The 56294-nt window shown below is 72.1% G+C and carries 53 protein-coding genes (2 of these 53 running past the window's edge); 19 read left to right on the forward strand and 34 right to left on the reverse strand.

All coding sequences use genetic code 11. From position 1 onward, the window contains the following. The 3 genes from BN2279_RS00535 to BN2279_RS00545 form a co-directional block, all read left to right on the forward strand. On the forward strand, nt 1-1016 hold the 3' portion of the coding sequence (locus BN2279_RS00535; protein ID WP_059005689.1) for a flavin-containing monooxygenase. Its footprint begins 493 nt before the window's first position; the window shows 1016 of its 1509 coding nt (coding positions 494-1509); its start codon lies beyond the left edge, outside the window; its stop codon occupies nt 1014-1016. A gap of 126 nt (nt 1017-1142) precedes the next feature. Then, entirely contained in the window at nt 1143-1676 is a 534-nt protein-coding gene (locus BN2279_RS00540; protein ID WP_059005690.1) for a TerD family protein, read from the forward strand. A gap of 34 nt (nt 1677-1710) precedes the next feature. After that, the gene (locus BN2279_RS00545) at nt 1711-2907 is read left to right on the forward strand and encodes a saccharopine dehydrogenase family protein (RefSeq protein ID WP_199827581.1); all 1197 of its coding nucleotides are present in this window, start codon (nt 1711-1713) and stop codon (nt 2905-2907) included. Nucleotides 2908-2974: 67 nt separating this feature from the next. Here the strand turns inward: BN2279_RS00545 and BN2279_RS00550 are convergent, their stop codons facing one another. From BN2279_RS00550 to BN2279_RS00560, 3 genes are all read right to left on the reverse strand, one after another. Beyond that, nucleotides 2975-5683, reverse strand: a complete 2709-nt coding sequence (locus BN2279_RS00550) for a choline/carnitine O-acyltransferase (RefSeq protein ID WP_234347231.1) — start codon at nt 5681-5683, stop codon at nt 2975-2977. A 73-nt stretch (nt 5684-5756) separates the two neighbouring features. Then, entirely contained in the window at nt 5757-6626 is an 870-nt protein-coding gene (locus tag BN2279_RS00555; protein WP_059005692.1) for a HalD/BesD family halogenase, read from the reverse strand. 226 nt (nt 6627-6852) lie between these two features. After that, nucleotides 6853-7692: a fumarylacetoacetate hydrolase family protein gene (locus tag BN2279_RS00560; RefSeq protein ID WP_059005693.1), complete on the reverse strand. Its 840-nt coding sequence runs from the start codon at nt 7690-7692 to the stop codon at nt 6853-6855. A gap of 156 nt (nt 7693-7848) precedes the next feature. Between BN2279_RS00560 and BN2279_RS00565 the strand changes: the two genes are divergently transcribed. Both BN2279_RS00565 and BN2279_RS00570 read left to right on the forward strand, forming a co-directional pair. Then, a complete protein-coding gene (locus tag BN2279_RS00565) occupies nt 7849-8343 on the forward strand; it encodes a VOC family protein (protein WP_059005694.1) in 495 nt (164 codons plus the stop codon). Nucleotides 8344-8381: 38 nt separating this feature from the next. Then, nucleotides 8382-9194: an IclR family transcriptional regulator gene (locus BN2279_RS00570; RefSeq protein WP_059005695.1), complete on the forward strand. Its 813-nt coding sequence runs from the start codon at nt 8382-8384 to the stop codon at nt 9192-9194. A gap of 23 nt (nt 9195-9217) precedes the next feature. On the opposite strand, the gene BN2279_RS00575 is transcribed toward BN2279_RS00570, so the two are convergent. The 14 genes from BN2279_RS00575 to BN2279_RS00640 form a co-directional block, all read right to left on the reverse strand. After that, nucleotides 9218-10825 carry a bifunctional 3-(3-hydroxy-phenyl)propionate/3-hydroxycinnamic acid hydroxylase gene (locus BN2279_RS00575; RefSeq protein ID WP_059005696.1) on the reverse strand — a complete coding sequence of 536 codons (1608 nt, stop codon included), beginning with the start codon at nt 10823-10825 and terminating at the stop codon, nt 9218-9220. Then, on the reverse strand, nt 10822-11922 hold the full coding sequence (locus BN2279_RS00580; RefSeq protein ID WP_059005697.1) for an alcohol dehydrogenase catalytic domain-containing protein: 1101 nt from the start codon (nt 11920-11922) through the stop codon (nt 10822-10824). Before BN2279_RS00580 ends, BN2279_RS00575 begins: the two co-directional genes overlap by 4 nt. Before the next feature lie 43 nt (nt 11923-11965). Then, complete coding sequence (locus BN2279_RS00585; RefSeq protein WP_059005698.1) at nt 11966-12949, reverse strand: cupin domain-containing protein; 984 nt, start codon at nt 12947-12949, stop codon at nt 11966-11968. Between the two features lie 59 nt (nt 12950-13008). Beyond that, entirely contained in the window at nt 13009-13752 is a 744-nt protein-coding gene (locus BN2279_RS00590) for a dienelactone hydrolase family protein (RefSeq protein ID WP_059005699.1), read from the reverse strand. A gap of 63 nt (nt 13753-13815) precedes the next feature. Then, nucleotides 13816-14520 carry a class II aldolase/adducin family protein gene (locus BN2279_RS00595; RefSeq protein WP_059005700.1) on the reverse strand — a complete coding sequence of 235 codons (705 nt, stop codon included), beginning with the start codon at nt 14518-14520 and terminating at the stop codon, nt 13816-13818. Next, nucleotides 14517-15476: a TAXI family TRAP transporter solute-binding subunit gene (locus BN2279_RS00600; RefSeq protein WP_059005701.1), complete on the reverse strand. Its 960-nt coding sequence runs from the start codon at nt 15474-15476 to the stop codon at nt 14517-14519. Before BN2279_RS00600 ends, BN2279_RS00595 begins: the two co-directional genes overlap by 4 nt. Before the next feature lie 99 nt (nt 15477-15575). Continuing rightward, nucleotides 15576-16538, reverse strand: coding sequence for a TAXI family TRAP transporter solute-binding subunit (locus BN2279_RS00605; RefSeq protein ID WP_199827582.1), 963 nt, complete (start codon nt 16536-16538; stop codon nt 15576-15578). A 50-nt stretch (nt 16539-16588) separates the two neighbouring features. Then, on the reverse strand, nt 16589-17707 hold the full coding sequence (locus BN2279_RS00610; RefSeq protein WP_059005702.1) for an ABC transporter ATP-binding protein: 1119 nt from the start codon (nt 17705-17707) through the stop codon (nt 16589-16591). Nucleotides 17708-17783: 76 nt separating this feature from the next. Next, nucleotides 17784-19445 carry an ABC transporter permease gene (locus BN2279_RS00615; protein ID WP_199827583.1) on the reverse strand — a complete coding sequence of 554 codons (1662 nt, stop codon included), beginning with the start codon at nt 19443-19445 and terminating at the stop codon, nt 17784-17786. Between the two features lie 309 nt (nt 19446-19754). Next, a complete protein-coding gene (locus BN2279_RS00620; protein WP_059005703.1) occupies nt 19755-20846 on the reverse strand; it encodes an ABC transporter substrate-binding protein in 1092 nt (363 codons plus the stop codon). 209 nt (nt 20847-21055) lie between these two features. Beyond that, entirely contained in the window at nt 21056-22156 is a 1101-nt protein-coding gene (locus BN2279_RS00625) for an alcohol dehydrogenase catalytic domain-containing protein (RefSeq protein WP_059005704.1), read from the reverse strand. Then, the gene (locus BN2279_RS00630) at nt 22153-23136 is read right to left on the reverse strand and encodes a hypothetical protein (RefSeq protein ID WP_059005705.1); all 984 of its coding nucleotides are present in this window, start codon (nt 23134-23136) and stop codon (nt 22153-22155) included. The genes BN2279_RS00625 and BN2279_RS00630 overlap by 4 nt, the downstream gene beginning before the upstream one ends. A 401-nt stretch (nt 23137-23537) precedes the next feature. Then, nucleotides 23538-24353 carry an IclR family transcriptional regulator gene (locus tag BN2279_RS00635; protein ID WP_059005706.1) on the reverse strand — a complete coding sequence of 272 codons (816 nt, stop codon included), beginning with the start codon at nt 24351-24353 and terminating at the stop codon, nt 23538-23540. A 34-nt stretch (nt 24354-24387) separates the two neighbouring features. Continuing rightward, on the reverse strand, nt 24388-25161 hold the full coding sequence (locus BN2279_RS00640) for a FadR/GntR family transcriptional regulator (RefSeq protein WP_234347234.1): 774 nt from the start codon (nt 25159-25161) through the stop codon (nt 24388-24390). Nucleotides 25162-25340: 179 nt separating this feature from the next. On the opposite strand from BN2279_RS00640, the gene BN2279_RS28840 reads away from it, so the two are divergent. Next, complete coding sequence (locus BN2279_RS28840; protein ID WP_234347236.1) at nt 25341-25568, forward strand: hypothetical protein; 228 nt, start codon at nt 25341-25343, stop codon at nt 25566-25568. Then, nucleotides 25565-26740 carry an acyl-CoA dehydrogenase family protein gene (locus tag BN2279_RS00645; protein WP_059005707.1) on the forward strand — a complete coding sequence of 392 codons (1176 nt, stop codon included), beginning with the start codon at nt 25565-25567 and terminating at the stop codon, nt 26738-26740. Before BN2279_RS28840 ends, BN2279_RS00645 begins: the two co-directional genes overlap by 4 nt. Before the next feature lie 25 nt (nt 26741-26765). On the opposite strand, the gene BN2279_RS00650 is transcribed toward BN2279_RS00645, so the two are convergent. The 8 genes from BN2279_RS00650 to BN2279_RS00685 all read right to left on the reverse strand — a co-directional run bounded on the left by BN2279_RS00650 (nt 26766) and on the right by BN2279_RS00685 (nt 37309). Next, nucleotides 26766-27500 (reverse strand): HAD family hydrolase, encoded by a 735-nt coding sequence (locus BN2279_RS00650; RefSeq protein ID WP_059005708.1) that lies wholly within the window; start codon nt 27498-27500, stop codon nt 26766-26768. Continuing rightward, nucleotides 27500-28309 carry a DeoR/GlpR family DNA-binding transcription regulator gene (locus tag BN2279_RS00655; RefSeq protein ID WP_059005709.1) on the reverse strand — a complete coding sequence of 270 codons (810 nt, stop codon included), beginning with the start codon at nt 28307-28309 and terminating at the stop codon, nt 27500-27502. Before BN2279_RS00655 ends, BN2279_RS00650 begins: the two co-directional genes overlap by 1 nt. Before the next feature lie 39 nt (nt 28310-28348). Then, a complete protein-coding gene (locus BN2279_RS29670; RefSeq protein WP_199827584.1) occupies nt 28349-30289 on the reverse strand; it encodes an alcohol dehydrogenase catalytic domain-containing protein in 1941 nt (646 codons plus the stop codon). After that, complete coding sequence (locus BN2279_RS00665; protein WP_059005710.1) at nt 30286-31125, reverse strand: carbohydrate ABC transporter permease; 840 nt, start codon at nt 31123-31125, stop codon at nt 30286-30288. Before BN2279_RS00665 ends, BN2279_RS29670 begins: the two co-directional genes overlap by 4 nt. A gap of 258 nt (nt 31126-31383) precedes the next feature. Then, nucleotides 31384-32859, reverse strand: coding sequence for an extracellular solute-binding protein (locus BN2279_RS00670; RefSeq protein WP_059005711.1), 1476 nt, complete (start codon nt 32857-32859; stop codon nt 31384-31386). A 100-nt stretch (nt 32860-32959) separates the two neighbouring features. Beyond that, a complete protein-coding gene (locus tag BN2279_RS00675) occupies nt 32960-35269 on the reverse strand; it encodes a polysaccharide pyruvyl transferase family protein (protein WP_059005712.1) in 2310 nt (769 codons plus the stop codon). Next, nucleotides 35266-36450 carry a SirB1 family protein gene (locus BN2279_RS00680; RefSeq protein WP_079031698.1) on the reverse strand — a complete coding sequence of 395 codons (1185 nt, stop codon included), beginning with the start codon at nt 36448-36450 and terminating at the stop codon, nt 35266-35268. The genes BN2279_RS00675 and BN2279_RS00680 overlap by 4 nt, the downstream gene beginning before the upstream one ends. Nucleotides 36451-36583: 133 nt before the next feature. Further along, the gene (locus BN2279_RS00685; RefSeq protein WP_324612796.1) at nt 36584-37309 is read right to left on the reverse strand and encodes a uracil-DNA glycosylase; all 726 of its coding nucleotides are present in this window, start codon (nt 37307-37309) and stop codon (nt 36584-36586) included. Nucleotides 37310-37717: 408 nt separating this feature from the next. Between BN2279_RS00685 and BN2279_RS00690 the strand changes: the two genes are divergently transcribed. Then, nucleotides 37718-38245 carry a hypothetical protein gene (locus BN2279_RS00690; protein ID WP_159037013.1) on the forward strand — a complete coding sequence of 176 codons (528 nt, stop codon included), beginning with the start codon at nt 37718-37720 and terminating at the stop codon, nt 38243-38245. 174 nt (nt 38246-38419) lie between these two features. Here BN2279_RS00690 and BN2279_RS00695 read toward each other — a convergent pair whose 3' ends face one another. From BN2279_RS00695 to BN2279_RS00705, 4 genes are all read right to left on the reverse strand, one after another. Beyond that, nucleotides 38420-39442: an NsdA family TPR-like regulatory protein gene (locus BN2279_RS00695; RefSeq protein WP_059005714.1), complete on the reverse strand. Its 1023-nt coding sequence runs from the start codon at nt 39440-39442 to the stop codon at nt 38420-38422. A gap of 92 nt (nt 39443-39534) precedes the next feature. Beyond that, nucleotides 39535-39789: a type II toxin-antitoxin system RelE family toxin gene (locus BN2279_RS26910; RefSeq protein ID WP_079031699.1), complete on the reverse strand. Its 255-nt coding sequence runs from the start codon at nt 39787-39789 to the stop codon at nt 39535-39537. Next, nucleotides 39786-40103: a hypothetical protein gene (locus BN2279_RS00700; protein ID WP_059005715.1), complete on the reverse strand. Its 318-nt coding sequence runs from the start codon at nt 40101-40103 to the stop codon at nt 39786-39788. The genes BN2279_RS26910 and BN2279_RS00700 overlap by 4 nt, the downstream gene beginning before the upstream one ends. Nucleotides 40104-40187: 84 nt before the next feature. Beyond that, entirely contained in the window at nt 40188-41525 is a 1338-nt protein-coding gene (locus BN2279_RS00705; RefSeq protein ID WP_059005716.1) for an NsdA family TPR-like regulatory protein, read from the reverse strand. Between the two features lie 135 nt (nt 41526-41660). Between BN2279_RS00705 and BN2279_RS28975 the strand changes: the two genes are divergently transcribed. The 6 genes from BN2279_RS28975 to BN2279_RS00735 all read left to right on the forward strand — a co-directional run bounded on the left by BN2279_RS28975 (nt 41661) and on the right by BN2279_RS00735 (nt 45783). After that, nucleotides 41661-41996 carry a hypothetical protein gene (locus BN2279_RS28975; RefSeq protein WP_059005717.1) on the forward strand — a complete coding sequence of 112 codons (336 nt, stop codon included), beginning with the start codon at nt 41661-41663 and terminating at the stop codon, nt 41994-41996. Then, entirely contained in the window at nt 41993-42274 is a 282-nt protein-coding gene (locus BN2279_RS28980; RefSeq protein ID WP_059005718.1) for a helix-turn-helix domain-containing protein, read from the forward strand. Before BN2279_RS28975 ends, BN2279_RS28980 begins: the two co-directional genes overlap by 4 nt. Before the next feature lie 596 nt (nt 42275-42870). Then, nucleotides 42871-43974: a protein-L-isoaspartate O-methyltransferase family protein gene (locus BN2279_RS00720; protein WP_234347238.1), complete on the forward strand. Its 1104-nt coding sequence runs from the start codon at nt 42871-42873 to the stop codon at nt 43972-43974. Nucleotides 43975-44147: 173 nt separating this feature from the next. Further along, nucleotides 44148-44423 (forward strand): hypothetical protein, encoded by a 276-nt coding sequence (locus BN2279_RS00725; RefSeq protein ID WP_059005720.1) that lies wholly within the window; start codon nt 44148-44150, stop codon nt 44421-44423. Further along, nucleotides 44404-44922: a DUF6879 family protein gene (locus tag BN2279_RS00730; protein WP_407702169.1), complete on the forward strand. Its 519-nt coding sequence runs from the start codon at nt 44404-44406 to the stop codon at nt 44920-44922. The genes BN2279_RS00725 and BN2279_RS00730 overlap by 20 nt, the downstream gene beginning before the upstream one ends. 12 nt (nt 44923-44934) lie before the next feature. Continuing rightward, the gene (locus tag BN2279_RS00735) at nt 44935-45783 is read left to right on the forward strand and encodes a helix-turn-helix domain-containing protein (RefSeq protein ID WP_059005722.1); all 849 of its coding nucleotides are present in this window, start codon (nt 44935-44937) and stop codon (nt 45781-45783) included. Nucleotides 45784-45880: 97 nt separating this feature from the next. On the opposite strand, the gene BN2279_RS00740 is transcribed toward BN2279_RS00735, so the two are convergent. Continuing rightward, on the reverse strand, nt 45881-46384 hold the full coding sequence (locus tag BN2279_RS00740; RefSeq protein WP_059005723.1) for a peroxiredoxin: 504 nt from the start codon (nt 46382-46384) through the stop codon (nt 45881-45883). A 152-nt stretch (nt 46385-46536) separates the two neighbouring features. Here BN2279_RS00740 and BN2279_RS00745 point away from each other — a divergent pair, with 152 nt between their 5' ends. Next, nucleotides 46537-46905 (forward strand): nuclear transport factor 2 family protein, encoded by a 369-nt coding sequence (locus BN2279_RS00745; RefSeq protein ID WP_059005724.1) that lies wholly within the window; start codon nt 46537-46539, stop codon nt 46903-46905. A 60-nt stretch (nt 46906-46965) separates the two neighbouring features. On the opposite strand, the gene BN2279_RS00750 is transcribed toward BN2279_RS00745, so the two are convergent. Continuing rightward, nucleotides 46966-48804: an acyl-CoA dehydrogenase gene (locus tag BN2279_RS00750; RefSeq protein ID WP_059005725.1), complete on the reverse strand. Its 1839-nt coding sequence runs from the start codon at nt 48802-48804 to the stop codon at nt 46966-46968. A 14-nt stretch (nt 48805-48818) separates the two neighbouring features. Beyond that, nucleotides 48819-49589, reverse strand: a complete 771-nt coding sequence (locus BN2279_RS00755) for an SDR family oxidoreductase (protein WP_059005726.1) — start codon at nt 49587-49589, stop codon at nt 48819-48821. A gap of 190 nt (nt 49590-49779) precedes the next feature. Here BN2279_RS00755 and BN2279_RS00760 point away from each other — a divergent pair, with 190 nt between their 5' ends. Beyond that, nucleotides 49780-51180, forward strand: coding sequence for a cytochrome P450 (locus BN2279_RS00760; RefSeq protein ID WP_059005727.1), 1401 nt, complete (start codon nt 49780-49782; stop codon nt 51178-51180). 71 nt (nt 51181-51251) lie between these two features. On the opposite strand, the gene BN2279_RS00765 is transcribed toward BN2279_RS00760, so the two are convergent. After that, nucleotides 51252-51689 (reverse strand): VOC family protein, encoded by a 438-nt coding sequence (locus BN2279_RS00765; RefSeq protein ID WP_059005728.1) that lies wholly within the window; start codon nt 51687-51689, stop codon nt 51252-51254. An 84-nt stretch (nt 51690-51773) separates the two neighbouring features. On the opposite strand from BN2279_RS00765, the gene BN2279_RS00770 reads away from it, so the two are divergent. After that, a complete protein-coding gene (locus BN2279_RS00770) occupies nt 51774-52211 on the forward strand; it encodes a VOC family protein (RefSeq protein WP_059005728.1) in 438 nt (145 codons plus the stop codon). 71 nt (nt 52212-52282) lie between these two features. Here BN2279_RS00770 and BN2279_RS00775 read toward each other — a convergent pair whose 3' ends face one another. Further along, the gene (locus BN2279_RS00775) at nt 52283-53683 is read right to left on the reverse strand and encodes a cytochrome P450 (RefSeq protein ID WP_059005727.1); all 1401 of its coding nucleotides are present in this window, start codon (nt 53681-53683) and stop codon (nt 52283-52285) included. 190 nt (nt 53684-53873) lie between these two features. On the opposite strand from BN2279_RS00775, the gene BN2279_RS00780 reads away from it, so the two are divergent. Together BN2279_RS00780 and BN2279_RS00785 are read left to right on the forward strand one after the other, a co-directional pair. Beyond that, nucleotides 53874-54644 (forward strand): SDR family oxidoreductase, encoded by a 771-nt coding sequence (locus BN2279_RS00780; protein WP_059005726.1) that lies wholly within the window; start codon nt 53874-53876, stop codon nt 54642-54644. 14 nt (nt 54645-54658) lie between these two features. Beyond that, nucleotides 54659-56294 carry the 5' portion of an acyl-CoA dehydrogenase gene (locus BN2279_RS00785; RefSeq protein ID WP_059005725.1) on the forward strand. Its footprint extends 203 nt past the window's final position, so 1636 of the gene's 1839 nt are visible here — the first part of the coding sequence; the start codon lies at nt 54659-54661; the stop codon falls past the right edge of the window.

The following is a 56294-nucleotide window of genomic DNA, read 5'->3' on the forward strand; positions in this document are numbered from 1 at the left end:
TCGTCCACAGCGCCGACTGGGACGACTCCTGCGAGCTGGCCGGGCGGCGCGTCGCCGTCATCGGGACCGGCGCCACCGCCGTCCAGCTCATACCCGAAGTGGCGCGCGAGGCCGCCGAGCTGACCGTCTACCAGCGCACGCCGATCTGGGTGACGCCCAAGCTCGACTGGCGGATCCCCCGGCCGGTGCAGAGGCTGTTCGCCCGGGTCCCGGTCACCCAGCGCGCCGCCCGGATGGTCAACTCGGCCGTGCTGGAGGCGATCATGGTCGTCGGTGTCCTGCACTACCGGCAGGCCCGGTTCACCAACAAGGGGGCCGAGCTCCTCGCCCGGGCGCATCTGCGCCGGCAGGTCAAGGACCCGGAGGTGCGGCGCCGGCTCACCCCGGACTACTCGTTCGGCTGCAAGCGGCCGACCTTCTCCAACGAGTACCTCCGCACGTTCAACCTCCCGCACGTGCGGCTGGAGACCACCCCGATCGCACGCGTCGAGCCCGACGGCATCGTGACGGCCGACGGCCGCAGGACCGCGATCGACGTCCTGCTGCTCGCCACCGGATTCGACCTGTGGGACGTCAACTTCCCCGCGTTTCAGATCACCGGCCGGGACGGCCGCGACCTCGGCTCCTGGTGGCGGACCACCCGCTTCCAGGCGTACCAGGGCGTGACGATGCCCGGCTTCCCCAATCTGATCAGCCTCAACAGCCCGTACTCCTACAGCGGGTTGTCGTACTTCACCACCATCGAGTCGCAGATGCGGCACATGAAGCGGCTCTTCGGCGAGCTGAGACGCCGCCGCGCGACCACGTTCGAGGTGACGCGGCGGGCGAACGACGAGTTCCTCGACCGGGTCACCGCCCGCCTCGCCGACTCGGTGTTCGTTCTGGGCGCCTGCGCCTCCGCGCGCAGTTACTACTTCAACCAGCACGGCGAACCGGCCCTGCTGCGCCCGACGCCGACCCTCGCCACGCTGCGCGAGGCGGGCCGCTTCCCCCTCGACGCCTACACCTACGCGTGACCGGCCCCGCGGTGACCGGTCGGGGGCGGGGCCTGCGCGGATCGTGGCACCATGGACAACACGGGTATCCGCTCCGGCAGTTGCGAGGCCCCGTGCAGCCGCCCGGTTCCGTGGAAGGAGACGTCGATGAGCAGTCCCAACAAGGGGATCGGCAAGACCGATGTGGCGCTCAAGTGGGACGCCAGCCCGCTGGGCGAGCCGCCCCACGATCTGGACATCATCGCCGCGACGTACCGGGCGGACGCGCCGTACGGCGAGCCCGCCTATCTGGTGCACTTCGACAGCCGGTCGCCGGACGGCACCATCAACCTCAGCCGGGACAGCCACACCGGCCAGGGCTTCGGCTTCGACGAGGTGATGACGTTCGAGTTCGACCGGCTGGCCCCCGAGTACGGACGTGTCGTCGTGGGTGTGGCGATCCAGCAGCGCGACGGGCACAAGACGTTCGCCGACGTGCCGAACACCCGGGTGCGGATCGCCCAGGGGTACGACGAGCTGGGCACGGACGACTTCTCCTCGGTCGGCGGGGCCACGGCGGCGGTCGTCGCGGAGTTCACCCGGGACGAGACCGGCGCGTGGCGGTTCCGCAAGGCCGTGCGGGGCTTCGAGGACACCGCCCCCGGCACGTTCGCGACGCTGATGGGCCGCGAAGCGGTGTGACCCTCTCGGCCCTACTTGCCAGTAATCTGTCGGCATGGGTGACATGACCGAGGAGCGCGCGTACGACATCGTCCTGTTCGGGGCCACCGGTTTCACCGGTGCCCTGACCGCCGCGTATCTCGCGCGGCACGCGCCCGCCGGGGCGCGCTGGGCGCTCGCCGGGCGGAACCCGCGGAAGCTGGCCGCCGTGCGGGAGGAGCTGGCGGGGATCGATCCGGCGCTCGGCGATCTCGGTCTGCTCACGGCGGACGTCACCGATCCGGCCTCGCTGCGGGCGGTGGCGGAGTCCGCGCGGGTCGTGATCACCACGGTCGGTCCGTACATCACGCACGGTGACGCCCTGGTCGCGGCCTGCGCGGCGGCCGGGACGGACTACGTGGATCTGACCGGCGAGCCGGAGTTCGTCGACCGGACCTATCTGCGCCACCACGCGACGGCGGTGGCGAGCGGGGCGCGGCTGGTGCACGCCTGCGGGTTCGACTCGATCCCCTACGACCTGGGCGTGCTGTACACGGTGAACCGGTTGCCGGTGGGCGTGCCGCTGACGGTGGAGGGCTTCGTCCGGGCCTCGGGCACGTTCTCGGCCGGGACGTACCACTCGGCGATCACCGCGTTCTCCCGGCTGCGGGAGAGCGCGCGCACCGCCCGTGAGCGGCGTGCCGCCGAGGGCCGGCCGACGGGCCGGTGGGTGCGCGGGCTGCCCGGCCGGGCGCGGTTCGACCGGCGGGTCGGCGGGTGGGCGCTGCCCGCGCCGACCATCGACCCGCAGGTGGTGCTGCGTTCGGCGCGGGCGCTGGAGCGGTACGGCCCGGAGTTCGCGTACGGGCACAACATCTCGGTCCGCACGCTGCCGGTGGCGCTCGGGCTGGCGGGCGGGACGCTGGGGCTGGTGGGGCTCGCGCAGGTGCCGCCGGCCCGGGACTGGCTGCTGGCGCGGAAGACGTCCGGCGAGGGGCCGACGCCCGAGCTGCGGGCGAAGGCGTGGTTCAAGGTGATCTTCCTCGGCGAGGGCGGCGGCCGGCGCGTCGTCACGGAGGTGGCCGGGGGCGATCCCGGCTACGGCGAGACCGCGAAGATGCTGGCCGAGTCCGCGCTGTGCCTGGCGTTCGACGACCTGCCCGCGACCTCGGGGCAGGTCACCACGGCCACCGCCATGGGCGACGCGCTGACCTGGCGGCTGATCGCGGCGGGCATCTCGTTCCGCGTCCGCGCGGACACCTGGGAGGGCTGAGCGGCGCGACGCGGGGCCGGTCCCGGGGGCGGGACCGGCCCCGCGTCGCGTGCGTGCCGTGGGGCGGTCAGCCCTGCTCGGTGGCGAGCAGGTCCTGGAGTTCGCGGACGGCCGTGCGGAGGTGCTCGGCGAAGGTGAACATCTGCTCGGCCACCGGCAGCGGCGTGCTGAGGTAGAGGTTGAACCGGTCGGGCAGCAGCACGTAGGCGACGCCGATGCACTTGCTGCTGGTCGAACCGAAGCCGAAGTACTGGATGTTGACGGACGGCGCCGAGCTGGTGCTCAGGTAGTCGTCGCGCATGACGGTCCAGCCGGGCGAGTCGTACAGCGCGAGCGGCTCGGTGACGCCGAGTTCGGCGCCCTGCCGCTTCTGGATGAGCTGGAGCTCCCACAGGTGCTGCTCGGGCGCCTGGCCCGCCTGGCACTCCTTGGCGCGCGCCACGTGCTTCTCGGCGGCGGCCCGGAACCGGGCGCGCCGGGTCGCGGTGTCCGCGGCGGGGTCGTCCATGGCGGCGACGAAGTCGAGCACCTCGGGGGTGACCACGCGCATGGCCTCGGTCCGGCCGCGCCGCCAGTGGCGGGTGGCGATGGACTCGTAGGTGGCGCCGGTGATGCCCTTGGCCCGCTTGTGGGCCAACTGGTAGGCCATCTGCACGAAGGCGTCCGGCGATATCTTGAGCTGCTTGGCCCGCGCCTGCCCGAAGTCCTCGAACGAGACGGTGGCGGTCGCGGTGGCGGCGCCGTAGGCGGCGAAGGCGTCGGCGGCGGCCTTGATGTCGGCGCGCAGCGCGTCGTCGAGGACGAACTCGATGGGCTCGACGGCGGGCAGGCCCTGGGAGGCGGCGCCGGAGGCCGCGGACTGCTCCTCGGCGGGGGTGCCGAGCAGGGCGTCCACGAAGCTGAGGATGGTGGTGCCGTCCAGGCCGCAGTGCTCGATGTTGATCCCGGCCCGGCCGTCCTCGAAGACGATCAGGGAGACGGCCTTGTCGAACCAGCGGTTGCCGCTGTCGCCGTGGAGCAGATGGTCGCACGCCTCCAGCGTGTCCTGGGGGGTGAAGTCCTCCAGGCAGACGCAGAACAGCGCGGTCTCCACGTCGTCCAGCCGGGCCGCGTTGCCGGGGTCGGCGGCGAGCAGCGCCTGCCGGCTGGCCGCCCACTCGGCGCGGGCCTTGGTGGTGAGGTGTCCGACGGAGGTGTCGGTCGCGGCGCGTTCGGCGCCGGACTTGGTGACGGCGCGGAGCCCGGCGGTGAGGTCCTCCAGCGAGTGGGGTACGCCGTCGGGGCCGAGCACGTCCAGGCGGAACATGTTCCCCCGGTGGAAGACGACGATGTGGCGGGCCTGCGACGGGCCGGGCCATTCGTCGGTGTAGGGGAGGCGGACGGTGTCCTGTTGGGCGCCGGGGATGCGGGTGGCTGAGAAGAGGTACTTGTTCTGCTCCATCGACAGCGGCTGGCCGCGCTGGACGAGGGGCGGGACGCGCTCCTCGTCGAGCTGGAGCTTGTAGTGGACGGCCGCGGCGACCAGACCGGCCGCCCGGTCGATCTGGCCCTGGTCGGAGTCCTTGAAGAGGAAGAAGAAGTTGGCGTTGAGCGCGATGCGGTCGCGGCGGCCCAGGTAGCGCGACGGCCAGAAGGTGTCGAGCCAACTGTGCACGCCCTCCGTGGCGTCGAACCGCTCCAGCGCGGCGTGCAGGGTGCGCGCGGGGCTGTCCGGCCGCAGGAACGAGGCGACGGCGCTCTCGGTCTCCGCCAGTTCGTCGGGGGTCAGCAGCGGCGCGCTCCACTCGATGAACCGCTCACAGCTTTCCTCAAGAGTCGGCAACGGCACGCGCGGCAGTGTGTCCTCATTGCCGAAGGTGCGGGCGGACGGCTCGTGACTACTGTTCAATTTCTGCCTCGTTGTGGGTGGTATGAGGGATCTGGACGGCTCTGCGTCGGCGGTGAGGCGGAAGGCCCCGTTACCGTTCGTTCCCCGTGGCCGGGAGATGTAGAGCTGAGCGTAGAGCCAGCCGTCGGTTTCGAGATCGCGGGGATCCACTCCGACGGTGGACAGGGTGTCGAGGACCAGTGCCTGCTCCTCGGAAGAGGCGAACCGCCGCTGTTTGAAAACGCGTTCGACGCGGAAGGTCTCGTATCCGGCGTCGGCGAGGGTCTCGGTGACCGGTTCGAATGGGAACATCCGCAGGACGAAGTGGGCCATCCACGGCTTGCGTTCGCCGTGGGAGGCGAGGACGCGGGAGAACGTCTTCTCGGTGACATACCCGAAGCAGCCCGTGGAGACGACGAGATCGGCCTCGGCGAACTGTTCGCGCTGCCGGTCGGTGGGTTCGTTCGCCTCCAGGTCCGCGTGGACGGCGCCGTCGAGGAATCCGGCGGACAGGGCGTACGAGAGCGCGGGCAGGGAGGCGTCCAGGCCGGTGAACCGGGCGTACGCCGGGCGCTCGCGCGCGGCGAGCAGCTCCAGGTCACGGCCGAGCAGCGCGCTGCGGTTCAGCTCGGCGGCCTCGGGGGTGCCGTAGCGCTCGTACAGCGCGTCCATGGTGAGGTCGCATTTCAGCAGCGCCGCGTTGATGCCGTACGAGCAGCCGATGTCCAGAACGTGCGGGGTCGCCACGCCACTGCCGGCGCGGTACCGGTCGATGAGTTCCGCGAAATAGGGCTTGGCCAACTGGGGAATGCAGTATTCGAGTTCCCTCAGTGTCGAGAAATAGGCGCGGGGATCGGGTTGCGTGTATATGTGGTCGAGCTGTATTTTTCCGGTCTCGTCGAAGGCCACGGTCGCACTCCTCCTGGAATAGAGAGTGGGGGGTCGAAGGGCGGCGGTTTGCTGTCGGTCGCCGATCGGTTCTCTAGTCCAGCAATTGGTCGACGCGTACGGCTTTTTTCTCGGCCTCGATGTGTTCGGGAAGGACGCGCCCGAAGAGCTGCTTGGTCCGTGCGACGCTGCCGATCACTCCGGGCCGCTCGCTGTACGCGAAAATGGCCGTGTGCCGGGCGCGGGTGCCTTTCACGGTGCTGACGCGGTGGAGCGCGTAACGGCCCTTGAAGAGCTGGAGGTCGCCGGGGCGCAGGGTGAGGCGGCGGACGAGGTGCTCGCCGGAGCCGGTGAGAACGGCGCGGACGTCGCGGAAGTTCTCGTCGCGCGCGGACCGGATGTTCGGACAGTACTCGAAGACCCCGCCGTCCTCGGCCTCCTGGGTGAGCATGCTGACCGTGAACTCGTTGGTGTCGAAGTGCCACGGGTGCTCCATGCCGGGCCTGACCACGTTGAGGACCAGGCCGGACAGGGGGTCGCCGAGCTCGTGGAGCACGGGCAGCTCGAAGCAGTCGGCGATGAAGCGCTTGAACAGCTCGCTGGTGTAGAGCTGGTGGATGATCGCGGCGGCCGGCACGCGGTCGCGGGCGACGAACGCGTTGCCGCGCCGGGTGGTGAGGCGGCCCGGGTGGTCCTCGGGGAGCGGCGTGCGGATGTCGATGTTGTAGGCGTTGACCGTCTCGACGTCATAATGCGCGTCGGGGGCGATTTCTGCGCATTCCCGCCGCAATGCGTCCTGATGGGCGGGGCGAATGAAGTCGGGCAGGATACTGCATCCGGAGCTTCGCAGTTCGTGCCGGGTCCGGGAAACCACGGACTTCCACTCCGCGCTTTCCGGCCCGGTCAGGGGATATCGGTCGGTGTCGACCGCCTGTTCCACTGCCCGGGCTTCCGCTGTGCTCATGAGGGTCCTCTCCACGTGCCGGCTCACCGCACTCGGTGATCCCTGTCTTCCGCGCCGATGCGGGGCAAGCGGCGAAGCTGAAAGGGATTTAGCACATTTATGGCCCTCGGCTCAGCGTGGTTAAGCCCTTTGTGACACACACCACTGGGCGTTCGGCGGGGTGCCGGGGAACCCCGGCCGGGTCAGGGCGGAACCGGCCGGGGAGCTCACCGGGTGGGGCGCGCGGTCAGGCCACCCGCTCCGGCACGCAGACGTTGCGCAGTTCGCCGATGCCCTCGACGACGGTGCTCAGGGTCTGGCCGGGCTTGAGGTAGACCTTGGGGTCGCGGCCGTCGCCGACCCCGCCGGGGGTGCCGGTGCAGATCACGTCACCGGGCAGCAGGGTGATGATGTCGCTGACGTAGGAGAGGATGTCGGCGATCCCGAACAGCAGGTCGGATGTGCGCGAGCGCTGCATCACCTCGCCGTCGACCTCGCAGCGGATCTCCAGGTCCGGCTCGCCGGGGCCGAGTTCGTCGGGGGTGACGAGGACCGGGCCGACCGGGGTGGTCGCCTCGAAGGTCTTGCCCGAGAGGAACTCCCGGGTCCGGCGCTGGTAGTCGCGGACCGTCACGTCGTTGACGACGGTGTAGCCCGCGACGTGGTCGAGCGCCTTCTCCTTGGGCACGTGCCGGGCCGGGCGGCCGACGACGAAGCCCAGCTCCGCCTCCCAGTCCACGCGGTCGCTGACGACCGGCAGGGTGATCGGGTCGTACGCGCCGATCAGCGAGCCGTCGTACTTGGCGAACAGCGTCGGGTGCCGGGGGGTGTCGCGGCCCATCTCCTTGATGTGGGACGCGTAGTTGAGGCCGAGGCAGATGATCTTGTTGGGGTGCGGGACCAGCGTCGCGTACACGGCCTCGCCGACCGGGACGGGCCGCACGCCCTCGGCCGCCGGAGCGGTGCGCCAGCCCTCGCCCCCGGCCAGCAGGGCGCCGACGTCGCGGTACGGCAGCGGCACGTACTCCTCCCCCTCCCGACGCGCCGCACAGGTACCGCCCGGGACGCGCAGCGTCGCAAATCGCATGGAACACGCACCTCTTCTCTCAGGTTCTCTCAGGTTCTCTCAGGCCCTCGGTGACCGCACTCATTGACTGCCGTCGCGGCCGATCGTACTCTTGTCGCGTAAAACAGGATAGTAGTCCTGCTAAACGGGACACGACAAGCCGCCGAGGAGAGTCACATGGCGATCACCGGACTGGGCCACACGGGCCTGTGGGTGTACGACCTGCCGAAGATGAGGGACTTCTACGAACGCCTGCTGGGCCTGACCGTCACCGACGAGGACGAAGGGCTCGGCATCGTCTTCTTCAGCGCCCGCCCGGAGGACGAGCACCACGAGTTCGTCCTCCAGACCGGCCGCACCGCCGCGATAGGCGACAAGCAGCAGCACCAGATCTCCTGGCGCGTGGCCTCGCTGGACGACATCCGCGCCTTCCACCGGAAGTTCGAGGAGGAGGGCGTGAAGGTCCAGCAGGAGGTCACCCACGGCAACGCCTTCGGGATCTACTTCTTCGACCCCGAGGGCAACCGCAACGAGGTGTACCTGCGGATCGAGCGGGACGTGCGCCAGCCCTTCCGCAAGTCGATCGACTTCGGCCTGCCGGCCGAGGAGATCTACGCCGAGGCCGAGCGCCTGCTCGCCGACGGCGGCGCCGCCTACCAACCGGTCCAGTAACGCCGGAACGCCTCCCGCACCCCTGGTATCTTTCTCGCATGTCAGGAACCCATACGCGATATGCGGGATCGAGCCAGGGGTATCGCGGGCGGAACTCCACCGCCGACCGCGCGCTGGACATCCTTCTGCTCTTCGCCGACGACCGCCTGGCCCTCACCGCCGGCGAGGTCGCGACCCATCTGGGCGTCGCCCGCTCCACGGCCTACCGCTATCTCCAGAGCCTCACCTCCAACGGCTTCCTGACGGAGAACGAGGACGGCGGCCCCGGCTTCCGCCTCGGCCCCCGCGTCCTCGACCTCGCCCGCCTCGCCCGCAAGGGCGTCGGCCTCTCCGGGCTCGCCCGGCCCGTCATGCGCGACCTCGTCCGCCGCACCGGCCACCCCGCGCTCCTCACCCGCCGCGCCGGGCCCGCCGTCGTCTGCCTGGAACGCGAGGAGGCCGGGCACACCCTGCGGCTGAGCTACGAACGCGGCCAGGTGCTGCCCGTGAACGCCGGCGCCGCCGCCCTCGTCCTGCTGGCCTGGGCGCCCCCCGGCGACCTCGACGAGCTGCTCGCCGGGCCGCTCCCCCGTTTCACCGACGCCACCCTCACCGACCCGGACGCGCTGCGCGGACGGCTGGCGGCGATCCGCGAGCACGGGCACGCGCTCGGCCGCGGCGAGCTGGACCCGGACGTCATCGGCATCGCGGCCCCCGTGCGCGGCGAGGACGGCCGGGTCGTCGCCGCGCTCAGCGTCGCCGCCTTCTCCCCCCGCGTGCCCGACACCGAGGCGCCCCGTTTCGTGGCGGCGGTGCGCGAGGCGGCGGACGAGCTGTCCGGCCGGATACGCGACGCGGCCGGCACCGGCTGAGACCGGTGCCGGCCGCTCCCGGATCAGGGGCCGGTCAGCCGGGTCCTGAGGGCGGCGCCCACCGAGGCCAGCTCGTCGGGCCCCATGACGGCGGCGATGTACCGATCGGGCTTCACCAGCACGAACCGGTTCCGCGCGGCGGCCAGCGCCTCCTCCAGCCGCCCGTCCGCGTCCGCCACGGCGTGACGGCCGGGAGCGGGGCGCGGCAGGCGGTCGCCGAGGAACACGTCGATCCGGCGGATCGGCCAGGTCGCGTCCCGCCACGGCGCGGACCCCAGCCGCTCCCAGGCGGCGTCCGGGACATCGACGCCGAGCAGCGCCAGGCCGTGGCCGAGGACGTCGTCCAGCCGCCGGGGCCGCAGACTGGGCGGCACCAGGACCCGGGGCTGGGGCAGCGGCGTGCCGGTCAGCGGGTGGTCGCCGAAGACCAGCCCCGCCGTGTGCCGGGCCCGGGGCCGGAACCGCATCTCCGTCAGGTAGCGGCGGCCGGGAGGCGTCAGCAGCAGCGCGCGGGCCGCCACGTCACGGGCCAGGGCGCGGCGGCGCCCGGTGGTCATCACGATGTCGCCGAGCCGTTCGGAGAAACGGACCATGGCGGTGGCGTGCGGGCGGCGCTCCGCCTCGTAGGTGTCCAGCAGCCCGTGCCCGGCGCGGCCGTGCCAGACCTCGTCGATCTTCCAGGCGAGATTGGCGGCGTCCCGCACCCCGGAGTTGAGGCCCTGCCCGGCGAACGGCGGCATCATGTGGGCGGCGTCGCCCAGCAGCAGGCAGCGGCCGTCGCGCCAGCGGTCGGCGATCACCGCGTTGAACGTGTAGGTGGTGCAGCGTTCGATCTGGTCCTCGGTGAGGGACCGGTAGGGCGCCACGAGCCGCCGGACGGTCTCGAAGCCGGGGCTGACGCCCTTCTCCCCCTCACCGGGGTGGAGCAGGAACTCGTACCGGCAACGCCCGTTGCGGCCCGGCACGATGACGGTGGGCCGGTCGGGCGTGCCGCGGTGCATGCCGAAGCGCTCGTCGTGGTGGTCGCCGGTGGTGTCGGCGACCAGCCACACCACCTGGTGGCTGGTGCCGGTCATGTCGATGCCGCGCAGCTCGCGGACCGTGGAACGGCCCCCGTCGCACGCCAGCACCCAGGAGACGCGGAGTTCCTCGGCCGCCTCCGCCGCGCCGGCGCCGGTCGCGCGCAGCCCGGCGGTGGCGCCGTCGGCGTCCTCGGTGACCGACACCAGCTCGGTGGAGAAGCGGACCTCGGCCCCGGGACGGGACTTGAGCGAGTCCAGCAGGACCCGCTCCAGCTCCGGCTGGGCGAACTGGTTCTTGAACGGGTAGCCCAGCCGGTACGGTTCGGGTCCCTGGGCGTGGAACAGGACCCGGCCGCGCCGGTCGTAGTAGCGGGTGCCGGTGCCCGGCACGACGATCTCCAGCACCTTGTCGGCGAGGTCGGCGGCCTGGAGGGTCCGCAGCGACTCGTCGTCCAGGCTGATGGCCTTGGCCTCGTCGCTGGTGGAGGCGTTGCGCTCGACCAGCACGACGGGCACACCGCGGGCGGCCAGCAGGTTGGCGACGGTCAGCCCGACCGGGCCGCCGCCCACCACGAGCACCGGCTCGGTGGCCCTGGCGTGGCCGCTCATGGGTTGACCACCGCCATCCAGATCGGCTCGGTGCGGCTCTGCATGGCGGCGACGGCGCGGTCGGCCTCGGCCAGCGGGAAGCGGTGGGTGATCAGCTCGTCCACGTCGAGCGCGCCGCGCTCCAGCAGGCCGAGGACCTCGACCGCGTCGGTGCGGGTGCAGGCCCGGGTCCCCACCACGCGCCAGCAGTTGACCATCAGGGCGATCATCGGGAACGGCAGCGGGGCGCGGTTGGCGCCCATGTGGACCAGGGTGCCGCCGGTGGTGAGCGCGGCCATCGCCTGATAGGTCGCGGGCCCGTCGGGCACGAAGTCCAGCACGGCGTCCGCGCCTTCGGGAACGACGCGGCGCAGGGCCGAGGTCAGGCCCTGGCCGGTCTCCCAGCCGGCCGGCAGCTCCTCCAGCGCGACGGTCTCGGTGGGCACGTCGCCCGCCAGGTGCCGTACGGCGTCGAGGCGTTCGGCGCTGCGGCCGACCAGGATCAGCCGGGCGACGCCGTAATGGGGGGCGAGCTTGATGGTGGCGGTGCCCATGGTGCCGGTGGCGGCGGTGACGATCAGGGTCGAACCCAGCGGCAGATCGGCGCACTTCAGCGCCCGGACGGCGTTGGCCAGGTCGTGCACCTTGGCGCCGACGTCGAAGCCGACCATGTCGGGCAGCGGGTCGATCAGCCAGTGCGGGGCGCGCACGTACTCGGCGAGCCCGCCGTCGTGGTACGCGTCGTACAGCGGCATGGGGACGTCGCTGAACGCGGCGTGCCCCATCATCGCCTGCTGCCGGCACATCATCTCGCGGTCGGTCCGGCAGTAACGGCAGGACCGGCAGGTGAGGTTGGGGTGCACCCTGACCCGGTCCCCCACCGCGACGCCGGTCACTCCGGAGCCGACGGCGGCGACGGTCCCGGCGGCCTCGTGGCCGAGGGTGGTGGGCAGGTGCTTGAACGCGCCCTGGGCGAGGAGCTTCATCATGCCGGGCGCGAGTCCGGCGGAGGCGACCTTGACGAGGACGTCCAGGGGTCCGGGCTCGGGCACGGATATCTTCGTCAGGTGCAGCGCGTCGGAGCCTTGTTCGGCCCGCGCGGCCAGCATGGCGGTCATAGGGCGTCGCCTTCTCGTGTCGTTCGGTACGGCGGGGGGTCGGTCAGTCGCGCAGGGCGGCGAGGAGGCCGGGGGTGTACGGCTCGGCGGTGCGGGAGGTCTCGGCGACCTGCGGCAGCGCGCGGTCCGACAGCAGCACGATGTGCTCGCTGTCCGCCGTGTGGACGCTGGTGTGGGCCAGGCCGAGGGGGATGCGCGTGAAGTCGCCCGGCTCCAGCCGGACGACGCCGCGCTGGGTGACCAGGGTGCGGGTGCCGCTGATCTGGTACTGGATCTCGTCGGCGTCCAGGGTGCGGCGGTAGACGCGGCCGTCGCAGGCGGCCGCGCGCACGGTGCCCAGGCGCAGCGCGGGCGAGCGGTAGAGCCAGGTGGTGCCGGGCGCGTCGGCGCCGCGCAGCACCCGCAGCCGCTCCTTCTCGGTGAACGCCCGCTCCAGCAGGGAGCGTTCGTTCACCGGGAAGACGGCGATGTCGTGGCCGGGGGTGCCCATGCACTGGGTGACCGCCTCGTTGATCTCGCCGGGCTCCCAGCCGGGGAACGGCGGCAGGACCGGCTCGGACAGCCGCACCGGCTCCCGCTCCTCGGCCACGGGGGCGGGCGTGTAGAAGAGGAGATGGCTCTCCCGGCGCCCGTAGTTGTCGTGCGCGACGCCGCGCGGCAGGCGGGAGAACTCCCCGGGCCGGTGCTCCACGACGCCCAGCTCGGTCATCAGGGTCCGCTCGCCCGCGACCTGGTACGAGATCTCGTCCACGTCGCTGTTGCGGTGGTAGAACGGCTGCCGGTTGTCCATGGTCTGCCACTCGACGCGGACCCGGTCGTTCTCGTAGACGCCACGCGGCGGTGCGAACGGCCGCGCCGTGTATTGCTGGGGGAAGTGCACGACGGTCAACGGGTCGTGGTCGCGCCAGAGTTTGACGGGGAACGGGCTGGGGTGCGGCGGCCCGAGCAGCGCGTCCTCGTCCCGCTCGACGGTGCGCAGCGGCTCGTCGGAGCCCATCACCGCGATGACCTCGGAGACGGTTCCCATGGGAACTCCCTTGTTCCTTGAGTGACGTGAGTGAACGTGAGCGACGTGCGGATCCGGGCTCAGGCGGCCGGGGGCAGGTGGTGGTCGAGGAAGGCCCAGGTGCGGTGCCACGCGGTCCCGGCCTGCTCGTCTCGGTACATGTGGGGGCGGGCGTCGCAGGCGAACGCGTGTCCGGCGCCGGCGTACACATGCTGCTCGAACTCGACGCCCGCGCCGGTCAGCGCGGTGTCGATGGCCCGCACCTGCTCGGCGGGGATGGTCGGGTCCTCGGCGCCGACGTGCAGCAGCAGCGGCGCGTCGATGGTTTTCGCGCGGTCCAGCACGGCGTGCGGGCCCGCCGCGATGCCGGGGCCGTAGAACACGACGGTCGCGGCCAGCCCCGGGATCGCCGTGGCGGCGGTGAACGCGGCCCGGCCGCCGAAGCAGAACCCGGTGATCGCGGTCCGGTCCGCGTCGATGCCCTCGGCGGCGGCGAGGTGGTCCAGCACGGCGCGGACGTCGGTGACGATCGCGTCGGGCCCGATCGCGCCGATCAGCGGCATCGCCTCGGCGTGCTGCTCGTACCCGAGGGTCCCCACGCCGTTGCGGTGGAACAGGTCGGGCGCCAGCGCGAGGAACCCCCGGGCGGCGAAGCGGCGGGCGATGTCCTGGATGTGGTCGTTGACGCCGAACGCCTCCTGGAGCACGACCACGGCCCGGTCGGTGGCGGCGCCGGGCCGGGCGGCGTAGACCCGCATCGGGCCGTCGCCGGTGGGGACGGTCACCCAGTCGGCCGAGATGGCGGGGGCGTGGGGGTCGTTCATCTGCGTGTCTTCCTTCGTCACGGTAGGGCTGTTCTCGGTGTCGGTCCCCGGGACCAGGTCAGGTCAGGTCCGGTCCCGGGCGGCGGCGCGGCGCACCAGATAGCGCCAGCCCGCCTCCAGTTGGCCGGCGGGCCAGCACTCGGCGCGCTTGGCGTGTGCCTCGGCGGCGTCGGACCACACCCGCACCGGCCCGGCGGCCAGCGCGGTGAGCTGGGTGCGGCAGGCGCGGTCCAGCAGGACGGCGTGCATGACGGCGGCGGGGACGCTCGCCCCGGCGGCGACCAGCCCGTGCTTGGGCATCAGCGCGGCGGGCGCGTCGCCCAGCGCGGCGGCCAGCGCCCGGCCCAGCTCCGGGGTGCTGACCAGGCCGCCCGTCGCCGCGAAGCGCGGCACGTCCTGGCCGCCGAACAGCGCGCCCTCGTGGGAGAGCGGCAGCAGCGCGGTGTCCAGGGCGGCGAACGCCACGGCGGAGGCGGCGTGGGTGTGGACGGTGCACACCAGATCGGGCCGGGCCCGCAGGATCTCGAGGTGGATCGGGCACTCCTTGTGCGCGGTGCCCTCCCCCGCCAGGACCCCGGCGTCGAACGACACGAGCTGGAGCCGGTCCCCGGTGACCTCCTCAAGACCCCAGCCGGGCGCCTTGATCCAGATGCCGCGCCCCTCGGGGTCGCGCACCGCGACGTGTCCCCACACCATGTCCCCCTGGCCGGCGGCGGCCAGCGCGCGGGACGCCTCGACCGCCAGGGTCCTGGCCTCCGCCGCGTTCACGGCCGCGGCAGGGCGTCGTAGTAGCGGGCGGCGCCGGGGTGCAGCGGGACCGGTGTCCTGCCCATCGTCACCGGGTCCAGCGGGTACGTCACCGGGCTCAGCTCGGGCGGGATGTGCCGGTACTGGCGCTCCAGGACGTCCCGCGTCTCCCCCAGCACCCACGCGATGGCGTAGGCCACGTCGTCGGCGAGGTCGGCGCGGGTGAGGACCAGGAAGTCGGAGAAGTCCAGGGTGCGGAACGCGGGGGCGCCGGGGAAGTGCCCCTCGGCCACCTCGGCGGACGGCCACGAGTAGTCGCGCCACAGCCCGTCCAGGACGTCCTGCTCGACTTCGAGGAAGTGGAAGTCGGCGCCGAACTCCTGCCAGTGGGGCAGCATGTACGCCTCGTGGACCACGGCGTCCGCCCGGCCGGCCAGGACGTGCTCGAACGTCTCGAACGGCCGCTCGTCCTCCAGCAGCTCGCCGCCCCAGCCGGTGACGTCGATCCCGGAGCGGGTGAGCAGCTCGTGCGCGGCCAGGCCGACGTAGTTCACCCCGTCGTGGACGGAGGTGGCCAGCCGCAGGGCGGGCTTGGCGTCGCGCAGCGCGGCGAACGAGGTGATGCCCAGGGACCGGTGCACGCCCATCACCAGGCGGTCGCGCTGCGGCACGACACCGAGGGCGCGCAGGTCGGGGAAGCTCTCGTCCGCGAAGACGCCGCGCCCGTCGAGAGCCGCGGTGGTGAACGCGACGGGGGTGGTCATGGCGACCTGGACCTCGCCCCGGCCCACCGCGCGCACCGCGTCGGAGAAGCCTCGGCTGTTCCAGACGGCGACCTTGGTGTGCGGCCCGCAGCGATCGGTCAGCTCCTGCGAGATCCAGCCGCAGACGCGGTGGAGGTTGGCCGAGCCCCAGTCACCCCGCAGATGCAGGGTGATCGACCGGTCGATCGTCGGCTCCGGCGGACGGTGCGTCATCACGCCTCCTGGTGATGTCCTGCTTTGCAGGACGTATGTCTTGTTATATGGAACACGGTAGACGGCCTGGGGTCCTTCGCGCAAGGCGGACCCGGCCCCTTACACCAGGTGGCCCGCCTCGCGGTAGTACGCCTCGGCGCCGGGGTGCAGCGGCACGGGCACGTCGCACGCCGCGCGGCGCATGTCCAGCGGGCTGGTCATCGCCGGGGTGGGCCCGGTGAAGCGGGCGGAGATGTTCTCCCGCTGCTCCTCGATGGCGCGCACGGTGAGATACGCCAGCTCGTCGGGCATCGACTCGGCGCAGTAGAGGACCCACCCGGAGAAGTCGATCGTCGGCACGTCCGCGTCGATGCCGCGCAGCCGCCCCCGCTCCAGGACGCCCGGCGGCATCCCCAGGGCGGCGCAGTGCGCGAGCACGTCCGGGTCCAGCGGCAGGAACCGGATGGCGTACTCGGACGTGATGCGCCGCCAGCGCATCGTCATGACCGCCTCGTCGAAGACCGCGTCGAACGTCGGGTCGACCGGCACGGAACCGGGCGCGTTCTGGTTGCGGGGCCGGTCCCTGAGCACCTCGCCGCCCCAGCCCTCGACGTCCTCGGGCGTGAAGCCGTACCGGGCGAGGATCGCGTCCAGCACCCAGGTCACCGGATGGCCCTGCTCGCGCGGCGGCACGGACAGCCGCAGCGGCGGCTTCCGCTCCGCGATGTCGCGCAGGCTCTCGATGCCCGTCTCCCGGCGCACGGCGAACGCCAGCCGGTCGTCGTGGGGGAACACGGCCAGCGCCCGCAGCGGCAGCGGCTCCGCGTAGGGGCCCTTCCCCTCCCGGGCCATCGTCAGGTTCCAGGCCGGGGTGGTGATCGCCATGGTGTACGCCCCCTCGGCGACCAGGCGGGGGCCGTCCATCCCGAGGGCGGCCGGCGGGCAGCCGGTGACGGCCGCGACCGTCGAGCCGTCCGGCAGGCGGCTGTAGGAGCCGTTGAGCCCGTTGGCGATCAGGCTGCCGATCGCCCTCCAGTTCTGGCCGGGGCAGAGGATGCGCACATCGATCGGGTCGGTGAGCATGCGGTCTGGTTCTCCTTGCGAGGTCTGCGCCCGTGGGCGGGTGCGGGCGGTCAGTCCCGGGTGGGGATGACGGACAGGGACTCGGCGGGCAGCTCCAGCCACGCTTTGTCGCCGGAGACGGCGGCCAGGTAGGGCTCCTGCCGGGTGACCCACACGTCGTCGCCGACGCGGACGTGGCAGTCGACGCGCTCGCCGACGAACATCACCTGCTCGACCTCGCCGGTGATGACGTTGGCCACCGGGCCCGGCTCGGTCAGGTGGAGCCGTACGGACTCGGGCCGCACGGCCAGCAGCACCGCGTCCCCGGCGCCGGCGCCGTGCCCGCCGGTGCCGACCAGCTCGCCGACGGCCGTCCCGATGCGGGTGCCGTCGCCGCCGGTGCGGGCGACCGTGCCGGGCAGGAAGTTGGTCGTGCCGACGAAATCGGCCACGAACCGGGTCGCGGGACGCTGGTAGATGTCGCGCGGGCTGCCCTCCTGGACGATGCGCCCGGCCGACATCACGGCGATGCGGCTGGACATGCTGAGCGCCTCGTCCTGGTCGTGGGTCACGTACAGGGTGGTGATGCCGAGCTGCTTCTGGAGCGCGGACAGCTCCGCGCGCATCGCCTGCCGCAGCTTGGCGTCCAGGTTGGACAGCGGCTCGTCCAGCAGCAGCAGCTTGGGGCGCCTGACCAGGGCGCGGGCCAGCGCGAGGCGCTGCTGCTGGCCGCCGGACAACTGGGTGGCCATGCGCCCGGCGTACGCGTCGAGCTGCACGGCGGCCAGGGCGGCGCCCACCCGTTCGGCTATCTCCGCCTTGGGCGTCCTGGTCCTGGCCACCTGGAGCGGGAACGCGGCGTTGTCGAAGACCGTCATGTGCGGCCAGATGCCGTAGCTCTGGAACACCATGCCGATGTCGCGCTTGTTGGGCGGGACGAAGTGACCCGCGGCGGGGTCCGCGACCACGGTGCCGTCGATGACGACGCGCCCGCCGTCCGGGCGTTCCAGGCCCGCGACCGAGCGCAGCGTCGAGGTCTTGCCGCAGCCCGAGGGGCCGAGCAGGGTGTACAGCTCGCCCTCCTTCAGCTCGAAGCTCACGTCGTCCACGGCCTTGACCGTGGTGTCGCGGTCCGCGAAGCCCTTGCGCAGGCCCTCCACGGCGAGAGGGCGGTTGGCGGTGCCGGTCATGAGTGGTCCTCCTTCTCCGTTGTCAGCGGTGTCCGCGTCGGCGCCGGTGTCCCGGGCGTCGCCGGGTGGCGCGGCGTCACAGGCCCGTCCCCCCGGCTGGTCCCCCGGCTCTGGCGCCGGCTCCGGGGCCCGCGCCCGACCGGCCGCGCGTGAGGACGAGGAAGAGCACGACGACCGGGGTCATGAACAGGATCATCAGCAGCGTGACCGCCGAGGAGGCGCCGACCTGGCCGGTGTTGTAGAGCATCCAGGAGGCCACGGAGAGGGTGAGCGTGTCCTGCGAGCCGAGCAGGGTCGGCACGGTCAGGTCGCGCAGGGTCAGCAGCGCCAGCCACAGCCAGGTGTACGTGGCCACGGGCCGCAGCAGCGGCAGGGTGACGCGGCGGACGGTCGCCCAGGTCGAGGCGCCCGCCATGGCCGCCGCCTCCTCCAGCTCGGTGTGGATCTGCACCAGCCCGGCGTTGAACATGCGGGTGCCGAACGCGACCTGGATCAGGGCCATGACGATGACGAGGATCGCCAGCGTGCCGTAGAGGCTGTACCAGCCGTCGGTCCAGTACAGGGCGGCGATCATGGCGCTGAAGGCGAAGATGGTGCTGGGCACGGCCTGCGGCAGGAACGCCGTGAAGTCGTACAGGTAGCGGAACCGCAGCCGGGAGCGGACCACGACGTAGGAGAACGCCAGGCTCAGCACCACCGCGAGGGTGGGCGCCAGCAGCATCAGCTTGACCGTGGTCTCCAGGCCCCGCAGGACGTAGTCCCAGTCCAGGTTCCGGTAGTTGTCGAACGACACGTGCTCCAGGGCCTCGGCCGACGGCTTCTGCACGTAGGGCAGCAGCGAGGTCCACACGACCATGAGGAACGGCAGCACGGCCGACCACAGGAAGTACCCGCCGACGAAGAGCCAGGCGGCCCAGCGCCAGCGGCCCAGTGGGACGCGCGCCGGCCGGTAGCCCTTGCCGGTGACGACCTGGTACTTGCGGGCCGACTTCAGCGTGCGCAGGTACCAGAGGCTGAAGCCGACCGCGAGCAGGATCATCACGCCGCTGAACGCCGCCGGGACGCCGTACTCGGTGACGCCGACCGACGGGTTGGTCGCCACGTACAGGTAGCTGCTGAAGACGTGGATGCCGTTGGACAGGCCCATGATCAGCGGGATGTCCAGGGAGGAGATGGCGATGGTGGCGGTGAAGATGCCCGCGCCGAGCATGCTGGGGTAGATCAGCGGCAGCGTGACGCGGCGCAGCACCCGCCAGGGACCGGCGCCGGAGGCGCGGGCGGCCTCCTCCAGCGAGCCGTCCACGGAGCGGAGGCTGCTGGAGACCATGACGAAGACGAGGGCGGACAGACCCAGCCCCTCGACAAAGCCCATGCCGATCAGCGAGGTGATGTTGACCGGCCCTTCGGACAGGCCGAACCACTCCATCAGCCACTGGTTGACGGCGCCGACGCGCGGGTGGAACAGGAAGATCCAGCCCATGGCGGTGAAGAAGCCGGGGATGAGGATGCGCAGCACCATCGCGGTGTTGATGGTGCGCTCCCAGCCGAAGTCGGTCCGCTCCACCAGCAGGGCGAGGGCGGTGCCGAGAGTGAGCGCGACGACCTGGGTGACGGCGACGTAGATCAGGGTGTTGAGCACGACCTCCCAGACCTGGGAGTCGCCGAAGAGCGAGGTGTAGTTGTCGAACGTGAGGGCGCCGTCGGGCGATCCGTTCTCGCGGAAGCCCAGATAGGTCACGAGGATCAGCAGGGCGACGACGCACAGGGCCGGGACGGCGATGAGGGCCGCGAGGACGCCGGTGGCGGTGGGCCGGCGGCGGAACCGGGGGGCCTGGCCCCTTTACACCTCCGGCGCGGGCGGCGGAGGGGGGATGGGAGACATACGTGGCTCCCGGCCGGCTCTCTCATATGGCGCACAACATGCATCATATATTTAATATGGAGACAAGCAGTAGTAATTCATTCTTTATTCAGATAATTTTTCGAATCATTATTATTAGCCGAATGTCTTAACTCCTGATTTCCGCTATCCTCTTCTTCCGCAGCGTCAGATGTGTCTAAGAGCGGTGAACTGGTAGTCGACCTCGGTGAAGGTCACGCCGTCCGCCTCGTACTCGGCGATCTCCTGGGCGGTCCGGCTGCCCTCCACCAGGCGGTTGTCGGCGAACTCGTGCTCGTAGAGCAGCTCCTGCGCCTCGGGGGTGACCAGCCAGGTGGCGAACAGCGTGGCGGCGGCGGGGTGCTGGGCGTTCTCGGGGATGCCCATGTACCAGCTCGACACGCTGGCCGCGTCCGTCAGGACGGCCGTTTCCAGCGGGGCGCCCTCCTCGGCGACGACGTCGGCGAGGTTCTTGCCGCAGGAGATCCACAGCGCGGCGAACTCGCCGGAGGCGACACGGTTCAGCTCGCCGCAGCCGAAGTAGCCTTCGGGCTCGAACGCGCGGAGGTAGTCGCGCACGCCGTCGGCGCCCATCGCCTCCTCGGCGCCGAGCACGTTGAACTGCGCGGCGTACGGGGTGCTGGCGATCGCCTGGTCCATCTCCAGCACGTCGGCGGCGGTCCTCGGCACCTCGTCCTCGCCGATGAGGGTGGTGTTGTAGGTGAAGCCGGGGATCTGGTCGAGCAGGCTGAGCGCCATGTCGTCGCCGCTGGCCAGGCCCTCGGTCCACGGCGCGACGGCCGCCCAGTCGGTCTCGGCGAGGGCGCCGGCCTGGGCGGCGTTGCGGATCAGCTCGGGGTTGCCGAGGAGGGCGTCGGTGGACGACGGGGAGCCGGCGTTGTGCTCCTGGATGAGCTTGGCGGTGTTGCCCGGCATGTTCTGGTCGGGCGTGAGGGTCACGTCCAGGTCGAGGCCGTACGCCTCCTGGAAGGCGTCGACCAGGGAGTCGAGGGCGCCCTGCCCGTGCAGGCCCCAGTTGAGGCTGAGGGCGCCCTCCTCCTGGGCGGCGGCGACGAGGTCGGCCAGCGCGGGGTTGTCCGCGAGCCGCTGCTGGGCGGCGTCGGCGGCCGAGGGCCCGTCGTCGCCGGAGGAGTTGCCCGAGTCGGAGTCGGAGCCGCAGCCGGCGGTCAGGGCGATCGCCACGGTAGCGGCGGTCGCGGCGGTGGCGTATCTCCAGTGGTGATGCGAACGGCGTCTCACGGGGTTCTCTTTTCTCTCTCGGCTCTTTCGCGGCTCATGGGGTCGTGATACAGGCGACTTGTCTTTCACATCCCCCACCCCCCCCGGCCGGGCGAAAAACCCTTTGGCCCCTCCTTTGTTGCAAAAAAACAAACATCGACCGTAATGATAAAATATTCACGGTCTTGTACGCACGGTAAGAGACGGGGTGGTGACCGGTCGGGGGTGGGTCAGGGGGTGACGACGCCCATCCACATGGGCTCGTCGCGGCCGAGCATGAGGCGGACGGCCTCGTTCACCTCGGCGAGCGGGAAGCGGTGGGTGATCAGCTCGTCGGCGCGCAGGGCTCCGGAGCCGAGGAGGTCGAGCACGGCGGCGGTGTCGACCCGGGTGCAGGCGCGGGTGCCGATGAAGCGCCAGCAGGCGTGCATGACCTCCCGCATCGGGAAGGGGAACGGCGCGTGGCTGCCGCCCATGTGCACCAGCGTTCCGCCGGTCGCCAGCGCGGCGGCGGTCTGTCCGGTGCCCGCGCCGCCGGGCAGGAAGTCCACGGCCGCGTCGGCGCCGCGCGGCACCAGCTCGTGCAGGCGCCGGGTCAGGGCCCCGGTGGTCTCCCAGTCCTCGCCCAGCTCGCCGAGGGCGATCGTGTCGGCGGGCAGCGGGCCGGCCAGGGCCCGCACGTCGGCCAGCCGCCCGGCCGAGCGGCCGACCCGCACGAGCCGGGCGGCGCCGAAGAAGCGGGCCAGCTTGACGGTGGACACGCCCATGGTGCCGGTGGCGGCGGTGACGACCAGGGTGCCGCCGAGCGGCAGCGCGGCGCATTTCAGCGCGCGGCCCGCGTTGGCCAGGTCGTGCACCTTGGCGCCGCCCTCGAAGCTCACGGCGTCGGGCAGCGGGTCGATCAGCCACTGCGGCACCCGCACGAACTCGGCGAGCCCGCCGTCGTGGTACTCGGCGTAGAGCCGCAGCGGCCCGGTGCCGAAGGCGGCGTGGCCGATCATCGCGGTCTCCGCGCACATCTGCTCGCGGTCGGTGCGGCAGTACACGCAGGAGCGGCACGACAGCATCGGGGGGACCCGGACCCGGCGGCGGGTCAGCGACGCGGCGGCGCCCTCGCCCACCGCCACGACGGTGCCGGCGATCTCGTGGCCGGGCGTGGTGGGCAGGTGGGTGAACGCGCCCCGGGCCAGCAGCTTCATCATGCTGGGCGCGAGCCCGGCGGCGGCGACCTGGACCAGCACGTCCCCGGGGCCCGGCTCGGGGACCGGGATCCGCTCCAGCCGCAGCTTCTCCTCGCCCCGGTGGGCGCGGACGGCGGTCATGAGGGTCATGACGCCGCCCGGAGGCGCTCGACACCTGCCGCCGTGATCGGCTCGCTCTTCTTGCTGCCGTCGGCGACCTGCGGCACGTCGCGCGCCGAGAGGAGCGCGATGTGGGCGCTGGGCCCGTGGTGGACGCTGGTGAACGCGACACCGACCGGGACGCGGACGAAGTCGCCCGGTTCGAGGTCGAGGGCACCGCGCTGGGTCACCAGGGTCCGCCGGCCGCTGATCTGGTACTGGATCTCGGTGGCGTTGCGGTGCCGGACGTACTCGCGGCCGTCGGACGCGGGCGTCACCACGCGGCCGATGTGGACGTCGGCGGAGCGGTAGAGCCAGGTGGTGCCGGGCGCGTGCTCGTCCGGGCGCTGGATGCGGATGCGGTCCTGGACGGTCCTGGCGTGGCCGAGCAGCAGCCGCTCGTCCGTGGGGTACATCGCGATGTCGTGCCCGGTGCCGCCGAGGCACTCGGTGATCAGCTCGTTGACGGTGGCCGGCTCCCAGCCGGGGAACGGCACGTCCAGCGCCTCGGCGGTGCGGGCGGCGGGCTGCGCCTCCTCGACCGGGGCCGGGATGTAGAAGAGCAGGTGGATGTCCTCCCGCCCGTAGTTGTCGTGCGCGACGGCGACGGGGATGCGCGAGAAGTCGCCGCGCGTCAGCTCGACCGTGCCCAGCTCCGTCATCAGCGTCCGCTCGCCCCACACCTGGTAGGACATCTCGTCCACGTCACAGTTGCGATGGTAGAAGGGCTGGCGGTTGTTCATCGTCTGCCACTCGACGCGCATGTGGTCGCTCTCGTACACGCCGCGGGGGGGCCCGAACTCCATGGGCACGTACTCGGGCGTGAAGTGCACCGCCTCGACGGGTGGTTGGTCCCGGAGCTGCTTCCGGCTCGGCAGCGGCTCGGCGAGCAGCAGCTCCTCCTCGCGAGCCAGACGGATGGGCCGCTTGTCGAACGGGAACGCGTCGATGGTTTCGTGCACGAGGCCCATGTCGATCCTCCTTGATCGGCGCCGGCTGCGTCAGGCGGGGCGGCCGGTGTCGACGGCCTCGACTCCCCGGCGGCTTGTCCTGCTATTTAGGATCACTGTCCTTCTAGGCGGGACCCTGCCATAGGCGGGGGACGCGGGCAATACACCTGCGGACACGATGTGAAGACGCGGAACGGCCACCGCCGGACGGCACGCGCGGGGCGTCCACCCGCGGCGCGGCAGCGGAACGGGGCCGCGCGGGGGCGGCGTGGGGCCCGGCGGCGCCGGGCCTGTCTCTTTTTAACCTCTCCGCGCCCACGAGACCGGCCGGAAACTCGGATGCCGGCTTCTGCTTTAAAAAAAAAAAAAACAAAAACAAAAACGGCGGCAGCGTCGTGGGGGTATAAGAGACAGGGTCGGCGTCAGGTGCCGACGTCGAGGTCGAGCCGGGCCAGCCGGCGGGAGACCTCGTCGGCGGCCTCGCGGATCGCGGCCGTGAGGCCGGGGACCTCCTCGTCCGGCACCCGGTGGGCGAGCGCGGCGACGCTCAGCGCGGCGACCACGGCGCCGTCGGACGCGCGCACGGGCGCGGCGATGCCCAGCACGTCGGGGTCGATCTCGCCCCGGGTCAGCGCGTGTCCCTGCTCCCGGATCACGGCCAGCCGCTTCCGCAGCTCGGCCGGGTCGGTGATCGTGGACTCGGTGAAGCGCTCCAGGGGCCGGCCGAGGATGCGGTCCAGCTCCTCGTCCGGCGCCCACGCCAGGAGCGAGAGGGCGGCGGCGCCCGCGTTGACCGGCAGCACCTGGCCGCGCTCGTAGGACAGCCGCAGCGACTGGCCCGCCTCGACGCGCTCCAGGCAGACCACGGACGCGCCGGTGCGGCGGGTGAGCAGCAGGGGCTGCCTGATCCGGGCGACCAGCTCCCGCATCACCGGGCGGGCGACGTCGGACAGGCCGACGCCCTTGCGGGCGAGCCGGGCCAGGTCCAGGACGCGCGGGCCGATGCGGAACCCGGAGCCGCCGTCGTTCTCCTCCAGGAAACCGTTGGCGGTCAGGCTCTGGAGGTACCGGTAGGCGGTGGAGCGGGCCACGCCCAGGTGGGTGGCCACTTCGGCGGCGGAGAGGACCAGCCGCTCGTCGGAGAACAGCAGCAGGATGTCCAGCGCTCGGTCCGCCGTGGAGTTGCGTCCACGGTAGCCCGAGGAGGGCGCTATCTCTCGCGGCTCGGTACCGGGCATGGAGGAAATCTAACAGGCCGTGGGAACGCCCGGGTCAGCCGCCGCCGTGCCGGTGGATCAGGCGCAGGGCCTCGTCCCGGTCGCGCCGGTCGAGGGCGTCGACCAGGTCGGCGTGCAGGCGGTGCCGGTCCCCGAGGTGGGCGGTCAGCGGGCGCTCGCCGTCCGGGTGGACGGCGACGGTGTGCCCCTGGATGAGGTCGAGCAGGCTGGTGTAGAGCGAACGCAGCAGCGTGTTCGGGCTGACCGCGGCTATCCGGGCGTGCAGCCGCCAGTTCGCCCGCACGAACGCGTCCGGGTCCTCGGCCGCGACCGCCGCCTCCATCACGGCGAGGTGCCGCCGCAGGTCCGCGATGTCCGCCGGGGAGGCGTGCCACAGCGCGTCCTCCACCAGCAGCGGGTCGAGGGCGTCGCGGACGCGCATCGCGTCGGAGACGTCGGCCGCGGCGGCGTCCAGGGCCAGCACCGAGTTCCCCAGCCGGACCATCGGCGACTGCTCGGCGGCGAACAGCCCGCCGCCCGGCCCCGGTCTGACCGTGACCAGGCCGCGGGCCTGGAGCAGCCGCAGGGTCTCGTTGAACGTGCCGACCGAGACGCCGCACCGCCGGCGCAGCTCCTCCTTGGTGCCGAGCCGGGCGCCCGGCTCGGTGTCGGCCACCAGCGCGGCGATCCGTTCGGCGGCCATCCCGGCGCGGGAGCCGGCGGCGCGGTCCCAGTCCCCGCGCCGCAGCGCCGGCTGCGCCCCGGCCGCCCGTTCGGCGGCGGGCGTGTCCGCCGCGCGCCCCGACGCGTCCCTGTCCCCGACTGTCACGCGTCTCCCTCGCCGTGCCCGACCGGTCCCGGAGGTGACCGGAATTGATAGTGACGAATAGCTTCGCACCCCTTGACGGCCCGCGTAAACGAGGAGCAATCTCACCCTGATCATCATGGTGAATAGCTGCCGGGAGGCCGCCGTGGCAGGTGCGGGCGCCGGGCCGGCTGGTGTGCGAGGTGACCCGGACCGTGGAGGGCGGCGATCACCCGCTGCTCCTCGGGACGGCGACCCACGCCAGGACCGGCACGGCGGCGCCGCTGGTCCACGCCCACCGCGCGTTCGGCACCCACGCGGTCCTGGACCTCCGGCCGCGCCCCACCATCGCCGACCACGTCCGGGCCTGCGCCCGGCGACCTCGACCGGGGCCGAGGGTTCCGGGGAGAAACGGAAGAGGGAGACCATGACGACGACCGACGACGATCTCGTCGCCAGGGCCGTGGCGCTCCAGCCGCTGCTGCGCGAGCACGCGGCGCGGACGGAGACCGGCCGGCGCGTCCCCGACGAGGTGATCGACGCGCTGGACGAGGCGGGCCTGTTCCGGCTCGCCACCCCCCGGCGGTACGGCGGCCACCAGAGCGACATGCGGACCATGCTGAACGTCTCGGCCGCGCTCGCCGAGGGGGACGGCTCCACCTCCTGGGTGGTCACCCTCGTCAACGTGTGCAACTGGCTGACCAGCCTCTTCCCCGCCCGGGCCCAGGACGACGTGTTCGGCGGCCGGCCCGGCGCCCGGGTCGCCGGGGTGCTCAGCCCCACCTCCACGGCCCGCCGGGTGGCGGGCGGCTGGCGCGTCACGGGCCGCTGGTACTACACCTCCGGCTCCTGGCACGCGCACTGGGCCGTGCTGGGCGTGCCGCTCACCGACGACTCCGGCGAGGTCGTGGACCAGGGCCTGGCGCTGGTGCCCCGGGAGGATCTGGAGCTGGAGGAGACGTGGTTCGTGGCCGGGATGCGCGGCACCGGCAGCAACTGCCTGATCGGGAAGGACGTGTTCGTCCCCGAGTACCGCGTGCTGTCGGTGCCGGCCGCGATCGAGGGCGACTATCCGACGGAGCGGAAGGACGAGGTGTTCCCCCGCGCCTCCTTCGTGCCGGTCCTCGCGCTGGTCCTGGCCGGGCCACAGCTCGGGCTGGGGCGCGCCGCGCTGGCGTACGTCACCTCGAAGGCCGCCACGAAGCCGATCTCGTACACCTTCTACGAGACGCAGGCCGAGTCGGTGGCGGTGCAGACGCGGGTCGCGGAAGCCGCGATGCGCGTCGACACGGCCTGGCTGCACGCCCACCGCGCCGCCGACGACATCGACGCGGCGGCCCGGCGCGGCGAGTACCTCGACTTCCTCACCCGCGCCCGGGTGCGGGCCGACACCGGCCACGCCATCCGCAACACGATCGACGCCATCCAGGACCTCGTGGATGTCCACGGCGCGGGCACGTTCGCCGAGGTCAACCCGCTCCAGCGGATCTGGCGCGACGCCAACACCGCCGCCCGGCACGCGGTCGCCGCGCCGATGGTCGGCATGGAGGTCTACGGCAAGGCGCTGCTCGGCGTCGAGGAGCGGATCACCCCGCTCGTGTGAGCCGTCCGGGCCTCGCGGGCGCGCCTCAGTCCAGCAGGCCCAGCACCGGCAGCAGTCCGCGCTCGCCGGTGCGGGGCTCGCCGGGCAGGATGTAGGCGCGCAGCCCGGACGCCGACGCGCCGCCGTCGCGGACCGGGTTGTCGCCGACCATCAGGGCCGCCCGCGGGTCGGTCCCCAGCGCGGCGCACGCCGTGCGGAACAGCTCGGGGTCCGGCTTCTCGCGGCCCAGCTCGTAGGACAGGACGCAGGTCTCAATCAGGTGGTCGAGACCGTGGTGCTTGAGGTGGACGCGCAGGTCCCAGGCGAAGTCGCTGACGATGCCGATCCGCAGCCCGCGTTCCCGCAGCGCGCGCAGCACCGGCCCGGTGTCCCGGTAGGGCAGCCACATGTCGGGGGCCCGCAGCACGTCGTACGCCGCCTCCTCCGCGCCGCGCAGGAAGTCCACCCGCTCCCACCAGGCGCGCATGGCCCGCCAGTGCCGTTCGACGGACAGGTCGCGGCCGGTCTGGAGCGCGGCGACATCGGGGCGCGCGTACGCCTCGGCGAGCTGCCGGGCGGTCGCGTCCAGGGCGCCGTCCCGGTCGAGGAGCGCGGAGCGGCCGGTGGCGGCGCCGACGCGGCGGAGCCAGGTCTCCAGGTCGGCCAGGTGGAAGATCGTGTTGCTGAAGTCGAACAGCACGGTCGTCAGCGGCGGTACGGGCTCGGCCATCTGCCGTTCGGTGGGCCGGTAGGCGCTGGGTATGTCGAACAGGCTGTGCATCAGCAGGTGCCCTCCGGGGCGGTGGTGGTCTCGACGGGAACGCCGAGCGCGCCGAGGGCATCGATCTCCTCGGCGGGGGTGGCGGCGTCGGTGATGACCGCCTCGTAGCCGGTGGCGGTGCCGTAGGCGTGGGTGGCGGTCTTGCCGAACTTGGAGTGGTCCACCAGCAGCAGGGCGCGGGCGGCGGAGGCCAGCATGGCCTCCTTCACCTCCACGAACTCGCGCATCGGGTGGTAGAGCCGCCCCTGGAGGACGGCGGTGGCGGACATCAGGGCGACGTCGGCGTGGAGGCGGGCCAGGGCGCGGGCGACCTCGGGGCCGGTGCAGCAGTTGAACTCGCCGCGGTAGTGCCCCCCGAGGAGGGTGACGTCGGCGCCGGGCGCGGCGGCGGCCATCCGCTGCGCGACCCCGACGGAGTTGGTGACGACGGTGAGCTGCTCGATCCCGGCGAGCGCGGCGGCCAGCGGGTACAGCGTGGTGGAGTCGTCCACCAGGAGGGTGCTGCCCGGCGCGATCCGGGCCGCCGCCGCCGCGCACAGGGCGCTCTTGACGGCGAGGTTGGCGTCGACGCGGAACCGGGTGGCGGTCTCCATGGTGAGCGCGGGGTAGGCGACGGCGCGCCCGCGTTCCTTGCGGAGGAGGTGGCGGGCGGCCAGGTCGTCCAGGTCGCGGTGCATCGTCATCAGGCTGACGCCGAAGCGCTCGGCGAGGGCGCCGATACCGGACTCGCCCTCCGCCACGACGTGCCGCAGGACGGCCTGCCGCCGCTCCTCGACGGCGGCCTGGGACAGCCGTGCCTTGGTGGGCACGCGGCGCCTCCTTCTCCCGGTCTCCCGATCGCTCGCTGCTCAGCTCGGCCCCGGACGCACCACGGACTTGATGGCCCTGGGATCGCGGGCCGTGGCCGTGAGCGCCTGTTCGGTCTCGTCCAGACCGTACCGGTGGGTGATCAGCGGTTCCAGGGCCACCTCTCCCGAGGCGGCCAGCGCGATCGCGGTGGGCCAGGTGTTGGCGTACCGGAAGGTGCCGGTGACCTGGATCTCGTAGTTCTGGACGTGGGCCAGCGGCAGCGGGATCGAGTCGCCGCCCATGCCGACGAGAACGGCGTGCCCGGCGCGGCCGACGACGCGGATCGCCTCGTCCGCGACGGCCGGCACGCCGGAGCACTCCAGCAGCACGTCCGGCTCGAACCCGGTGTCCGCGAGCCGGGTGTGGCGGACGTCCACGGTGTCGGTGGCGCCCAGTCGCCGCGCGGTGTCCAGGCGGTGGGGCTCGACGTCGGTGACGACGACCTCGGTGGCGCCGAAGGCGCGGGCGGTCTGGGCCGCGACCAGGCCGATGGGCCCGGCGCCGGTGACCAGGACCCGGGAGCCGGCCGTGATCTGTCCCTTGCGGCAGGCCCAGACGCCGACCGAGAGCGGTTCGAGGAGGGCGGCGGTCTCGGCGGTCAGGCTGCCGGGCACGGGGTGCGCGAAGTCCTCATCCACGGCGACGTACTCGCACAGGGCGCCGTCCACCGGGGGCGTGGCGTAGAAGGAGACGTCGGGGCAGAGGTTGTACCGGCCGTGGCGGCACTGGGCGCAGCGTCCGCACGGCACGCCGGGTTCGACGGACACCACGTCGCCGGGCCGGTGGCGGCGGGCGCCGGGGCCGAGGGCGACGACGGTGCCGCCGGGTTCGTGGCCCAGGACCATGGGGGCGCGAACGACGAAGTCCCCGATGCGGCCGTGCTGGTAGTAGTGCACGTCGGAGCCGCAGATGCCGACGGCCTCGACGCGGACGAGGACCTGGCCGGGGCCGGGCGCGGGCACCGGGCGTTCCTCGACCACCAGATCCCGGGGGGCGCGCAGCAGCGCGGCGCGCATGGTCGGGGGAACGGCGGGGGGCAGTTTTCCACATCCGTCGCGGCCGCCGCGGGCGCACGGGGGGGCGCAGTGTGGGTTCACTGCTCCCATGGTGAGGCCGGTCACCAGCCAGCGGCGCACGGCGAGTCCGACGAGGACCATCGGTACCACCACGACGGTGCCGATGGCGGTGAGCTGCCCCCAGTCGACACCGGTCTGGGTGACGAGCTGGCTGGCGGCGATGGGCAGGGTCTGGGTGTCGGGGCCGGTGAGCACAAGGGCGAACGCGTAGTCGTTCCACGCGAAGACCAGGCACAGGACGAACGTGGTGACCAGGCCCGGCCGGGTCAGCGGCAGCACGACGCGGGTGAACGCCTGCCACGGGGTGCAGCCCGCGACCTGCGCCGACTCCTCCAGGGACGGCGGGAGTTCGGCGAAGAAGGCGCTCAGCAGCCAGATCGCGAACGGCAGGTTGAAGCTGAGGTAGGCCAGGATCAGGCCGGGCAGGGTGTCGATGAGGCCGAGGAACCGGAAGATGAGGAAGACCGGCAGGGCCACGGCGGCGATCGGCGCCATGCGGGTGGAGATGATCCAGAACGACAGGTGGTGCTTGCCGCGCATGCGGCTGCGGGCCAGGCCGTATCCGGCGAGGGCGCCGAGGCCGGTGGCCAGCAGCGCGGAGGCGCCGGCCGCGACGACGCTGTTGCGGAGGTAGGGCCAGAGGCTGTTGGCGCCGCCGAACAGGTTCTCGTAGTTGTCGAGGGTGGGGGTGAACCACAGGTCGGGGCTGCCCGCGGTGATGTCGGCGTTGGGCTTGAGCGAGGACAGCAGCATCCAGCCGAGCGGGACGAGCGTCCACAGCAGGGCGGCGGCCAGGACGGCGCGGCCGGTCCAGCGGGCGGCGCGGCCGGGCGTCATCGGGCCGGTGGCGGAGGTGGTGCTCATCGGGGCGTCCCGTTCCGGTCGAGGAGGCGGACGAAGTAGCGGGCGACGACGGTCGTGACGGCCAGCATCAGCAGGCCGGTGACGGCGGCGTAGCCGAAGTCGAAGAAGCGGAACGCCGTTTCGTAGAGCCGGATCGACGCGGTCTTGGTGGCGTCGGCGGGGCCGCCGCCGGTGGTGTTCCAGATGATGTCGAAGTAGCGCAGCGCGTCCATGGAGCGGATCAGCAGCGCCACCAGCAGCACGGGCGCGATGGACGGCAGCACGATGTGGCGCAGGGTGCGCAGGGTGCCGGCGCCGTCGAGGGACGCCGCCTCCAGCACACTGGCCGGCACGGAGGTGAGTCCGGCCAGGGCGATGAGGGTGACCAGCGGGGTCCACTCCCAGACGTCCATGAGGGTCACGGCGGCGAAGGCCGTCGTCTTGTCCGCCATCACGTCGCCGGAGTAGCCGGCCTGTTCCAGCAGCCAGGCGTAGAGGCCGAAGGTGGAGTCGGTGAGGAAGCGGCCCAGCAGGCCCACGATGACCGGGGCGACGAACATGGGCAGCAGCAGGAGGCTGAGCGCGGTGTTGCGGCCGTGCCGCAGCCGCCACAGGAAGACGGCCAGGACGGTGCCGAGCACCATCTCGGTGCCGACGGTGACGGCGAAGTAGCCGGCGGTGCGGGCCCAGACCCAGGCCATGTCGGGGTCGTCGAGGAGGCGGGACCAGTTGTCGGCGCCCACCGCCTCAAGGCGCAGCCCGCCCAGCAGGTGGACGCGGCTGAAGCTCATCGCCACCACGGCGGCGAACGGCAGGATCGACAGGGCGGCCAGCAGCAGCAGCCCGGGGGCCATCATGCGGCCGGTGAAGCCGGGCAGCGGGACGCGGGCGCGGCGGGGGGGGGGGGCGGGGGGGCGGGCCGGGGGGGCGGGGGGGGCCGCTCCCCCTTCTACAACACTCCAGACGCCGCGAGCGGGAGGCACAACCCCTTGCCGCTTGTCTCTTTGATAAAACTATTGGGGGGGGGGGCGGCGGGCGGGGGGCGGGGGGGGGGGCGGGCGGGCGCGGCGGGGCGCGGCCCGGTCGGCCGGGTACCGGTCAGCGGAGTGTTCATGTCAGGCCACCCACCCTCTCGCGACGACGCGGTCGATGCGGTCGGCGGCGGCGCGCATGGCGCCGGCCGGTGAGGTGTCGCCCGCGACGAGGCGGGAGAGCTGGGTGTAGAGGGCGGTGTCGCACTCGTTCCACATGGGGATCTTGGGCCGCAGCCCGATGTTCTCCTCGGCCCACGCGTCGCGCACGGCGCGGGCGGAGAGCATGTTGGGCATCGCGGAGGGGCGCTCCTGCGCGGCGACGACCTCGGGCATCTCGTAGACGGAGGTACGGGTCGGGGTGCCGCCGCCGACCTCGCTGGCGAGGTTGGCGCGCTGGGTGTCGGGGGCGGTGGCCCACACGAGGAAGAGCCAGGCCGCCTCGCGGCGTCGGCGCGGCACGGCCTCGGAGATGGCGATGCCGGTGCCGCCGTACATCCCGGCCGAGCGGGCCGGGCCCTTGGGCAGCCGCGCGTAGCCGACCTTGCCGGGCAGGACCTGCTCGTTGGAGGCGGCGAACTCGTGCCAGTTGGGGCACATCGCGAAGCGTCCGGCGCGGAATCCGGCGCCCACGCCGTCCCAGTCCCAGGTGCGGGAGCCCGGGTCGGCGACGGCAAGGAGCCGCTGGTAGAACGCGGCGGCGGCCTCGGCCTCCGGGGAGCGCAGCAGCGAGCCGCCGGGGTCGGTGGTGCCGAGGCGGCCGACGCGGGCGTCGTCCTGGAAGTACCGGCCGCCGTAGGCCCACAGCACGTTGGAGAAGTCGCACATCAGCGCGTCGTGCTGCTTGGCCTGGTGGCCGGTGCCGTACGCGACGTCGTCGGTCTTGTCGTTGAACCAGCGGGCGATCGCGTAGTACTGCTCCCAGGTGGTGTCGTCCGAGGGCATCGGGTCGAACCCGAGGTCGTCGGCCATCCGGTCGCGGTGCTTGGTGAACAGGTCGGCGCGGTACTGCCAGATCATCGTGGGCGAGTCGTAGGGCAGCGCGAGGATCTTCTCGGCGTCCGCGCCCTCGCCGAAGCGGCCGGCCGCGTCGAGGTGGGTGGGGATGAAGTCGCCGAAGCCGCCGGGCAGCCGGGGCAGCGCCGGGTCGTCCTGGAACTGCCGCAGGTCGGCGAAGGCCGGGGCGTAGGGGGCCAGGACCATGTAGGGGTCGGCGTAGACGACGTCGTACTCGCCGTTGCCGGAGGCGAGGTCCAGCGCGACGCGCTGGGCGAGGGCGGACAGTTCCAGCGTCACGATGGTGACGCGGATGCCGGTCAGTTCGGTGAACGGCCGCAGGTCGGCCGCGATGGCGGCGGTGGGGGCGGTGTTCTCGGAGACGAAGTTGAGCGTGGTGCCCGCGTAGCGCCGCCAGGGCTCGGCGTCGGCGTCGAACGCCGCGTCGGCCCGGCCGCCGCAGGCGGAGAGGAAGCCGAGGGCCCCGGCCGCGGCGGTGCCGCGCAGCAGCGCGCGGCGGCCGAGCGGCAGGGCCGGGGGTCTCGCGGTGACAGGTGGGGACATCGCGGCTCGTCCTTGGGTCGCGCGGAAGGGACGAGCGACATTGTTAGCAGAACATGCCCCCGTTGTTAATACATCTTGTGAGATATTCGGAGTGCTTCTCTCATGCTTCCGCCGGCATGGCGTCCCGTCCGGTGTCCTCCCCGGTGTCGATGCCGAACAGTTCCCGGAGCGTGGCGACGTTCGCCTCGGTGATCCGCCACAGCTCGCGCTGCCGGTCCCGCACGTCCGCGACGGCCGCCGCGTGGTCGTCCAGCAGGGACACGGCCCGTTCGGTCAGCCGGGCCGCCAGCGCGCGGTCGTGGACGGTGACCCCCCACTCGGGGCGGCCGATGTCGGCCAGGAAGTACGCCAGCTTCGGATGGGAGACCAGACTGATGATCGGTGTGCCGCAGCCGAACGGGATCATCCCCGCGTGCCCGCGCATCCCGATGACCAGCCTGGCGCGCCGGAAGACGTCCCGGATCTCGTCGTTGGTCCGCTCGTACAGCGGCTCGACGGGCAGCGACAGCCCGTGCTCGCGGCGCAGGTCGTGCACGAACCGCTCGTCGGTCGGCATGTGCGCGGCGTACCGCACGTCGGCGTGCCCGCGCAGGGTCCGCAGGGCGGTGGCCATCTGGGCGAGGAAGTGCCCGTAGTCGTGGCCGAAGCGCAGACCGGCCCGGTCGTAGGCGCAGTTGAGCAGTACCGTGTCGTCGCGCCGGTCCGCGTCCCGCCAGCCGGGCACCAGCCGCCGGGTGACGGTGGTCGGGCACGGCTGGTACAGCACCCGGTCGCGCAGCTCCTCGGGCAGCAGCTCCCTGACCCGTTCCACCGAGCCCCGGTTGCGCAGCCCGAAGAACGCCGAGCGCTCGACCAGGACGCGCAGGCTCTCGGTGAAGCGGCGGCGCCGGTAGCTCTGGCCGTCGAAGACGTTGTAGCCGACCGCGAAGACCGCCAGCGGCACGGTGAGCCGGGCCAGCGCCGCGTCCGGCACGTTCCACTGCCAGGCGCTGTTGCCGTTGGGCGCGGTGTCCGGCAGGAACAGCCCGCCGCCGCCGACCACGAGGCCGCGCCGGGCGTTGACCCGTTCCAGCGCGGCGTCGTCGAAGAGGCGGTGCGCGTGGACGGACGTCCAGCGGCCCGGGCCGGTGTCGGGGCCGAAGCAGAGCCGGACCGCCTCCGGCAGCACCTTGTCCCCCGCGTTCTCGCGCCCGTCGGCGAAGAGCGCCACGTGCGCGAGGCCGCCGTCCGACGCGGCGGCGGTCGCCGTGCCCGTGCCGGCCGTGGCGCCGGGGGCGTTCTCCCGCCGCGTCCGGTCGTACCAGGCGCGGCAGGTCGCGTCGGTGGGGTCGGCGTCGAGGCCCTGCCGCGCGTAGGCGCCGGCCCGCTCGTCCGCGCCGCGCAGCCAGGCCAGGCGGGCGAGCTGCGCGAAGACGCGGGCGGCGATGTCGGGCGCGGCGGTGGCCAGCAGCAGGTGCGTCTCCGCCTCGTCGTAGCGGGACATCGCCATCAGCGACATGCCGAGCGTCTGGTGGCACCGGGGCCGGTCCACGGCGGTGCCCATCACGGGCGCCAGAACGTCCACGGCCTCCTCGTACCGGCCCTGCTGCCGGTACACCTCGGCGACCGCGCGGGCCAGGTCCACGGTGGGCCGGTCCCGCAGCAGCGGCTCGGCGCAGTGCAGCAGCAGGTCGGGATGCTTGGTGCCGGGCAGCGCGCAGTACGCGGCGCGGAAGGCCGCGTCGTCCATCGCGAACCGGCTCCTGGCCTCCTCGGCGGGCGCGAACCCGGACCCCGGCCCCGGCCCGTGCGGAAACCGGAGAACGGCGACGGTGTCCGGCACGGGCGTGTCGTCGAACAGGCGGCTCGCGAGGAAGTCGTACCGCGCGTCGATCCGCACCAGCACCCCGTCCAGGGCGGCGTCCAGACCGCCGGGGCCGGCGGCCAGGAGCCGGGCGCGCAGGGCGTCGTCCACCGCGTCCCGCTGGACGACCAGCAGCCCGTCGTCCGGCACAACCCGCCGCCCCTTGCCGGGCTCGTCCGTCCCGCCCGGGTGATCCGCGAGCGGCTGCGGGACCGCGCCGATCCCCTCGCGCATCCGCAGCAGCTCGCCGATGTCGCCGAGCACCACCATCCCCGGGTCCAGCGCGATGACCGTGTCGTGGTCCGCGAGCCGGAAGACGTCGGCCCGGCCGCCCGCGTCGGCCCGCCGCGCCAGCAGGCGCGGGTGGAGGCGGCGCGCCGCGTCGAGGGCGTCGTCCGGCAGTCCGGGGTGGAGCAGGACGAAGTCCTCGCACACGGCGGGGTTGGTCAGGGCCAGGCTGCGCAGCAGCGTGAGCAGACCGGGCAGCCGCTCCTCGTCGGCGTAGCAGGCGAACGCGACGCGGCGCTTGCCGGTCACCGGTCGTGAGTCGTCCGGCGCGTGTGTCATCGAAGCGCGATCCTCATCCCGGTGCCGCAGTTCACGTTCTTCGCGTGGGCCATGACCCACGCCCGCTCCTCGTCGCCCAGCTCCCCCGGGTGGTGCACGCCGAAGAGGTCGATGCGGGGGCTGACGTCGAGGAAGTCCAGCAGCCGGATCACGGCGAACGCGGTGCTGCCGCCGTCCGCCCGGCCGTCGCCGACCAGCGCCGGATCGTTCAGCGGCCGGCGCAGCGTCGCGTCGCCGAAGTACCGCTGCGCGCCCGGCACGAGGCGGCGGCGCAGCGCCTTCCGCCACGCGTCGGCGGACTCCCCGAAGACGAGCCGGATCTCCGCCGGGTGCCGCCACGCCGGGCCCTCCCAGGGGGCGCGGCCCCGGACGGACACCGCGTGCAGGTCGGTGCGGCCGTCGTCGGGCGCCGCGTCGTACCGCACCACGAGGTCGTACGGGTCGAGCCCGGCGCTCGGCTCGGCCCCGGGCGCGACGACGCAGGCGGTGCGGCCGGCTATCCGGCTCCGCAGGCCCGGCACGTCGATGGGCTCGCCGGGGGCGAGGAGCGGGTCGGGCATCCGGCCCTCGGCGGTCAGCCGCCGGTAGGCCGCGTAACGGGCGGCGAGCCGCCGCACCTCCGGGTCCCCGGCGCCGCGCCCGGAGATCCCGGCCTCGACGCGGGCGGCGAACTCCGTCCTGGCCTCGGCGGCGGGCCCGGCGAACGCGGCGCCGAGGCCCGCGTCCTCCAGGCAGGAGCGGATCTCCTTCAGCACGCCGAGCCGGCGGGCGATGTCCTCGCCGTCGCCGGTGTCCTGCCGGAGGGCGAGGTGCCGTTCGTAGGCGTCGACCGCCTCCTCGTTCCGCCCGAGCGCCTCGGCGGCCAGGCCGCGCAGCCGCCAGGCGCCCCGCGACCGGGCGCGGAGCGCGGTCGCGGTGTCGGCGAGGGACAGGGCGAGCCGGTTCTCGCGCTCGCCGCCCGCTTCGAGGGCGCGGTTGCCGGTGGCGAGCAGGGCGTCGAACGTCTCGTCGGGACCGGCCGTCAGGAGGGTGCCGATGGCGGCGGCGAGCCGCTCGTCGCGCGAGCCTCCGAGGTACTCGGCGCAGCCGCGCACCGCCCGCGCCGTCAGCTCCTCCTGACGCGCGGCGTCACGCCGCCGCGCCCCGAGCAGCCCCGACAACGCCCTTGTCGCCTTTGCCATGCCGTCGCGCTCCACCGTTCTGGGACAGGAAGCCGACTGTGCCCCACAGTGGGCCCGCGAAAGCGACTTCCGTGCGTCTGCCCGGTGAACAGTAGTCGTCGGAACACCGGGCGCGATATCCCGCGTCGGACGGTCAGGGCGCCAGCCCCGCCGCGTCCCGGGCCGCGCCAAGGACGTCCAGGAGCATGTCGGGGGTGAGCCGACCGGTGAAGGTGTTGCGCTGGCTGACGTGGTAGCACCCGAAGACCCGCAGGTCACCGAGGTCGAGGCGGACTCCGTGCCCGAACGCGGGCCGGGGCCGGGGCACGTCCCACCCGGCCTCGGCCAGCGCGGGCAGCGCGGACTGCCAGCCGAACGCGCCGAGGACGACGACGGCCCGCAGGTGGGGCCGCAGCAGCCGCAGTTCGCCCAGCAGCCAGGGGCGGCAGGTCGCGCGCTCGGCGGGCGTCGGCTTGTTGGCGGGCGGGGCGCAGTGCACGGGCGCCGTGACGCGCACGCCGCGCAGCGCGAGCCCGTCGTCGCGATAGGTGGCGGTGGCCTGGCTGGCGAGGCCCACGGCGTGCAGGGCGGCGTAGAGCACGTCGCCCGAGCGGTCCCCGGTGAACATGCGCCCGGTGCGGTTCCCGCCGTGCGCCGCCGGCGCCAGCCCGATCACCAGCAGCCGCGCGTCGGCGGGCCCGAACCCGGGCACCGGCCTGCCCCAGTACTCCCACGACGCGAACGCCGCCCGCCGCTCCCGCGCGACCTCCTCCCGCCACGCGACCAGCCGCGGACAGGCCCGGCACCCGGTCACGGCGGCGTCCAGCTCGGCCATGCCGCGCGCGGCGGCCCCGTCCAGGACCGGATCCGTCTCGTTCATCGGGTCCATGGTGCCGCAGGAGCCGCGCCGCTCACCCGGCTGCCGGAGGCGGGCCGTACGGTCGCGGCCCGAGCCCGTCCGGTCGGTGCGGTGAGCTTTCCGCCTGCCCATAGATTCGCTCTTATCAATCCGACTTGATTTGCTATCGGGAACAGTCTGGCCGGTGCGCCTCCGCGCATGCCAGCATCCAGGCGGCAACGCTTCGCCCTTTCCTCGCGAACATGGGCGACTGCGGACCGTGCTGGATCAGCATGGAATTTCGGGGGGAAGACCACGTGTGCGCAGTGACGCATCGCGCGCGCCGATGCGGCGAACCGTCGGTGCGCGATCGTTCGGCGACAGCACCGTCCAGGCAAGCTGTTCCCGGTCGCACACGCACACACGCCGAGGGCGGTGTGACGTGTCCACGTGCGTAGTCCCGAGATCCTCGAAGCCCCTGTGACGCCGACTCATGCGCGCGGCGGGGCCGAAGTCCGTCGCGATCTCGAACGACAGGAAGGGACCGTCATGAAGTTCAAAAACCCCCTCAAGAGCCTGCGGCGGCGCCGTTTCACGGTGCCCGCGGCCATCGCCGGCGCACTGGCCATGACCGTGTTCGCCGCGACTCCCGCCTCGGCGATGTACATCGATTACAGCCCCGGGGAAATCGGGTCCGGATGGGACTTCAACGATGTCTGTCGCCCCGGCACTGTCTGTGTCTGGGATTCGCTGATCGTCATGGGCAACTCGGTGCCCGAGGGTCGCTATTCCGATTACGGCACCTACGTCATCGGCGTCAACCGTGGCGATCACACCATTTGGAACAACCAGTTCGGTGATGACCGCGTACAACTCTGCCACGACATCGCCGGCACCGACTGCCCCGTGACGCTCCACCCGGATCAGGCGGCCCACGGTTCGATCGCCGAGTACTGGTCGATCAAGCTGCTCCCGTAGCCATCACCACCCGGCTCACCCGGTGGACCGGTCCTCGTGTCACGGGCCGGTCCGCCGACTGGGCGGGCGGAGAACACCGTTGTCGTATGCGGGCGATGCGCGCCGTCCACCGACGTATCCCCGGCGGCGGGGCGGTGTGCCGCGCCTGTCTCCCGTCGTGGTCGTCGCTCCCCGTCACGCGGGTGTCGGTCGGGGGGTGTTGAGGGTTCGGGAGCGTTCGTGGAGGGTGCGGGCTGTGGCGTTGGAGAGGTAGGGGCGCAGGCGGGCCTTCATGGTGGCCACGCGTTCGTCGGCCTGGCCGGACTGGAGGTAGGGATATTCGTCCAGGACGCCGTGCCAGGTGGCGCAGGCTGCTTCGAGGTGGCCAAGCTCCAACTGCCGTTCCGCCAGGTGGGCATTGAAGCGGACCCGCGCGCGGCGTCGGTGTTTGTCCAAGAGCCTGGAGTGCAACTCCAGGGACGCCACGCTCCCGGCGACATCGCCCAGCTCGTAGCGGACCTGGGCGGTGATCTGAGCCACCGTTGACGGGCCGAACTGGCCTGAGCCCTCTCCCCGGTTCTCCGCCTGCTCCATCGCGGTCTCGGTCTCCGCCAGGGCCCGGAGCGCCTTTTTGCCGTCGCCGTTGGCGGCCAGGACGTGTGCGTGCTGTCCCGCGAAGAACGAGCGCCTCCGTGGCCCGGCGTCCGGGGCTGCCGTGGCGGCGGTGGACAGGCGCAGTGCGGTGGAGGCGTCTCCGAGGCTCATCGCCTGGACGGACATTCCCCGGAGGATGGTGCAGTACAGCAGGTGGTCCTCGGCGGCACCGGCGAGTTCCAGGGCCTTGGCGTAGTACCGCTGGGCGAGACCGTGCGCGCCCTCGTCCACAGCCATCCAGCCGGTGAGATAGCAGAGGTTTGACGCCGCGGAGAGCAGGGCCGTGCGCACCTCCTCCGAGCCTTCTGCCCGCAGGCAGGGCGCCACGGTGTTGATCAGGAAACTCGCGGCGACCGGCCGGGTGTCACGCCCACCGAACTCACCGTCCCTGCGATCCAGCAAATCCGTCATGCTGGTCACCGCCTCGAGGTCGGCCATGCCGATGCGCCGGACCTGTTGCCCCTGGACGGCTTCTAGGCGGCCCACGACGTCATGCCACCCGGGAATGGACAGCGCGGCCGAGTAGAGACTGACGTGCAGTACCCCGCGTCGGGAGGGATCCATATCACTCCTACAAAGGTCCACCAGTTCCTCGACGGTACTGATACCCGCCGGTCAGGACTGGGGAAGTCGGATGACCGGGGTCACGGCAGAAATCAGGGTTTCGGCACACGCCCCACAGTCTCGATACCCACGATCAGCGGCTCGTTGCTGACGATCCGATACAGCACGCGATAACGGCCGACATGAATGCGCAAATGATCAGAGCCATAGGGCTGCGCCCCGGGCGGCCGTGGATTCTTCCTCAGCAGGTTCACCGCGTCGAGTACGTGATCAACCCCGCCGGGGTCGTCCTTTTGGTATTTCGCCAGTGATCTCTTAGCCCCGGAGGACCACGTCACCCTGCTCACGCGTCATCCCCGCCCCAGCCCCGCAACTCGGAGACGACATCCTCGTGATTCAGGCTGTCGTCCTCGCCCCGCAGCCGGGCGATTTCGTTTCGGGCGAGGGCCAACGCGTCGCGCAGGTCTTCCCAGTCCGCCGTGCTGATCATGAGCGCCAGCACCTCGTCTCCATCGGTGAGCGCGACACGCCGGCGCTCCGACCCGACCCGCGCGGCCAGCGCCCTCAACTCCGCTGCGGCAGCACCGACATCGAGACTGCCGTCGGGCGCGGTCTCGTCATCGTCGCGGACACCCTCCATGAGGGCGTTGATGGCGTCCATACCACTCCCTGACGTCTACCGTTCGTGCGGCAATGGTCTCAGACGGTAACGGCCAGGGCCAGAACGCCTGGCGGTCACTTCCCGTCACGCGGGTGTGGGGCGGGGGGTGTTGAGGGTTCGGGAACGTTCGTGGAGGGTGCGGGCTGTGGCATTGGAGAGGTAGGGGCGCAGGCGGGCTTTCATGGTGGCCACGCGCTCGTCGGCGTAGCCGGACTGGAGGTAGGGGTAGTCATCGAGTACACCGTGCCAGGTGGCGCAGGCTGCTTCGAGGTGGCCAAGCTCCAACTGCCGTTCCGCCAGGAGCGCGCCGCACCTGACCCGGGTACGGCGGCGCCGTGTGTCCACCAGCTTGCTGTGCAGCCCAAGGGACTCCAGGCTTCCCGCCACGTCGCCCAGCCCGTACCGGACTTCGGCCACGTGGTAAGCGACCGTGTCCGGACCGTAGCCACGTGTCTTGGTCTCCGCCTTGTCCATGGACGTCTCCGTGACACGGATGGCGCGGAGGGCGTTCTGCCGTTCTCCCGAGGCCGCGTAGGCATGTGCCTGGTGTCCCGCGAAGAACGCGCGGGTCCGGTGATCGGCGTCCGGGGTGACCGCTGCGGCGGTCGCCAGCCGGAGCGCGGTGGGGGCGTCACCAACGCCCAGCGCCTGGACGGACATTCCCCGGAGGATGGTGCAGTACAGCAGGTGGTCCTCGGCGGCACCGGCCAGTTCCAGCCCCTTGACGTAGTACCGCTGGGCGAGTCCATGCGCGCCTTCGTCCATGGCCATCCAGCCGGTGACGAAGCAGAGGTTCGACGCGGCGGAGAGCATGGCCGTGCGCACGTCCTCGGACGCGTCCGCCCGCAGGTGCGCAGCCACGGTGTTGGCCAGGAAGACCGCTGCCATCGGGCGCGTCTCGCGACCGCCGAACTGGGTGTCCCGCTGGCTCAGCAGATCCGTCATGCTGGTCACCGCCTCGACATCGGCCATGCCGATGCGCCGGACCTGTTGCCCCTGAACGGCTTCCAGGCGGCCCACCACGTCATGCCACCCGGGAATGGACAGTGCGGCGGAGTAGAGACTGATGTGCAGTATCCCGCGTCGGGAGGGATCCATATCACTCCTACAAAGATCGATCAACTCCTCGACCGTACCCATACCCGCCCGGCTGTTCGGATCCTCGGCGGGCGGGGGAAAACCCGCGTCAACGTGGGTGACCGGGCGGCCCAGCCGTCGTGACAGGACTTCGACGATGAACGGGCGTGCCTCCTCGCGGGGCATCGTGCCCGCCAGCCAGTTGCTCACGGAAGGCTGCCGGTAATGGAGCCGGACGCCCGACTGCCCGGCCAGCCGGTTCACCGCCCTGGCGAACTGGTCGCCGCGCAGGCGTGATTGCTTGAAGAGTCTTTCCAGCCTGACGTTTGGCGTGCGCTCACCCATCAGTTCACCGAACCTCGTTGATGGCATTGATGCCTTGCGGAACCACTTGACAGCCCGTCCCTCACACGACGGTACCGCTCACATGCTGCTCTGCGTTGTGCTTGGTGCGCAAGCAGTGACGACGAAGGAGTGGAGATGGGCGACATGTCGCCCCGCGTGGGGCAACTCGTACGGGATCTCGGCCGGGACACGGTGGGCGTCTACATGGGCATGGCCGGGCCGTACTTCATGCTGCGGCCCGTCAACGGCGGCCGGGAATGGTCCGTCGCGGCCGGTGCGTTGCGGCCGTTGGCGGTCGAGGACGTCCGTGCGGACCTGTCCGACGCCCTGGAAGCGGCGGGAATCGCCCTGCCGACGCCCACCGTGTCGCTCACCGGGCCGCCGGTGATCGAGCTGGGCCGGTGCGGCCTGGTCGCCGCCGTGCGACTCGCCACCGCGCTGCGGCTGGTGGCGGAGGGGGCGGGCGAGTGACGACCGCCAGGTGCCCGCACCGGAAGCTGGAGGAGCGCGACGGCGCCAAGTTCTGCGCCGGCTGCGACGCCCAGATCTACTTGCCCCGGCGCCGTCCCGTCCCGAAGGAGGCCGCGATCCGGCGGTACGAGGAGGGCGAATCCCTCGCCTCCCTCGCCCAGTCCTTCGCCGTCTCCGAGACCACCCTGCGACGCCGGTTCACCGAATGGGACATCCCACTCCGAGCCCCGGCCGAAGCCTCCCGCCTCCACCGCCCACTCTCCACGTGGAACGACTGACGTCACCAGGCAGGCCCGCGCCATCGCTCGCGCCGGCCAACCCCCTTCAGAAAGGCGCACCCGCATGACCACCGAACTCGCGAGGGGCTCGCTCAGGTGATTCCACTGCAACCGTGTGCAATCTGCTCGGAGTTGCGACTCCGCCGTCGCTAGTGTCGTCACCACGGAGGCCGGAAGCGCCCCGACGGGCGCTCCTCCGCCCCGAGGCGGCGGCAAGGAACGGTTGGTACGCGGGACAGATGCTCGGCACGCATGTCCGCGACCCGATGATGCCGACCGGCCCGGTGGTGGAACCCCGGACAGGTCGAGCGGCCGGGGCCGGTTCCCGCGTCACCGATGGACAGTCATGAGCGAGGAGGGCACGACATGCGCAATGCCCGGATCATCACCGCTGCGGACGGAGGACACGGCGGAGGGGAACAGGACGGGGACGACGGTTACCCGGGCACCCCTTGGACACCGCCGCAGGAGCCGCCTTCCCCGGACGGGGAGACCCCGCCCGGCAACGGGACGCACCGCAAGTGAAGCCCGGCTCCGTACAGATGGACCGCCCCGGCCGAAAGGAGCTGGGGCGTGTCCTCCTGGAGACAGGATCGATGACGTCGGACTGGACGCCGACCTTCGCGGCTGTGGACCGGGCGGCCTTCCTGCCTGACCAGATGTGGCCGTTCGACATGGACACGCGTAAGAGCGTCGTCGTGGACCGGGCGGACGACCCGAACGCGTGGTACGCCGCCGCAGACACCAACGTCCCCATCGTGACGCAATGGGATGAAGGCGAGCATTCCGGTACCGCGCCGGGGAGGGTATCGACCAGTTCCTCCTCCATGCCCTCCGTCGTGTACGCCATGCTTCGGACCTTGGACGTGGACCAGGGGATGCGCGTGCTCGATGTCGGCACCGGCACCGGCGAGACCGCCGGAGCTTTGTTCCACCGGTGCGGACACGACCGGGTGACCACGATTGAGGTGGACCATTTCCTGTCACGGCGGGCCCACGAACGGCTCCACGCGGCCGGGCTGTATCCGGAGGTGGTCGCGGGCGACGGGTTCGAGGGCCACGCCGCCAAGGCACCTTATGACCGGATTCTGGCCACTGTGGGAGTCCGGGAGATTCCGCCGGCCTGGATCGAACAGACCCGGCGCGGCGGCCTGATCGTCGCTCCGTGGGGCACCCACTACAGCAACGCGGATGCCGTCGCCCGGCTGGTCGTCGGGGTCGGAGAGGCTTCGGGACACTTCACACGTCCCGTGGAGTTCATGAAACTGCGCGCTCAGCGGGTGTCGCTACCGGTCCACGACGCATACGTCCCGGAGAAGGCCATGGCCCGGGCCGACACGTCCACCACGGACATCACGGAAGCAGAATTCCTCACCGGGAGGTACACCGCCCTCCCCTTTGCTCTGGGGCTCCGTGTGCGGGACTGCGTCCAGGCTGTGGCCGACAAGCGAGACGGGGTTCGCCCGGTGTGGTTCTACGGGCTCGGTGACCGATCCTGGGCATGCGTGATGTTCAGCGATGAGCGTGGCGAAGCACGGGTCTGGCAGTCGGGCCCCCGGCGCTTGTGGGATGAGGTGGAGACCGCCTACCGATGGTGGGACGCCCGTGGCAAGCCCGATCACACACGCTTCGGCCTCACCGTCACCGCCGAGGGACAGCGAGCCTGGCTGGACGACCCGGCCGACTGCTGGACGGTCTGAGCCCCACGGGCCGCACCACTACAGGACCGGCCCCGGTCGTCCGCCTTCCGTGGGGGACGGCCGCCGCCCCACATCTCCGACGCCGGCACGCACTGCTCACCACCGCACAGCAGCAATAACGTGTCGCGACGCTCGTGTACACCCGCGCAAGGCACCCGACAGGAGAGGCGATCATGACCTTCAGGTTCCTGGGCATCATCCCGAACACTTTGACCGACGAGTCTCCGACGATCTGGTTGCATGAGGAGACCGGAGATCTCCTCATTCAGTCGTACAAGGCGACTGAGAGGGAAGTGAGGGAGTGCCAGGAGGTCGGCTCTATCCCCGGCCACTCCACGGACGTTCCCGCTCACGAGGCGATCATCCGGCTTCCGGCGGCCATGCTTCGATACATCCCCCGACCCGACGACAGCAAGGGAGAGGCGGCAGGTGCGAGCACCAGCGCGTGAAGCCATGGCGAAAGCCCAACGCTCCGCCGTGCACCTTGAGTTGCGCGACAGCTACATGCTCGATGACCCCGGCTTCATCAGGTGGCGAGAAGGCAAGCGGCTCGATCCCGGCGACCGGTCGTCGTGGTGGGGCGGTTGGCACGATGCCGTCCGGGAAGCCGTGGCGCGCGGGGTAGTCGTCCGGCGTGCCCGCATCGTTTCCGAGCCGATCAGCGACTACGTGAGGTACGAGTTCGACGGGACGTTCACCAACCTCGCCGCCGGTGAACTTGTCCGCTGGCTGCCCAGGCGGCAGACCACGGACATCGGCCTGCCCGGGACGGACTTCTGGGTCTTCGACGGCGCGCTGGCACTGTTCCATCACTTCACCGGAGAAGGACAGTTGGACGAGGACGGACGGGAATACACAGAGGACCCGAAGCGGGTGAAGTTGTGCACCGACGCCTTCGAGGCAGTGTGGCAACGAGCGATCCCGCACGAGGCTTACCGTCCCCGCTGATCCGTCGGAACCATGGCTTCCTCACCGTCTTCGAGTGCCCAGCGGGCCCGGCAAGGGCTGGCCAATCGACTTGCTGAGATCTGTCGGGACGCTGGGTTGACAGGGCGTGAACTGGCCCACCTCTGTGGCTGGTCCGCCGCCAAGTCGTCACGGATCATCAATGCCCGTACACCGCCGTCCGCCGACGATATCCGGGCATGGTGCCGTGCCTGCGGGGCAGAGGATCAGATCGACGACCTCATCGCGTCGCTGCGATCGGTCGACGACATGTGGGTCGGTTGGCGACGTCTGGAACGTGCCGGGCTCAGGCAAGCCCAGGAAGCACGGCTGCCGTTGTACGAACGCACGCGCCGATTCCGGTCCTATTCATCGTGGATGGTTCCGGGGCTGATCCAGACATACGGCTACACGGAAGCGGTACTGCGAGCAGTGCAGCGAAGGCGAGTCGCGATGGATGACGTGACCGAAGCGGTGGAAGCCCGCATGGCGCGACAGCGCTTGCTGTACGAGAGTGATCGGCTCTTCGCGTTCTTGGTCGAGGAGCCGGCGCTGCGGAACGGGATCGGCGGATCAGAAGTTCTCATGGGACAGCTTCGTCACCTGCTGACGGTCGGCACACTTCCCCATGTGAGTCTGGGTGTTGTGCCCATGCGGCCGAACCGGTCTCGTATGCCCGTCGAGGGCTTCTGGATCTTCGACACAGCGCAGGTGAACATCGAGTTGGTCTCGGGTTTTCTTACGCTCACGCAGCCCACCGAGGTGACCGCATATGCCGAGACCTTCGCCGAACTGGCCGCTATGGCGGTCCACGGTTCCAAGGCTCGTGCGCTGATCACGACGGCGATGGACTCGCTCGGGTGATCGCTGTGCGACTACGGGTCCGGTCCGGGTCCGGCCGGTGAGAAGCCGGCCACGTCAGGTCCCCGGCGAGGGGGCGGCGGGCGTGCGGGCCGGTGTGTCAGTCGTGGGTGGGGTCGTCCGTGGTGGTCGTCGTGAGGTGTTCGGTCAGGGTGTTCACGTCCTGGAAGGTCAGGCCGAGTACGGCCACGTGCCGCCAGCGCACGGTGCCGTCCGTGTCGAGGATGAACACCGAGCGGCGCAGGCCGAGTCCGGGGACGGCGACGCCGAACGCGCGGGCCACCGTCCGGTCGGTGTCGGCGAGCAGCGGGAAGCTCAGCGCGTGGCGGCGGGCGAACGTCTCGTGACTGTCGAGCCCTTGGGGGCTGATCCCCCACACCGTGGCGTCCACGGCCTTGAAGCGTTCGAACTCCGAGGTGTAGGAGCACAGTTGCTTGGTGCAGACCGGGGTGTTGTCGCCGGGGTAGAAGACCAGGACCAGCGGGCCGCTCCGGGGGGCGGTAAGGGAGTAGTCGCCGCGCCGGGCCTCACCGTCGGTGCCGACGACCACGCCGGGCACGGTGAAGTCGGGGGCACGCGTGCCGACATCGGGGACCTTGGACACGGGCGTCTCCTTCGCACTTCCCGGCCGGTGGGGCAGGTCCGGCCCAGCCTACCGGCGGCCCCCCGCCATTACCTCGGCGGTCATCGACCGGGCGTACGGCGGCCGGGCATCGTAGGCGCATCGGAACCCCCCGAACCTTCCAGGAGGAAGCGATGTCCGTGAACTACCAGGCCGCCGTCGAGGGCTACTTCACCGCGTGGAACGCGTCCGGCGAGGCACTCGCGAAGGCCGTGGCCGACGCGTGGACCGAGGAGGGCACCTACACCGACCCGCTGTCCGACGTGCGGGGCCACGAGGAGATCGCCGGCCTCATCGAGGCCGTGCACCAGCAGTTCCCCGGCTTCCGGTTCCGCCCGCTGGGCACGGTGGACGGGCACCACCGCACCGCGCGGTTCGGCTGGGAGCTGGTGTCCCCGGACGGCGCCGCGCCCGTCGCCGGGTTCGACGTGATCAGCATCGCGGAGGACGGCCGCATCGAGGGCGTCAGCGGGTTCCTGGACCGGGTCCCGGCGGGGGCGTAGTCCGGGTGTGGTCCGGCCGGTGGCCTCCCCGCCGCGAGGCAGCGGGGAGGCGCGGGCCGGTCAGAACCAGTCGGGCGGGGTGTCGAGCGCGGTCCGGTCGAGACTGGCCAGCAACGTCAACTGCGGCTCGGTCTTGGGCAGTTCGTGCCGGTAGAAGTACCGGGCGGCCTGCCGTTTGCCGTCGTGGAAGGCGCCGGTGCGGCCCTCGGCCGCCAGGAACTGCTCCAGCCATATCCAGGCGACCACGATGTGCCCGACCGCCTCCAGGTAGATCGAGGCGTTGGCCAGCGCGGTTTCCGCGTCGCCGCCGGCCCACAGGGTGCCGGTCACCTCGGCCACCCGGGCCATGGCGGCGTCCAACCGGGCCGCCATCGCGGCGGGTTCGCCGCCCAGTCCGGCCGCGCGGGCGGTCGTCGCGGCGACGGTCCCGGCCAGCAGCCGCAGCCCCGCGCCGTCGTCCATGATGACCTTGCGGCCCAGCAGGTCGAGCCCGTGGATGCCGTGGGTGCCCTCGTGGATGGGGTTGAGGCGGTTGTCGCGGTAGAACTGCTCGACGTCGTACTCGCGCGTGTAGCCGTAGCCGCCGTGCACCTGGATGGCCAGGCTGTTGGCCTCCAGGCACCACTGCGAGGGCCAGCTCTTCGCGATCGGCGTGAGCACGTCCAGCAGCAGCTTCGCCCGCGCCCGGTCCTCGGGCACGGGCGCCGTCCGTTCCTCGTCCAGCAGCTTCCCGCAGTACAGGATCAGGGCGAGGGCGCCCTCGACGTACGACTTCTGCGCCAGCAGCATCCGCCGGACGTCGGCGTGCTCGATGATCGGCACCTGCGGCGCGGTCGCGTCCCTGGCGGTCGGCGGACGGCCCTGCGGCCGGGTCCTGGCGTAGTCCAGGGCGTGCAGATATCCCGTGTAGCCCAGGGCGGTGGCGCCCAGGCCGACGCCGACGCGGGCCTCGTTCATCATGTGGAACATGGCGGCCAGCCCCCGGTGCCGCTCCCCGACGAGGAAGCCGACCGCGCCGGGCGCGCCCGCCGGACGGAACGCGCCCTCCCCGAAGTTGAGCATGGTGTTGGTCGTGCCCCGGTACCCCATCTTGTGGTTGAGGCCGGCGAGCACCACGTCGTTCCGCTCGCCGGGCGAACCGTCCGCGCCGACCAGGAACTTGGGCACGACGAACAGCGACAGTCCCTTGACCCCGGGCGGTCCGCCGGGGATCCGGGCCAGCACCAGATGGATGATGTTCTCCGACAGTTCGTGATCACCGGCCGAGATCCACATCTTGTTCCCGAACAGCCGGTACGCCTCCGGTCCGCCGTCCGGGTCCGGTTCCGCCCGGGTGCGCACATCGGCCAGCGACGACCCCGCCTGCGGCTCCGACAGGCACATGGTGCCGGTGAATCGGCCCTCGACCATCGGCCGCACGTAGGTGTCGATCTGCTCGCGGGTGCCGTGCGCCAGCAGCAGATTGGCGTTGGCGATGGTGAGGAACGGGTAGGCCGACGTGCCCACGTTCGCCGCCTGGAACCACGCGAAGCAGGCGCTGGTGACGACCGAGGGCAACTGGAGCCCGCCGACCTCCGCGTCCATGCCGCCGCCGATGAGCCCGGCCTCGCCGAAGACGCGCAGGGCTTCCTTCACCTCGGGGATGATGTGCACCCGCTCGCCGTCGAAGCGCGGCTCCTGCGCGTCGTTCTTCTTGTTGTGCGGGGCGAAGTGCCGGGTGGCGATCGTCTCGCTCAGGTCCAGCACCGCGTCGAACGTCTCGCGCCCGTGCTCGGCGAACCGGGGCCGCCCGGTCAGCGACTCGACGTCGAGCCACTCGTACAGCAGGAAGTCCAGGTCGCGCCGGGAGAGCAGCAGGGAGGGCGGCGAGGACGGCGAGGACGGCGAGGAGGGAGCCATGGCGCGCGTCCCGCTCAGACCGTGGTGCCCAGGCCGCCGTCCACGGGGATGACCGCGCCCGTCACATAGGCGCCCGCGCGGCTGGCGAGGTAGACGGCGACGCCCGCCATGTCGTCGGGCCGCCCGATGCGCTGCAACGGCGCCGCCGCCGCGATCTCGTCGCCGAACGCGTCCAGCGTCGCGGCCATCATCTTCGACTCGAACGGGCCGGGCGCGATCGCGTTCACCGTGACGCCCTGCGGGCCCAGCTCCTTGGCCAGCACCCGCGTCAGGTGGTGCAGGCCCGCCTTGCTGGCCGCGTAGGAGTAGGCGGGCAGCGGGCTGACGTGCAGGCCGTCGATGGAGCCGACGTTGATGATCCGCGCCGGGTCCTCCAGCGACCCGGCCGCCCGCAGGCGCGGCAGCAGCGCCTGGGTCAGCAGGAACGGGCTGCGCAGGTTGAGGTCCATCACCTTGTCCCAGCCGCTGACCGGGAAGGTGTCCAGCGGCGCGCCCCAGGTGGCGCCCGCGTTGTTGACCAGGATGTGCAGTGCCTCCTCCCGGCCGCCGATCTCCTCGGCGAGCCGGTACACCTCCTCCTCGCGGGAGAGGTCGGCGGGCAGGGCGACGGCCTCGCCGGACTTGGACAGCTCGCGCACGGCCTCGTCGCACGCCTCCGCCTTGCGGGAGCTGACGTAGACCTTGGCCCCGGCCTCGACCAGGCCGCGCGCGATCATCAGGCCGATGCCACGGGAGCCGCCGGTGACCAGGGCGGTCTTGCCGGCGACGGAGAAGAGCGAGCTCACGACAGGCTCCCTTGCCTGGAGGGGGTGTGTTCCGGAGTGAGGCTAACCATTATTTGAGCATCGCTCAATAGTGGGTGGCGGTTCTCACGGCCGGGTACCGGATCCGGACAAAGTGCGGGGGCCGTGGTCCGGAGCGGGGAGCGGGCGCCGATAATCCGGACGGGTACGCGCAACCAGGGCAGGGAGTGCGATGGCGACCTCAGTGATACCCGGGCCGGCGGGCATGCCGGTCCTCGGATCGATGTTCGACCTGCGGCGCGCGCCGCTGGACACCTTTCTGCGGGCCCGGCGCGAGCACGGCGACGTGGTGCGCTTCACCGCCGGGCCGCCGGGACTGCGCACGGCGCTGTACGCGGTCTTCTCCGCCGACGGGGCGCAGCGGATCCTGGCGGGGGAATCGGCCAACTTCCGCAAGGACAACATCTTCTACGAGGAGCTGCGGCAGACCTTCGGCAACGGGCTCCTCACCAGTCAGGACGACACCTACCGGCGGCAACGCCGCCTGCTGCAACCGCTGTTCACCCCGCGCCGCGTCGAGGGCTATGCCGAGGCCATCACCGCCGAGGTGGGTGCCGTCGCCGACCGGTGGCGTCAGGTGCCCGGCACGGTGCGCGATGTGGCCCACGACATGCGGGAGTTCGCGCTGCGCACCGTGGCCCGCATCCTCTTCGGCTCGGACGCCGACGCCGAGGCGGCCGTCCCGGTCGTGGAGCGCGACCTGCCGGTTCTCAGCGACTACGTCACGCGCCGCGGCTTCTCACCGCTCAACGTGCCCCGGAGCTGGCCGACCGCCGCCAACCGCCGCGCGGCGGCGGCCCGCGCGGAGCTGTACGCCATCTGCGACTCCGTGATCGCCCGGCGCCGCGCGGCCCGTTCGGCCGGCGCGGTCGCGCCGGAGGCCGCCGGGGACGACCTGCTCACGCTCCTCACCCGCGCCGAGGGCACCGGGGCCGACTCGTTCGACGCCGACGAGGTCCGCGACCAGATCCTGATCCTCATGCTCGCCGGGCACGAGACCACCGCCGTCTCCCTCACCTTCACGCTGCACCTGCTCGGCCTCCACCTGGAGGAGCAGGCCCTCGCCCGCGCCGAGGTCGAGAGGGTGCTGGGCGACCGGACCCCGACCGCCGCCGACGCCGAGAAGCTGGTCCGCGTGACACGGGTGCTGAAGGAGGCCATGCGCCTGTACCCGGCCGCCACCGCCATCGGCCGCCGGGTCGTCGCCGACGCCGAGTTCGGCGGCCATCTCGTCCCGGCGGGCTCCGACATCGTGGTCGCCCCGTGGGTGACGCACCGGCATCCGGCCTACTGGGGCGACGACCCCGAACGCTTCGACTCCGACCGGTTCCTCCCCGAGGCGGAGGCGTCCCGCCCCCGGTACGCCTGGTTCCCCTTCGGCGGCGGCCCGCGTGCCTGCGTCGGGCAGCACCTCTCCCTGCTGGAGTCGGTGCTCGCCCTGGCCGTGGTGCTCCGCGAGTTCGAGATCACGTCCCTGGACGAGACGGTCCCGGTGACGTCCGGCGTCACCCTGCGCGCGGAAGGCCCGGTACGCTGCCGCGTCACCCCCATCCCGGGCCGCCAACACGCGTGACGCCCCCGGGCCCGGGGGGCGCTGTCAGGGGAGCAGCGTGTATGACCGCCGCCGGGCCGCCGGGGCCGTGCTCAGGCCGCCGGGGCGGCGGCGACGCAGAAGACATTGCCCTCGGGGTCGGCCATCACGATGTGGTGGCCGTCGAACTCCTCGACCACGCGCCCGCCCGCCCTGACCAGGCGGTCCGCCTCCGCCCTGATCCGCTGCCACCGCTCCCCCGGCGTGCCGTGGCCGGGGACGCGGATGTCGATGTGCAGCCGGTTCTTCGCCGTCCTGGGCTCGGGGACTTTGAGGATGGACAGCCGGGGGCCGGCGCCGTCCGGGTCGCAGAGCCAGGCGCCGTCGTCGGCGGAGTCGTCCTCCGGCGGGTCGAACGACGCGAGCCACTCCTCACGGGTGGTGAACGGGGCGGGCGGTGGCTCGTCCACATACCCGAGGGCCGTCTTCCAGAACGCGGCGAGGACCGAGGCGTCCGCGCAGTCGAGGGTGAGATCGATTCGTGCTGCCATGCCCGGACCGTACCGGTCACCTCTGACACCGGGCCGCGCGGCGCCGCGCGGCCCGGTGTCAGAGGTGACCGGTACGGTCCGGGCATGGCAGCACGAATCGATCTCACCCTCGACTGCGCGGACGCCTCGGTCCTCGCCGCGTTCTGGAAGACGGCCCTCGGGTATGTGGACGAGCCACCGCCCGCCCCGTTCACCACCCGTGAGGAGTGGCTCGCGTCGTTCGACCCGCCGGAGGACGACTCCGCCGACGACGGCGCCTGGCTCTGCGACCCGGACGGCGCCGGCCCCCGGCTGTCCATCCTCAAAGTCCCCGAGCCCAGGACGGCGAAGAACCGGCTGCACATCGACATCCGCGTCCCCGGCCACGGCACGCCGGGGGAGCGGTGGCAGCGGATCAGGGCGGAGGCGGACCGCCTGGTCAGGGCGGGCGGGCGCGTGGTCGAGGAGTTCGACGGCCACCACATCGTGATGGCCGACCCCGAGGGCAATGTCTTCTGCGTCGCCGCCGCCCCGGCGGCCTGAGCACGGCCCCGGCGGCCCGGCGGCGGTCATACACGCTGCTCCCCTGACAGCGCCCCCCGGGCCCGGGGGCGTCACGCGTGTTGGCGGCCCGGGATGGGGGTGACGCGGCAGCGTACCGGGCCTTCCGCGCGCAGGGTGACGCCGGACGTCACCGGGACCGTCTCGTCCAGGGACGTGATCTCGAACTCGCGGAGCACCACGGCCAGGGCGAGCACCGACTCCAGCAGGGAGAGGTGCTGCCCGACGCAGGCACGCGGGCCGCCGCCGAAGGGGAACCAGGCGTACCGGGGGCGGGACGCCTCCGCCTCGGGGAGGAACCGGTCGGAGTCGAAGCGTTCGGGGTCGTCGCCCCAGTAGGCCGGATGCCGGTGCGTCACCCACGGGGCGACCACGATGTCGGAGCCCGCCGGGACGAGATGGCCGCCGAACTCGGCGTCGGCGACGACCCGGCGGCCGATGGCGGTGGCGGCCGGGTACAGGCGCATGGCCTCCTTCAGCACCCGTGTCACGCGGACCAGCTTCTCGGCGTCGGCGGCGGTCGGGGTCCGGTCGCCCAGCACCCTCTCGACCTCGGCGCGGGCGAGGGCCTGCTCCTCCAGGTGGAGGCCGAGCAGGTGCAGCGTGAAGGTGAGGGAGACGGCGGTGGTCTCGTGCCCGGCGAGCATGAGGATCAGGATCTGGTCGCGGACCTCGTCGGCGTCGAACGAGTCGGCCCCGGTGCCCTCGGCGCGGGTGAGGAGCGTGAGCAGGTCGTCCCCGGCGGCCTCCGGCGCGACCGCGCCGGCCGAACGGGCCGCGCGGCGCCGGGCGATCACGGAGTCGCAGATGGCGTACAGCTCCGCGCGGGCCGCCGCCGCGCGGCGGTTGGCGGCGGTCGGCCAGCTCCGGGGCACGTTGAGCGGTGAGAAGCCGCGGCGCGTGACGTAGTCGCTGAGAACCGGCAGGTCGCGCTCCACGACCGGGACGGCCGCCTCGGCGTCGGCGTCCGAGCCGAAGAGGATGCGGGCCACGGTGCGCAGCGCGAACTCCCGCATGTCGTGGGCCACATCGCGCACCGTGCCGGGCACCTGACGCCACCGGTCGGCGACGGCACCCACCTCGGCGGTGATGGCCTCGGCATAGCCCTCGACGCGGCGCGGGGTGAACAGCGGTTGCAGCAGGCGGCGTTGCCGCCGGTAGGTGTCGTCCTGACTGGTGAGGAGCCCGTTGCCGAAGGTCTGCCGCAGCTCCTCGTAGAAGATGTTGTCCTTGCGGAAGTTGGCCGATTCCCCCGCCAGGATCCGCTGCGCCCCGTCGGCGGAGAAGACCGCGTACAGCGCCGTGCGCAGTCCCGGCGGCCCGGCGGTGAAGCGCACCACGTCGCCGTGCTCGCGCCGGGCCCGCAGAAAGGTGTCCAGCGGCGCGCGCCGCAGGTCGAACATCGATCCGAGGACCGGCATGCCCGCCGGCCCGGGTATCACTGAGGTCGCCATCGCACTCCCTGCCCTGGTTGCGCGTACCCGTCCGGATTATCGGCGCCCGCTCCCCGCTCCGGACCACGGCCCCCGCACTTTGTCCGGATCCGGTACCCGGCCGTGAGAACCGCCACCCACTATTGAGCGATGCTCAAATAATGGTTAGCCTCACTCCGGAACACACCCCCTCCAGGCAAGGGAGCCTGTCGTGAGCTCGCTCTTCTCCGTCGCCGGCAAGACCGCCCTGGTCACCGGCGGCTCCCGTGGCATCGGCCTGATGATCGCGCGCGGCCTGGTCGAGGCCGGGGCCAAGGTCTACGTCAGCTCCCGCAAGGCGGAGGCGTGCGACGAGGCCGTGCGCGAGCTGTCCAAGTCCGGCGAGGCCGTCGCCCTGCCCGCCGACCTCTCCCGCGAGGAGGAGGTGTACCGGCTCGCCGAGGAGATCGGCGGCCGGGAGGAGGCACTGCACATCCTGGTCAACAACGCGGGCGCCACCTGGGGCGCGCCGCTGGACACCTTCCCGGTCAGCGGCTGGGACAAGGTGATGGACCTCAACCTGCGCAGCCCGTTCCTGCTGACCCAGGCGCTGCTGCCGCGCCTGCGGGCGGCCGGGTCGCTGGAGGACCCGGCGCGGATCATCAACGTCGGCTCCATCGACGGCCTGCACGTCAGCCCGCTGCCCGCCTACTCCTACGCGGCCAGCAAGGCGGGCCTGCACCACCTGACGCGGGTGCTGGCCAAGGAGCTGGGCCCGCAGGGCGTCACGGTGAACGCGATCGCGCCCGGCCCGTTCGAGTCGAAGATGATGGCCGCGACGCTGGACGCGTTCGGCGACGAGATCGCGGCGGCGGCGCCGTTGCAGCGCATCGGGCGGCCCGACGACATGGCGGGCGTCGCCGTCTACCTCGCCAGCCGCGCGGGCGCCTATGTGACGGGCGCGGTCATCCCCGTGGACGGCGGCCTGGGCACCACGGTCTGAGCGGGACGCGCGCCATGGCTCCCTCCTCGCCGTCCTCGCCGTCCTCGCCGCCCTCCCTGCTGCTCTCCCGGCGCGACCTGGACTTCCTGCTGTACGAGTGGCTCGACGTCGAGTCGCTGACCGGGCGGCCCCGGTTCGCCGAGCACGGGCGCGAGACGTTCGACGCGGTGCTGGACCTGAGCGAGACGATCGCCACCCGGCACTTCGCCCCGCACAACAAGAAGAACGACGCGCAGGAGCCGCGCTTCGACGGCGAGCGGGTGCACATCATCCCCGAGGTGAAGGAAGCCCTGCGCGTCTTCGGCGAGGCCGGGCTCATCGGCGGCGGCATGGACGCGGAGGTCGGCGGGCTCCAGTTGCCCTCGGTCGTCACCAGCGCCTGCTTCGCGTGGTTCCAGGCGGCGAACGTGGGCACGTCGGCCTACCCGTTCCTCACCATCGCCAACGCCAATCTGCTGCTGGCGCACGGCACCCGCGAGCAGATCGACACCTACGTGCGGCCGATGGTCGAGGGCCGATTCACCGGCACCATGTGCCTGTCGGAGCCGCAGGCGGGGTCGTCGCTGGCCGATGTGCGCACCCGGGCGGAACCGGACCCGGACGGCGGACCGGAGGCGTACCGGCTGTTCGGGAACAAGATGTGGATCTCGGCCGGTGATCACGAACTGTCGGAGAACATCATCCATCTGGTGCTGGCCCGGATCCCCGGCGGACCGCCCGGGGTCAAGGGACTGTCGCTGTTCGTCGTGCCCAAGTTCCTGGTCGGCGCGGACGGTTCGCCCGGCGAGCGGAACGACGTGGTGCTCGCCGGCCTCAACCACAAGATGGGGTACCGGGGCACGACCAACACCATGCTCAACTTCGGGGAGGGCGCGTTCCGTCCGGCGGGCGCGCCCGGCGCGGTCGGCTTCCTCGTCGGGGAGCGGCACCGGGGGCTGGCCGCCATGTTCCACATGATGAACGAGGCCCGCGTCGGCGTCGGCCTGGGCGCCACCGCCCTGGGCTACACGGGATATCTGCACGCCCTGGACTACGCCAGGACCCGGCCGCAGGGCCGTCCGCCGACCGCCAGGGACGCGACCGCGCCGCAGGTGCCGATCATCGAGCACGCCGACGTCCGGCGGATGCTGCTGGCGCAGAAGTCGTACGTCGAGGGCGCCCTCGCCCTGATCCTGTACTGCGGGAAGCTGCTGGACGAGGAACGGACGGCGCCCGTGCCCGAGGACCGGGCGCGGGCGAAGCTGCTGCTGGACGTGCTCACGCCGATCGCGAAGAGCTGGCCCTCGCAGTGGTGCCTGGAGGCCAACAGCCTGGCCATCCAGGTGCACGGCGGCTACGGCTACACGCGCGAGTACGACGTCGAGCAGTTCTACCGCGACAACCGCCTCAACCCCATCCACGAGGGCACCCACGGCATCCACGGGCTCGACCTGCTGGGCCGCAAGGTCATCATGGACGACGGCGCGGGGCTGCGGCTGCTGGCCGGGACCGTCGCCGCGACGACCGCCCGCGCGGCCGGACTGGGCGGCGAACCCGCCGCGATGGCGGCCCGGTTGGACGCCGCCATGGCCCGGGTGGCCGAGGTGACCGGCACCCTGTGGGCCGGCGGCGACGCGGAAACCGCGCTGGCCAACGCCTCGATCTACCTGG

This window comes from Streptomyces specialis (assembly GCF_001493375.1).
GTDB classification, from domain to species: Bacteria; Actinomycetota; Actinomycetes; order Streptomycetales; family Streptomycetaceae; genus Streptomyces; species Streptomyces specialis.

Bases quoted from the DNA above. Each gene is read 5' to 3' on its own strand.
- BN2279_RS00540 (WP_059005690.1), top strand. From the start codon at position 1,143: ATGAGCAGTCCCAACAAGGGGATCGGCAAGACCGATGTGGCGCTCAAG.
- BN2279_RS00545 (WP_199827581.1), top strand. From the start codon at position 1,711: ATGGGTGACATGACCGAGGAGCGCGCGTACGACATCGTCCTGTTCGGG.
- BN2279_RS00555 (WP_059005692.1), bottom strand. From the start codon at position 6,626: ATGAGCACAGCGGAAGCCCGGGCAGTGGAACAGGCGGTCGACACCGAC.
- BN2279_RS00560 (WP_059005693.1), bottom strand. From the start codon at position 7,692: ATGCGATTTGCGACGCTGCGCGTCCCGGGCGGTACCTGTGCGGCGCGT.
- BN2279_RS00565 (WP_059005694.1), top strand. From the start codon at position 7,849: ATGGCGATCACCGGACTGGGCCACACGGGCCTGTGGGTGTACGACCTG.
- BN2279_RS00570 (WP_059005695.1), top strand. From the start codon at position 8,382: ATGTCAGGAACCCATACGCGATATGCGGGATCGAGCCAGGGGTATCGC.
- BN2279_RS00575 (WP_059005696.1), bottom strand. From the start codon at position 10,825: ATGAGCGGCCACGCCAGGGCCACCGAGCCGGTGCTCGTGGTGGGCGGC.
- BN2279_RS00580 (WP_059005697.1), bottom strand. From the start codon at position 11,922: ATGACCGCCATGCTGGCCGCGCGGGCCGAACAAGGCTCCGACGCGCTG.
- BN2279_RS00585 (WP_059005698.1), bottom strand. From the start codon at position 12,949: ATGGGAACCGTCTCCGAGGTCATCGCGGTGATGGGCTCCGACGAGCCG.
- BN2279_RS00590 (WP_059005699.1), bottom strand. From the start codon at position 13,752: ATGAACGACCCCCACGCCCCCGCCATCTCGGCCGACTGGGTGACCGTC.
- BN2279_RS00600 (WP_059005701.1), bottom strand. From the start codon at position 15,476: ATGACGCACCGTCCGCCGGAGCCGACGATCGACCGGTCGATCACCCTG.
- BN2279_RS00605 (WP_199827582.1), bottom strand. From the start codon at position 16,538: ATGCTCACCGACCCGATCGATGTGCGCATCCTCTGCCCCGGCCAGAAC.
- BN2279_RS00610 (WP_059005702.1), bottom strand. From the start codon at position 17,707: ATGACCGGCACCGCCAACCGCCCTCTCGCCGTGGAGGGCCTGCGCAAG.
- BN2279_RS00625 (WP_059005704.1), bottom strand. From the start codon at position 22,156: ATGACCCTCATGACCGCCGTCCGCGCCCACCGGGGCGAGGAGAAGCTG.
- BN2279_RS00630 (WP_059005705.1), bottom strand. From the start codon at position 23,136: ATGGGCCTCGTGCACGAAACCATCGACGCGTTCCCGTTCGACAAGCGG.
- BN2279_RS00635 (WP_059005706.1), bottom strand. From the start codon at position 24,353: ATGCCCGGTACCGAGCCGCGAGAGATAGCGCCCTCCTCGGGCTACCGT.
- BN2279_RS00645 (WP_059005707.1), top strand. From the start codon at position 25,565: ATGACGACGACCGACGACGATCTCGTCGCCAGGGCCGTGGCGCTCCAG.
- BN2279_RS00650 (WP_059005708.1), bottom strand. From the start codon at position 27,500: ATGCACAGCCTGTTCGACATACCCAGCGCCTACCGGCCCACCGAACGG.
- BN2279_RS29670 (WP_199827584.1), bottom strand. From the start codon at position 30,289: ATGAGCACCACCTCCGCCACCGGCCCGATGACGCCCGGCCGCGCCGCC.
- BN2279_RS00665 (WP_059005710.1), bottom strand. From the start codon at position 31,125: ATGATGGCCCCCGGGCTGCTGCTGCTGGCCGCCCTGTCGATCCTGCCG.
- BN2279_RS00670 (WP_059005711.1), bottom strand. From the start codon at position 32,859: ATGTCCCCACCTGTCACCGCGAGACCCCCGGCCCTGCCGCTCGGCCGC.
- BN2279_RS00675 (WP_059005712.1), bottom strand. From the start codon at position 35,269: ATGACACACGCGCCGGACGACTCACGACCGGTGACCGGCAAGCGCCGC.
- BN2279_RS00680 (WP_079031698.1), bottom strand. From the start codon at position 36,450: ATGGCAAAGGCGACAAGGGCGTTGTCGGGGCTGCTCGGGGCGCGGCGG.
- BN2279_RS00685 (WP_324612796.1), bottom strand. From the start codon at position 37,309: ATGAACGAGACGGATCCGGTCCTGGACGGGGCCGCCGCGCGCGGCATG.
- BN2279_RS00695 (WP_059005714.1), bottom strand. From the start codon at position 39,442: ATGGATCCCTCCCGACGCGGGGTACTGCACGTCAGTCTCTACTCGGCC.
- BN2279_RS00700 (WP_059005715.1), bottom strand. From the start codon at position 40,103: ATGGACGCCATCAACGCCCTCATGGAGGGTGTCCGCGACGATGACGAG.
- BN2279_RS00705 (WP_059005716.1), bottom strand. From the start codon at position 41,525: ATGGGTGAGCGCACGCCAAACGTCAGGCTGGAAAGACTCTTCAAGCAA.
- BN2279_RS28975 (WP_059005717.1), top strand. From the start codon at position 41,661: ATGGGCGACATGTCGCCCCGCGTGGGGCAACTCGTACGGGATCTCGGC.
- BN2279_RS00720 (WP_234347238.1), top strand. From the start codon at position 42,871: ATGACGTCGGACTGGACGCCGACCTTCGCGGCTGTGGACCGGGCGGCC.
- BN2279_RS00725 (WP_059005720.1), top strand. From the start codon at position 44,148: ATGACCTTCAGGTTCCTGGGCATCATCCCGAACACTTTGACCGACGAG.
- BN2279_RS00735 (WP_059005722.1), top strand. From the start codon at position 44,935: ATGGCTTCCTCACCGTCTTCGAGTGCCCAGCGGGCCCGGCAAGGGCTG.
- BN2279_RS00745 (WP_059005724.1), top strand. From the start codon at position 46,537: ATGTCCGTGAACTACCAGGCCGCCGTCGAGGGCTACTTCACCGCGTGG.
- BN2279_RS00750 (WP_059005725.1), bottom strand. From the start codon at position 48,804: ATGGCTCCCTCCTCGCCGTCCTCGCCGTCCTCGCCGCCCTCCCTGCTG.
- BN2279_RS00760 (WP_059005727.1), top strand. From the start codon at position 49,780: ATGGCGACCTCAGTGATACCCGGGCCGGCGGGCATGCCGGTCCTCGGA.
- BN2279_RS00765 (WP_059005728.1), bottom strand. From the start codon at position 51,689: ATGGCAGCACGAATCGATCTCACCCTCGACTGCGCGGACGCCTCGGTC.
- BN2279_RS00770 (WP_059005728.1), top strand. From the start codon at position 51,774: ATGGCAGCACGAATCGATCTCACCCTCGACTGCGCGGACGCCTCGGTC.
- BN2279_RS00775 (WP_059005727.1), bottom strand. From the start codon at position 53,683: ATGGCGACCTCAGTGATACCCGGGCCGGCGGGCATGCCGGTCCTCGGA.